At 50.4% G+C, this 57,671-nt stretch carries 57 protein-coding genes (2 of these 57 cut by a window edge); 41 read left to right on the top strand and 16 right to left on the bottom strand.

The window, feature by feature from the left end; all coding sequences use genetic code 11:
• Positions 1–222 carry the final stretch of an HAD family hydrolase gene (locus MA03_RS03460; RefSeq protein ID WP_052883942.1) on the top strand. 483 nt of this gene lie to the left of the window's left edge, so the window shows 222 of its 705 coding nt (coding positions 484–705); its start codon lies off the left edge, out of view; its stop codon occupies positions 220–222.
• Here MA03_RS03460 and MA03_RS03455 read toward each other — a convergent pair.
• Positions 219–1,019 (bottom strand): carbon-nitrogen hydrolase family protein, encoded by an 801-nt coding sequence (locus MA03_RS03455; RefSeq protein ID WP_191118726.1) that lies wholly within the window; start codon positions 1,017–1,019, stop codon positions 219–221. The genes MA03_RS03460 and MA03_RS03455 overlap by 4 nt on opposite strands.
• A gap of 36 nt (positions 1,020–1,055) precedes the next feature.
• On the opposite strand from MA03_RS03455, the gene MA03_RS03450 reads away from it, so the two are divergent.
• The 6 genes from MA03_RS03450 to MA03_RS03425 all read left to right on the top strand — a co-directional run bounded on the left by MA03_RS03450 (position 1,056) and on the right by MA03_RS03425 (position 6,010).
• Positions 1,056–1,664 carry a GNAT family N-acetyltransferase gene (locus MA03_RS03450; protein WP_052883940.1) on the top strand — a complete coding sequence of 203 codons (609 nt, stop codon included), beginning with the start codon at positions 1,056–1,058 and terminating at the stop codon, positions 1,662–1,664.
• Positions 1,665–1,729: 65 nt separating this feature from the next.
• Positions 1,730–2,260, top strand: a complete 531-nt coding sequence (locus MA03_RS03445; protein WP_052883939.1) for a magnesium-dependent phosphatase-1 — start codon at positions 1,730–1,732, stop codon at positions 2,258–2,260.
• 58 nt (positions 2,261–2,318) lie between these two features.
• Positions 2,319–3,428: a pyridoxal-phosphate dependent enzyme gene (locus MA03_RS03440; protein WP_191118724.1), complete on the top strand. Its 1,110-nt coding sequence runs from the start codon at positions 2,319–2,321 to the stop codon at positions 3,426–3,428.
• Between the two features lie 94 nt (positions 3,429–3,522).
• The gene (locus MA03_RS03435; RefSeq protein WP_052883937.1) at positions 3,523–4,875 is read left to right on the top strand and encodes a rhomboid family intramembrane serine protease; all 1,353 of its coding nucleotides are present in this window, start codon (positions 3,523–3,525) and stop codon (positions 4,873–4,875) included.
• 153 nt (positions 4,876–5,028) lie between these two features.
• Positions 5,029–5,655: a hypothetical protein gene (locus tag MA03_RS03430; protein WP_052883936.1), complete on the top strand. Its 627-nt coding sequence runs from the start codon at positions 5,029–5,031 to the stop codon at positions 5,653–5,655.
• Between the two features lie 4 nt (positions 5,656–5,659).
• A complete protein-coding gene (locus tag MA03_RS03425) occupies positions 5,660–6,010 on the top strand; it encodes a transcriptional regulator (protein WP_052883935.1) in 351 nt (116 codons plus the stop codon).
• Between the two features lie 229 nt (positions 6,011–6,239).
• Here the strand turns inward: MA03_RS03425 and MA03_RS03420 are convergent, their stop codons facing one another.
• Together MA03_RS03420 and MA03_RS03415 are read right to left on the bottom strand one after the other, a co-directional pair.
• On the bottom strand, positions 6,240–6,491 hold the full coding sequence (locus MA03_RS03420; protein WP_191118723.1) for a hypothetical protein: 252 nt from the start codon (positions 6,489–6,491) through the stop codon (positions 6,240–6,242).
• A gap of 44 nt (positions 6,492–6,535) precedes the next feature.
• Positions 6,536–6,727, bottom strand: coding sequence for a hypothetical protein (locus MA03_RS03415; protein WP_191118722.1), 192 nt, complete (start codon positions 6,725–6,727; stop codon positions 6,536–6,538).
• A 588-nt stretch (positions 6,728–7,315) separates the two neighbouring features.
• On the opposite strand from MA03_RS03415, the gene MA03_RS03410 reads away from it, so the two are divergent.
• The 8 genes from MA03_RS03410 (at position 7,316) to MA03_RS03375 (ending at position 17,738) form a co-directional block, all read left to right on the top strand.
• Positions 7,316–10,000 (top strand): cation-translocating P-type ATPase, encoded by a 2,685-nt coding sequence (locus tag MA03_RS03410; protein ID WP_052883932.1) that lies wholly within the window; start codon positions 7,316–7,318, stop codon positions 9,998–10,000.
• A 79-nt stretch (positions 10,001–10,079) separates the two neighbouring features.
• Positions 10,080–11,366 (top strand): phenylacetate--CoA ligase family protein, encoded by a 1,287-nt coding sequence (locus MA03_RS03405; RefSeq protein WP_052883931.1) that lies wholly within the window; start codon positions 10,080–10,082, stop codon positions 11,364–11,366.
• Positions 11,363–12,796, top strand: coding sequence for an acyl-CoA reductase (locus MA03_RS03400; protein ID WP_052883930.1), 1,434 nt, complete (start codon positions 11,363–11,365; stop codon positions 12,794–12,796). The genes MA03_RS03405 and MA03_RS03400 overlap by 4 nt, the downstream gene beginning before the upstream one ends.
• Positions 12,797–12,798: 2 nt before the next feature.
• Positions 12,799–13,794, top strand: coding sequence for an NAD-dependent epimerase/dehydratase family protein (locus MA03_RS03395; RefSeq protein ID WP_052883929.1), 996 nt, complete (start codon positions 12,799–12,801; stop codon positions 13,792–13,794).
• Between the two features lie 113 nt (positions 13,795–13,907).
• A complete protein-coding gene (locus tag MA03_RS03390; RefSeq protein WP_052883928.1) occupies positions 13,908–14,372 on the top strand; it encodes an archaellin/type IV pilin N-terminal domain-containing protein in 465 nt (154 codons plus the stop codon).
• 300 nt (positions 14,373–14,672) lie between these two features.
• Positions 14,673–16,013: an ABC transporter substrate-binding protein gene (locus MA03_RS03385; protein WP_052883927.1), complete on the top strand. Its 1,341-nt coding sequence runs from the start codon at positions 14,673–14,675 to the stop codon at positions 16,011–16,013.
• Between the two features lie 46 nt (positions 16,014–16,059).
• Entirely contained in the window at positions 16,060–16,926 is an 867-nt protein-coding gene (locus tag MA03_RS03380) for a carbohydrate ABC transporter permease (RefSeq protein ID WP_191118721.1), read from the top strand.
• A 5-nt stretch (positions 16,927–16,931) separates the two neighbouring features.
• The gene (locus tag MA03_RS03375; RefSeq protein ID WP_052884881.1) at positions 16,932–17,738 is read left to right on the top strand and encodes a carbohydrate ABC transporter permease; all 807 of its coding nucleotides are present in this window, start codon (positions 16,932–16,934) and stop codon (positions 17,736–17,738) included.
• A 49-nt stretch (positions 17,739–17,787) separates the two neighbouring features.
• On the opposite strand, the gene MA03_RS03370 is transcribed toward MA03_RS03375, so the two are convergent.
• The 4 genes from MA03_RS03370 to MA03_RS03355 form a co-directional block, all read right to left on the bottom strand.
• The gene (locus MA03_RS03370; protein WP_052883926.1) at positions 17,788–18,315 is read right to left on the bottom strand and encodes a hypothetical protein; all 528 of its coding nucleotides are present in this window, start codon (positions 18,313–18,315) and stop codon (positions 17,788–17,790) included.
• A 120-nt stretch (positions 18,316–18,435) separates the two neighbouring features.
• The gene (locus tag MA03_RS03365) at positions 18,436–20,256 is read right to left on the bottom strand and encodes an ABC transporter ATP-binding protein (protein ID WP_052883925.1); all 1,821 of its coding nucleotides are present in this window, start codon (positions 20,254–20,256) and stop codon (positions 18,436–18,438) included.
• A complete protein-coding gene (locus MA03_RS03360; RefSeq protein WP_052883924.1) occupies positions 20,235–21,926 on the bottom strand; it encodes an ABC transporter ATP-binding protein in 1,692 nt (563 codons plus the stop codon). The genes MA03_RS03365 and MA03_RS03360 overlap by 22 nt, the downstream gene beginning before the upstream one ends.
• Before the next feature lie 77 nt (positions 21,927–22,003).
• Positions 22,004–23,281, bottom strand: a complete 1,278-nt coding sequence (locus MA03_RS03355) for an MFS transporter (protein ID WP_052883923.1) — start codon at positions 23,279–23,281, stop codon at positions 22,004–22,006.
• A 360-nt stretch (positions 23,282–23,641) separates the two neighbouring features.
• On the opposite strand from MA03_RS03355, the gene MA03_RS03350 reads away from it, so the two are divergent.
• The 5 genes from MA03_RS03350 (at position 23,642) to udp (ending at position 27,716) form a co-directional block, all read left to right on the top strand.
• Complete coding sequence (locus MA03_RS03350; RefSeq protein WP_052883922.1) at positions 23,642–24,286, top strand: class II aldolase/adducin family protein; 645 nt, start codon at positions 23,642–23,644, stop codon at positions 24,284–24,286.
• Between the two features lie 212 nt (positions 24,287–24,498).
• Positions 24,499–24,975: a PadR family transcriptional regulator gene (locus MA03_RS03345; protein ID WP_052883921.1), complete on the top strand. Its 477-nt coding sequence runs from the start codon at positions 24,499–24,501 to the stop codon at positions 24,973–24,975.
• A complete protein-coding gene (locus MA03_RS03340) occupies positions 24,968–25,945 on the top strand; it encodes an ATP-binding cassette domain-containing protein (protein WP_052883920.1) in 978 nt (325 codons plus the stop codon). Before MA03_RS03345 ends, MA03_RS03340 begins: the two co-directional genes overlap by 8 nt.
• A 3-nt stretch (positions 25,946–25,948) precedes the next feature.
• A complete protein-coding gene (locus tag MA03_RS03335) occupies positions 25,949–26,716 on the top strand; it encodes an ABC transporter permease (protein WP_052883919.1) in 768 nt (255 codons plus the stop codon).
• A 160-nt stretch (positions 26,717–26,876) separates the two neighbouring features.
• On the top strand, positions 26,877–27,716 hold the full coding sequence (udp, locus tag MA03_RS03330; protein WP_052883918.1) for a uridine phosphorylase: 840 nt from the start codon (positions 26,877–26,879) through the stop codon (positions 27,714–27,716).
• Here udp and MA03_RS03325 read toward each other — a convergent pair.
• Positions 27,713–28,081, bottom strand: a complete 369-nt coding sequence (locus tag MA03_RS03325) for a DNA polymerase ligase N-terminal domain-containing protein (RefSeq protein WP_052883917.1) — start codon at positions 28,079–28,081, stop codon at positions 27,713–27,715. The genes udp and MA03_RS03325 overlap by 4 nt on opposite strands.
• Before the next feature lie 101 nt (positions 28,082–28,182).
• Between MA03_RS03325 and MA03_RS03320 the strand changes: the two genes are divergently transcribed.
• Positions 28,183–28,392, top strand: coding sequence for a hypothetical protein (locus MA03_RS03320; RefSeq protein ID WP_052883916.1), 210 nt, complete (start codon positions 28,183–28,185; stop codon positions 28,390–28,392).
• Between the two features lie 61 nt (positions 28,393–28,453).
• On the opposite strand, the gene MA03_RS03315 is transcribed toward MA03_RS03320, so the two are convergent.
• Complete coding sequence (locus tag MA03_RS03315) at positions 28,454–28,810, bottom strand: nucleotide pyrophosphohydrolase (protein WP_052883915.1); 357 nt, start codon at positions 28,808–28,810, stop codon at positions 28,454–28,456.
• Between the two features lie 77 nt (positions 28,811–28,887).
• Between MA03_RS03315 and MA03_RS03310 the strand changes: the two genes are divergently transcribed.
• Positions 28,888–29,730: a DMT family transporter gene (locus tag MA03_RS03310; protein WP_052883914.1), complete on the top strand. Its 843-nt coding sequence runs from the start codon at positions 28,888–28,890 to the stop codon at positions 29,728–29,730.
• Here MA03_RS03310 and MA03_RS03305 read toward each other — a convergent pair.
• Both MA03_RS03305 and MA03_RS08980 read right to left on the bottom strand, forming a co-directional pair.
• Positions 29,727–30,731: a hypothetical protein gene (locus tag MA03_RS03305; protein WP_052883913.1), complete on the bottom strand. Its 1,005-nt coding sequence runs from the start codon at positions 30,729–30,731 to the stop codon at positions 29,727–29,729. The two genes, MA03_RS03310 and MA03_RS03305, sit on opposite strands and share 4 nt — an antisense overlap.
• 188 nt (positions 30,732–30,919) lie before the next feature.
• On the bottom strand, positions 30,920–31,045 hold the full coding sequence (locus MA03_RS08980; protein WP_257719667.1) for a hypothetical protein: 126 nt from the start codon (positions 31,043–31,045) through the stop codon (positions 30,920–30,922).
• Positions 31,046–31,239: 194 nt separating this feature from the next.
• On the opposite strand from MA03_RS08980, the gene MA03_RS03300 reads away from it, so the two are divergent.
• From MA03_RS03300 to MA03_RS03270, 7 genes are all read left to right on the top strand, one after another.
• Positions 31,240–32,454, top strand: a complete 1,215-nt coding sequence (locus MA03_RS03300; protein ID WP_052883912.1) for a hypothetical protein — start codon at positions 31,240–31,242, stop codon at positions 32,452–32,454.
• A gap of 157 nt (positions 32,455–32,611) precedes the next feature.
• The gene (locus MA03_RS03295; protein ID WP_052883911.1) at positions 32,612–35,035 is read left to right on the top strand and encodes a molybdopterin-containing oxidoreductase family protein; all 2,424 of its coding nucleotides are present in this window, start codon (positions 32,612–32,614) and stop codon (positions 35,033–35,035) included.
• A complete protein-coding gene (locus MA03_RS03290; protein WP_052883910.1) occupies positions 35,032–35,595 on the top strand; it encodes a 4Fe-4S dicluster domain-containing protein in 564 nt (187 codons plus the stop codon). Before MA03_RS03295 ends, MA03_RS03290 begins: the two co-directional genes overlap by 4 nt.
• The gene (nrfD, locus tag MA03_RS03285) at positions 35,592–36,470 is read left to right on the top strand and encodes an NrfD/PsrC family molybdoenzyme membrane anchor subunit (protein ID WP_052883909.1); all 879 of its coding nucleotides are present in this window, start codon (positions 35,592–35,594) and stop codon (positions 36,468–36,470) included. The genes MA03_RS03290 and nrfD overlap by 4 nt, the downstream gene beginning before the upstream one ends.
• A 108-nt stretch (positions 36,471–36,578) precedes the next feature.
• Positions 36,579–37,376: a hypothetical protein gene (locus MA03_RS03280; protein WP_052883908.1), complete on the top strand. Its 798-nt coding sequence runs from the start codon at positions 36,579–36,581 to the stop codon at positions 37,374–37,376.
• 169 nt (positions 37,377–37,545) lie between these two features.
• The gene (locus tag MA03_RS03275) at positions 37,546–38,454 is read left to right on the top strand and encodes a PLP-dependent cysteine synthase family protein (protein WP_191118720.1); all 909 of its coding nucleotides are present in this window, start codon (positions 37,546–37,548) and stop codon (positions 38,452–38,454) included.
• 79 nt (positions 38,455–38,533) lie between these two features.
• On the top strand, positions 38,534–39,886 hold the full coding sequence (locus MA03_RS03270; RefSeq protein WP_052883907.1) for a 4Fe-4S binding protein: 1,353 nt from the start codon (positions 38,534–38,536) through the stop codon (positions 39,884–39,886).
• On the opposite strand, the gene MA03_RS03265 is transcribed toward MA03_RS03270, so the two are convergent.
• Positions 39,858–40,424 carry a class I SAM-dependent methyltransferase gene (locus tag MA03_RS03265; protein WP_052883906.1) on the bottom strand — a complete coding sequence of 189 codons (567 nt, stop codon included), beginning with the start codon at positions 40,422–40,424 and terminating at the stop codon, positions 39,858–39,860. The two genes, MA03_RS03270 and MA03_RS03265, sit on opposite strands and share 29 nt — an antisense overlap.
• Positions 40,425–40,518: 94 nt before the next feature.
• On the opposite strand from MA03_RS03265, the gene MA03_RS03260 reads away from it, so the two are divergent.
• Positions 40,519–41,688, top strand: a complete 1,170-nt coding sequence (locus MA03_RS03260; RefSeq protein WP_052883905.1) for an MFS transporter — start codon at positions 40,519–40,521, stop codon at positions 41,686–41,688.
• Between the two features lie 56 nt (positions 41,689–41,744).
• Here MA03_RS03260 and MA03_RS03255 read toward each other — a convergent pair whose 3' ends face one another.
• A complete protein-coding gene (locus tag MA03_RS03255; RefSeq protein WP_052883904.1) occupies positions 41,745–42,704 on the bottom strand; it encodes a hypothetical protein in 960 nt (319 codons plus the stop codon).
• 4 nt (positions 42,705–42,708) lie between these two features.
• The gene (locus MA03_RS03250) at positions 42,709–43,302 is read right to left on the bottom strand and encodes a MarC family protein (protein WP_052883903.1); all 594 of its coding nucleotides are present in this window, start codon (positions 43,300–43,302) and stop codon (positions 42,709–42,711) included.
• A gap of 140 nt (positions 43,303–43,442) precedes the next feature.
• Here MA03_RS03250 and MA03_RS03245 point away from each other — a divergent pair, with 140 nt between their 5' ends.
• The 11 genes from MA03_RS03245 to MA03_RS03195 all read left to right on the top strand — a co-directional run bounded on the left by MA03_RS03245 (position 43,443) and on the right by MA03_RS03195 (position 55,364).
• The gene (locus MA03_RS03245) at positions 43,443–44,600 is read left to right on the top strand and encodes a DUF763 domain-containing protein (RefSeq protein WP_052883902.1); all 1,158 of its coding nucleotides are present in this window, start codon (positions 43,443–43,445) and stop codon (positions 44,598–44,600) included.
• A 90-nt stretch (positions 44,601–44,690) separates the two neighbouring features.
• Positions 44,691–45,884, top strand: a complete 1,194-nt coding sequence (locus MA03_RS03240) for an MFS transporter (protein WP_052883901.1) — start codon at positions 44,691–44,693, stop codon at positions 45,882–45,884.
• Positions 45,885–45,915: 31 nt separating this feature from the next.
• Positions 45,916–46,746 carry a PIG-L deacetylase family protein gene (locus MA03_RS03235; RefSeq protein ID WP_191118718.1) on the top strand — a complete coding sequence of 277 codons (831 nt, stop codon included), beginning with the start codon at positions 45,916–45,918 and terminating at the stop codon, positions 46,744–46,746.
• A 53-nt stretch (positions 46,747–46,799) separates the two neighbouring features.
• On the top strand, positions 46,800–48,014 hold the full coding sequence (locus MA03_RS03230) for a saccharopine dehydrogenase family protein (protein ID WP_338034401.1): 1,215 nt from the start codon (positions 46,800–46,802) through the stop codon (positions 48,012–48,014).
• Positions 48,015–48,058: 44 nt separating this feature from the next.
• Positions 48,059–48,778, top strand: coding sequence for a Fe-S cluster assembly ATPase SufC (gene sufC, locus MA03_RS03225; RefSeq protein WP_052883899.1), 720 nt, complete (start codon positions 48,059–48,061; stop codon positions 48,776–48,778).
• The gene (gene sufB, locus MA03_RS03220) at positions 48,775–50,187 is read left to right on the top strand and encodes a Fe-S cluster assembly protein SufB (RefSeq protein WP_052883898.1); all 1,413 of its coding nucleotides are present in this window, start codon (positions 48,775–48,777) and stop codon (positions 50,185–50,187) included. Before sufC ends, sufB begins: the two co-directional genes overlap by 4 nt.
• A complete protein-coding gene (locus MA03_RS03215; protein WP_052883897.1) occupies positions 50,184–51,269 on the top strand; it encodes a SufD family Fe-S cluster assembly protein in 1,086 nt (361 codons plus the stop codon). Before sufB ends, MA03_RS03215 begins: the two co-directional genes overlap by 4 nt.
• 154 nt (positions 51,270–51,423) lie before the next feature.
• Entirely contained in the window at positions 51,424–52,497 is a 1,074-nt protein-coding gene (locus MA03_RS03210) for a sugar ABC transporter substrate-binding protein (RefSeq protein WP_236944922.1), read from the top strand.
• 40 nt (positions 52,498–52,537) lie between these two features.
• Positions 52,538–53,530 (top strand): ABC transporter permease, encoded by a 993-nt coding sequence (locus tag MA03_RS03205; protein WP_052883896.1) that lies wholly within the window; start codon positions 52,538–52,540, stop codon positions 53,528–53,530.
• A 6-nt stretch (positions 53,531–53,536) separates the two neighbouring features.
• A complete protein-coding gene (locus MA03_RS03200; RefSeq protein WP_052883895.1) occupies positions 53,537–54,298 on the top strand; it encodes an ATP-binding cassette domain-containing protein in 762 nt (253 codons plus the stop codon).
• A 70-nt stretch (positions 54,299–54,368) separates the two neighbouring features.
• Complete coding sequence (locus MA03_RS03195; RefSeq protein WP_052883894.1) at positions 54,369–55,364, top strand: MDR/zinc-dependent alcohol dehydrogenase-like family protein; 996 nt, start codon at positions 54,369–54,371, stop codon at positions 55,362–55,364.
• A 52-nt stretch (positions 55,365–55,416) separates the two neighbouring features.
• Here the strand turns inward: MA03_RS03195 and csx1 are convergent, their stop codons facing one another.
• Together csx1 and MA03_RS03185 are read right to left on the bottom strand one after the other, a co-directional pair.
• On the bottom strand, positions 55,417–56,874 hold the full coding sequence (csx1, locus tag MA03_RS03190) for a CRISPR-associated CARF protein Csx1 (protein ID WP_052883893.1): 1,458 nt from the start codon (positions 56,872–56,874) through the stop codon (positions 55,417–55,419).
• A 95-nt stretch (positions 56,875–56,969) separates the two neighbouring features.
• Positions 56,970–57,671, bottom strand: the 3' end of a protein-coding gene (locus MA03_RS03185) for an alpha-mannosidase (protein WP_052883892.1). It continues 2,400 nt past the right edge of the window; 702 of the gene's 3,102 nt are visible here — the last part of the coding sequence; its start codon lies off the right edge, out of view — the gene reads right to left on this strand; the stop codon is at positions 56,970–56,972.

Below are 57,671 nucleotides of genomic sequence, written 5' to 3'. Positions count from 1 at the left end.
CCTTTCAGGGAAATGCTCCAGGCCCTAAGGGTTGAGACGGGTAGTTGCGTTCACGTCGGAGACAGCCCCCAGGAAGACCTCGCAGGAGCACTCAACGCTGGGCTTGCAGCCATCCTAGTAGACTGGGGGAGGAGAGAAATAGTTATAGACGAGAAACTCAGGATAGCGGTCGTCGGCTCGCTCAGGGAGGTGCCTGGCGTCGTGAAGCGTTTTCTCGGCTAGCCCCCTGTTAGATTACTATACCACTCGACGTAAAGATCTCGTCTCAGAAGCCTTAGCACGGGGACTCCTTTCCGGGCCTCCTCAACCTCGGATGGATCTATATCTACGATGATGCTTCTCTCCTCCTCTCCCAGATCGAGAAGCCTATGGCCCATGGGGCTCACAACTGTACTGTGGCCCGTGAAGAGCTCACCAGTCTGGTTCACGGCTACCAGAAAGAGAGTGTTCTCATGGGCGCGTGAAGCAGTTAGGGTCCACCACTGCTCAACCTTATAGGCGCCCCTATACCAAGCCGAAGGAACAACTATCAGATTTGCCCCTTTAAGCGCGAGTGCCCTGAAGAGTTCAGGGAACCTGAGGTCGAAGCAAACAGCGAGCCCTATAGTGAATTGTCCAACCTGTGCAAGGGCAAGTGAACTCCCGTGCGAGAATACCTCGGACTCCCGATACCCAAAAGCATCGAACAAGTGAATTTTCCTGTAAATAGATCTGATTACCCCCTGCTCGGCTAAGATTGCAGCGTTATAGGTCCCGCCTTCCTCACGGGTAAAAGAAGTGAATACAACTGCGACACCTAACTCCCTGCTCTTCTCCAGTATCCTGGAGTTAAAAGGGCCATCAAGTGGCTCGGCATTTGCATGGACATAGTCACGTGTAACTCCTCTTTCTCCAACGCCCATGAGGTACTCAGGGAATACATGTAGGTCGGCATCAAATGACTCTATAAGGCTTAGCGTCCTCTTCAAGTTCTCTTCCTTACCGGCTTTGACGGAAAACTGGTGTAGAGCAACTCTCACGTAAGTATTTATAGCGTTTTCCTTAAAAAATATAGCGTGGCAAGCCTCTCTAGCTCCTGCACCGGCTCGCACCGTGTTCTCTACTGGGCGTTTAAGAACAATCCGCTATTTAAGAGGTTATTCAGGGACAAGGCAAAGCTCCTAGAGTTCTTTTACGCTATTGAATTGTTAACTCGTTCTAGACTCTTTCGAGCCATATGTGTCGTTAAAGCCGGGCGCGTATTATCCGTTGCCATCCTCCACGACAATTCTAATACAGCCTCAGGCATTAGCAGGGAAGCTCTTACAAGCCTCCTGAGAAGCATTTCCCTAAGCCTTCTCCTAGAAGTCATGGGCTGGCTTGGAGAGAGTGTAAGGTATCGAGGATTGCTGAAGAGATTTGAGAATTCATGCCACCTGGTTTTCCTAGCCTCCTTAATTCCCGGTAAAGGGTACGGCTCCTCATCACTCAGAGGCGTCGAAGTAATCTGTAAGAAAATGGGTAAAGATTGGATTTTATTGGACGTTGATGTCGAGAACAGAGCCTTGAGGTTCTATTCTAGGAGAGGATACAGGCCAGTAGGCGTAGCGCTCTTCTCAGGCAGAAATTATGTCGTATTGGCTAAACCCTTACAGTGTTACGGGGCGAGGGGCACGGGCATGTAGGAAGAAATATAGGTTTCCACAGAGTTGTTAGATTTAAGGATGAAGAAGAGACGAACTGAGATGTGATGAGGATTACAAAGCTGAAGCCTTTTCCTATAACAAATAAATACCCTCTAACCCTGGAACAAAACGTGAGGCTACTTATACTTGACCTAGACAGGACGCTGTGGAGCCACCCCGATATCTCGACGACTAGCCCCCCTTACAGACGTGTTTCCGATGAGGAGCTTGTTGATTCGAACGGTGAAGTCATAAAGTTGAACCCATGCGCAAGAAAATTGTTGGAGGATGCAAGGGTAAAAGGTGTACTTTTAGCCGTCGCGAGCTGGAACTACCCCGAAAAAGGAATGTCGGCTCTGGAGGCTTTCGGCTTAAGCGATTACTTCAAAGTCATTGTCATAGAGCCCCACCCATTCAAGGATAAGATGATCCGTAAAATACTCGGAGTCCTCAATGTGAAGCCTGAGGAAGCGGTCTTCGTCGACGATAACCCAGCGATATGTGAGAGGGTCTCCAAGGCATTCCCATCACTGAAGGTCTTAAACCTTGGGAGAGACCTCATGAGCTTATGCGAACTTTTCGACATGCTAGGATAATATCTTCTCATTAGAGGGTAAGAGATAAGGTGATATATCCTCGAAACACGTTTAAATCGTGGCGTCCTTCCGCCTAAAATGTCCCTCCTGTGGACGCGAATATCCTCTCAACGAGCCAATCTGGTCCTGCATTTGCGGCTCGCCCCTACTCATCGAAGGACACTTTTCATTCAAACCTCTCGAAGGAGTTAAAGGGATGTGGCGTTACAAGTTATCCTTGCCCCTACCTGAAGGCGTTGAACCCGTTAGCCTAGGTGAAGGCGGGACACCCGTAGTTAAAACGCGAATCAACGGGGTGAACGTCCACTTTAAACTCGAGTTCATGAACCCCACGGGCTCCTTCAAGGATAGAGGCTCAAGCCTAGCCATAAGCAATCTGAAAGCCTGGGGGGTACGGGAGATCGTCATCGATAGCTCTGGGAACGCGGGAGCATCTCTATCAGCGTATGCCTCAGCGGCGGGCATCAAATGTAGAGTATACACTCCAGCCAGAGCGCCTATAGGTAAGAAGACGCAGATAAAGGCATATGGTGCTGAGCTTGTCGAGGTTGAGGGTGGACGAGAAGAGGCTACCAGGCGGGCTCTCAGGGAACTAGGTAAGGGTTATTACGCTAGTCATTTGTGGAGCCCCTTCTTCCCGGAGGCGAACACCACGATAGCATATGAGTTCTTTGAGGAGTACGGTGCACCCGACGCTGTAATAGCACCTGTCGGCAGCGGAGGCATTATACTAGGCCTGGCCTGGGGATTCCAGAGGCTCTATGCCCAGGGGCTCCTAGACTCTCTCCCGAGATTATACGGGGTTCAAGCCGCTTCAAATACTCCCGTCTACGAGGCTTTCCATGGTAGGCCTCCCGAGTTTAGAGAGGATGAGGTTCTAGCTGACGGCGTGGCTGTAAAAAGTCCTCCGAGACTCCGAGAAATAGTCGAGAGCATTAAGCTCTCAAGGGGCGATGTACTTCTGGTACGAAACGATGAGATAGTAGTGGGTGTGAAATCCCTAGCCAAGCTGGGGCTCTTCGTAGAGCCGACAAGTGCTACAGTGTATCCTGCATTGAAAAGGCTGATCGAGACAGGTAAGCTTTCAAGAGGTGATAGTGTCTTAGTACCCCTGACAGGTTCAGGCTTGAAGGCTATTGAGAAGATATCTAGGATTTTACCTTTTTAGTAGAATAGATTACAGCGATTCAAGCAAGAAAATACTTTATCGCTTGAAGGGCTATCATTTATATAATGTCTTACATGATTCTATATCGGGACACATGGGTATAGCCTATCCACACTACGAGGAAATCGAGCACGTTAGACCCATCGCCACAATCGGGCTTGTAGTCGCAAACGTCGTGATTTACCTTCTCACGTCGATTAACAACGGCTTCCTCGCCGTGGAGGATGTGTGGGTACAGGCATTCGCGTTTGTCCCAGCCTTCATCATGAAGCCAGAAGCCTTCTACCGCATCTTCACCTCAATGTTTTTGCACGCAAACCTAGCTCACATCTTCTTCAACATGCTCTACCTCTACACGTTCGGTAAGCAAGTTGAAGTCGCGACAGGGGCCAGACGCTTCCTAGCATTATACTTCCTAAGCGGCATTCTAGCCACAATATTTCATACAGCCTTCATACCGGTCGAAGGCGCTTCCTCCGCGTTTATTCCCGCCCTGGGGGCAAGCGGTGCTATAAGCGGCGTTCTAGGGGCCTATCTCCTACTGTTCCCAGGCACGAGGCTGACCATGTGCTTCTTCTACTTCTTCATACCTTTCTGCTTCACTACGCGTGCCGCGGCCTACATTCTCTTCTGGTTCGCGACACAGATAGTTCAAGGCTACCTTGGAGCAAGCCTCGGGGTAGCGGTTTTCGCCCACGCCGGTGGCTTCATAGGAGGCATAGCGTTACTGCCGATCGTCCTAGACCTTGAGAGACTAGGAATGCTTCGAGTCTACGCGTCGATGAAAAGGTTCTTCTTCAACGTCTTCTTCGTGAAGCCAGGCCTGGGGACACTATCAAAGGCAATACTAGTCCTCCTCATAGGCCTAACTGCTGCTGGGGCACTATACTCGGCCCTCGTCGGAGCAACCACGGGTGGTGTAAACAAGATCCTAGACATAAGTGCTGCCTCTTGCACGACGCCTTCAGGGTGCCAAGCCGGCTACGTGAACGAGAGCGTAATCGTACAGCTTAACAACGGGAAACTCGACTACACACCTATATCGACCAGCGAGGTTAGAGTAGTTTTCAACAGGCTTAACGCCGCAAACCTAGTCTACAACAACCAATATATAGGCAGGACTGTCGACGTAAGGCTCGCCACGACGGGTAGAGTCCAAGGGATCCCGGTAAAGGTGGTAATCAATGCGACTCTAAGCTACGACAAGTTTGGCCTCATAAACTCAGGCTCAGGCACAGTGGAGACAGAGGTTCTCCAGTGCGACCCCATAACGGGTAGATGCGCTAAGGGAGGCATCATGACATACAGTTTCTTCGTCTCCACCGCTGCAAGCATGGTCGGCTTCCAGGGCATACCTATAACCCAATTAGCGGCTCTCGCCTTCCTAGTCTCGCTGGGGTCAATAATTGTCATAGGAAGGTCTGAAAAATTCGAGATAATCGCATAGCGGATAAAAGCGTGTTATTTTGCTCAGCTCTCCAAATCTTTTAAACTGTTTTACATTCTATCAGTATATTCAGTCCAATTCACGTTCTCTTAATTTAAGAGTTTAAACTGGTTATAAATTACAGCAGTTTGATTTCATATATTGGGTGTAACAATGGCTGAAAACTTTGTTAAAGAGGCCTCTGACATTTTCCAACTAGCCTCAAAGCTCAGAAAGTATTTTGTCTCAGTCGCCTCGGCTTACCAATTCCTCTTTATTGGCAGTTTTATGACCGCATACTGGCTACTAGTTGTTTCTCTAGCGTTTGCTTTAGGGAACACGAGTGCCTTCTACTGGAATGGCGCCGCCGTGGCCTCACTTATACCACTTGTAGGGGGCTTAATTGCTGCGCTGAGAAGCATTCCTCAACTTGAATCAAGAAAGAGGTTCTCATTGAAGGAAGCAGCCCTATTCGGGGCCTCCTTCACAGTATTTTATACACTGCCCGTCTCCCCGAGATGGATTTGGTTTAGCATAGCCTGGTACCCATCGATAGCAGTCTCACTACTAGGTCTACACTTGCTTTACGAGAGAGACGCATGGAAGAGGGGAGAGATACTTTCTAGACCCCTTTTAGTCTCGTCCATAATTCTCATAGTTACCTCGCCTCTCATCGTTTACGTCACGCTCAATAATTACCTGGCGGGCTGGTTCCTATCGCTAGGCTTGATGCTGCTCAGCTATACTGTTTCAGCGCTAATAGCTCTTATGGCGTCCAGGAAAATCTTTTTTGCCCAGTGATACTATGAAGGCTAATCTAGCTGAATTATTGCAGGAGCTAGACCCGATCCTTATGAACCCGAAACGCTTCATGATAGTAACTCTGCTATACACAATAGGCGGTATGACGATGGGGGAACTAAGAAAAAGCCTCGGAATAAATTGGGGCGACCTGGACACGCACCTCCGCCGCCTGGCCGAGAATGGCTACATTGAGCTCTGGAGGGAGCCCGGTAAACACAAGGGCCTCGAAGTCAAAGTCTATCTATCCGAGCTCGGGCGCAAAAAATACGAGGAACTAGGAGAGAAGCTCAAAGGACTCCTGGAAAAAATATTTTTTAAAGATTCTCCCATATTAACTGATTATTCCTTATAGATCAGTACTACGCCTGTAGTCCCACCAAAAAGTCTATTCTTTATTCTATCCCCTATGAGTTTAGGATTTAACCATTCACAGTTTGCTAGGGGTAGACTCCCAGCAATACAAGCTAATATGCGTCTTTTTCCTTACTCGGTCTCGAGGCCTAGTACTTCCCTGCCCACGTGCATCTTCATGGGAATGATACCTGAGAAATTAAATACTCGGAAGCCCCGAGATAGATCCTTTAAAAAGACGTGCGTATCGCCTTTACCTTGACCTGTAGCGTCCCGCTTCCCCTGAGCCTTACAAGCTTTAATGTTTCCTTTAAAATTTCAAGGCAAGGTATGGATGCCTCAAAGCGGGGCTTAACGCTTGGCGGGATACCCCTATCAGCAGGCAGCCTGAGACGTATGAATTTTTCACGCCAATAATAAACTGTCATTGAGAGCCCTGAGTCACCGAGTTCTAGATCTACTCGCCGAGCAATACTCTTCAAAGACTCGAGTATTGAGGCTAGGGGCAGGCTGTCGAGGCCCAGACTTAGAGGCTGCAGAGCACCCTCAATACTATCAACCGCTGCTCAGCAACACCCATGACCCTCAGCCCAGCATCAATAGACGAGACTAGAAGCCTAGAAGCATCGAGGCTCAGCCACAATGTACCGCCGATAAGGCTTGGCGCCAAAACACGAAGGTCGATGTTCTTAACGATAACCGTTGGAGTAGCGGTCATTTCCCCCACTCTACCACTACCTAGACCTTATAAGACAAACAAAACGCCTAGACCTCTAAAACCGACCACGTTCAGCTGATACTAAACAAGAGCCCGGGTTTAGGACGGATCGCTTGTCTGAGGGATTCAGAGGGCTCTATTTAAGACTAGTTGAATACCTGTGGGGCTCTTCATCGACCATTACAACCGATGATGTACGCGAGTCCCCTAGAAGTGGGTTTTAACCGCGGCGAAGATCATCCCTTACGGTTTCAAGGTAGAAGGTGATGATTCTGCTTTCAGGCTATTAAGGGCGAGAATTAAATAGTACACGTGAAAAAATGATTTTGGGTACGGGTTACGCTGACGGTTTAAGATAGGATATTACCACTTATATCTCTCCCATTCAAATGCTTGGCTTAGTGAGAATTTCGACTAGCCATAGACCCATCCGAGGAGGAGGTCATAATTCTCAATATTTTTTAAAGATGTTGCGGTATTGACCTTTATTTATTTATCAAGTTCAACCAAACAATGCACGCTTTAGAGCAAAGGTAATTAAGCCAGGTCAATAACGTGGAGCAAGTGATCCGGTGATGGTGGCAAGATATGAGGCCATTGCTCCCAGAGCAGCTCTACACTACTTTAGGCACATCCCCCGAAGGACTTACCTGGGAGGAAGCCAAGCGTAGACTCTCTAAATATGGGTTTAACGTCTTCTCGATAAGGAAAGAACGTTTTAGAAACCTTAAGAAGTTTCTAAAGCACCTAGTAGATCCTCTCTCTTTACTACTACTCATAGCGAGTACTCTATCCTTCGCAATAGGGTCCAATAACCTAGGAATAGCAATACTTGTCCTGACAATTCTTAACGCTACCCTTAACACGCTGCAAGAGTGGCGTGCCGAGAAAGCCGTCGAGAAGCTTAAAGCATGGATGCCATCATACGCCAAGGTGGTACGCGAAGGCAAGACAGCTATAATACCAGTAAGCGAAGTCGTACCAGGAGACATCATAATTGTAGAGGAAGGCGACAAGGTTCCCGCGGACGCCGTCCTCATAGAGGCGCACGACCTCTGGGTTAGCAATATTCCCCTTACAGGCGAGTCTGTCCCAATCCAGAAGACTGTGGATGACCTGGAAGAGGAGTATTCCTCGTACCTTGAAATGCCTAACGTGATACTTGCCGGCACCACGGTTGTACGTGGGTACGGGAAGGCGCTCGTGTTCGCTACTGGGCAGCGCACAGCTTTTGGAGACGTTGTCAGGCTTACTCAAGAGGTTAAGGAAGAGGAAAGCCCTCTCGAGAAAGAGATAGCCTCGCTCGCGAGAACCACATTTTCCATCGCGATGCTGGTCGGCTTCATCTTCTTCGTAGTAAGCTTCGTCTTCCTGCACCAAACCCTCTACGACAGCATGCTCTTTATGATAGGTGTGATGACGGCCTTGGTCCCTGAAGGCCTCCAGATAACGGTCTCCATGGCCCTAGCCCTTGCGGTTGTTGACATGGCTAGGCGCAACGTCCTAGTCAAGCGGCTGTCCTCTGTCCAGACACTAGGAAGCGTGACTGTGATTGGAACAGACAAAACTGGGACTATAACGAAAGGGGAGATGATGGTCGCACGTGTCTGGGTCTACGACCGAGAATACCAGGTCACGGGCTCCGGCTACGAGCCTAAGGGCGAGTTCATCTTAAATCGGTCCCCGAGTATTCAGAGGGATCCAGTCCTAGAAAAACTCTTAACCGCTGCTGTGCTCTCATCAAACTCTCAACTCCAACCTCCCGAGGGTGGCAAGGGAATATGGAGGGTTATCGGTGATCCTACCGATGCGGCTTTGCTAATAGCGGCTCTCAAGTATGGTCTCGACAGGGAGGCTCTCCTGAGGCAGTACGAGCTGGTCAAGCGCTCCTCTCTAGACCCCTCAAAAAAGACCATATACGTTATATTCGAGAGGAACGGGAGTAGAGTCCTCTTCTTAAAGGGGGCTCCCAGGGGAGTGATAAGCTCCTCGAATAAGATCATGGTTGACGGCGAGATTAAAGACTTCTCTCCGGATTTAAGGAAGCGGGTCGAGGAGAAGATAAGAGAGATGGGGGAAGCTGGGCTAAGAGTAATCGGTGTAGCCTACGGTGAAGACACTGAGACCGACTCAGGGTTAGTGTTCCTCGGTTTGATAGGCATAATAGACCCTCCCAGGCCAGAAGTCCCAGAGTTCGTAGCGAAGGCGAAGAAGGGTGGGATCAAGATTATAATACTGACGGGCGACTACGGACCCACGGCTAAGGCAATAGCTAGGAGCGTAGGAATCGTAGGGGAAAACGCAAGGATCATAAAGGGGGCAGAGCTTGAGAAGATGAGCGATGAGGAGCTTGCCGAGATACTTAGAAGAGAGGAAGTAATTTTCTCAAGAGTCACCCCTGAACAAAAGCTCAGGGTCCTACGCGTCTTAAAGCGTAACGGTGAAGTAGTAGCCATGGTCGGCGATGGCGTCAACGATGCCCCCTCCTTAAAAGAGGCTGACATCGGCGTCGCCATGGGCGTAACAGGCACAGACGTTGCTAGAGAAGTAGCAGACGTCGTTCTACTCGACGACAGCTTCGCGTCTATAGTGAAAGGTATAGAACTCGGGAGGGCTATATTCGAAAACATCAAGAAGTTCGTAACATACGTCTTTGCGCACAACTGGGCCGAGCTATTTCCATTTCTCGCCTTTATTCTAGGAGGAATACCGCTTCCCCTCACAGTCACACAGGTCCTAGCGATAGACCTCGTTATAGACGTCATACCGTCCATCGGGCTCAGCAGGGAGCCACCCGAGCCAGGGGTCATGGAAGAGCCACCCCTAAGCAAAAGCGAAAGGTTGTTTGACAGGAAGGCGATAATAAGGTCCTTCCTATTAGGCTTCACTGCATCCATGCTCGCCCTCTACAATTGTATATCCCTCTGGACTAGTGCAGGCTGGCATCCCGGCACTCCACTCGATTATTCCTCGGACGTTTATATTGCAGGGGTCACAATGACCTTCGCTACGATAGTGTTCGCGCAGATGGGCAACCTTATAGCCTCGCGTAAAAAGAGAGGCCCCCTCATCGACTCATCTCTAATACGCGACAAGTGGATACTTCTAAGCCTTGCCTCCCAGCTCCTCATCCTCCTCGCGCTGATATATCATCCAGCCCTACAACCGATATTCCAGACACACCCCCTCACCATACAGGAGTGGCTTCGAGTAACACCCGCATTCATCGTAGGAATGACTCTCAGCCATCTTCTAGCAAAGGCGGGACTCTAACGGGTTTATCAATTACTTCTGTTCTCCTTTTCAAGCATTAGACAAAGTTTATTTTGTCAATTAACGAAGAAACCCATGTATGTCTAGTCTACCAAGCTACGAATGGTTAGAGGGAAAGGCCCGGGAAAGCCGTTTTCTCAACGACCCACACGTTACGAGACTAGTAGAGCTTGCAAGGGACAAGAGCCTTTTCGAAAAATCACCCAGCTACCTTTCAAACCTTAGGAGAGACCTACTGAGAAGCTCTCTGAAATTCTTTGCGAGAAATAGTGAGTTCTATGAGAAGCTCTTAGCCAATCTCGGAATTGATCCCGATGCAGCAGAGCTGGAAGACCTCGCTAAGCTTGCCGTGCCCTCGGATCTGTTAAGGGGGGATGGGATAAAGAGATTCCTCATACCCAGCCGCGATGAGGGAGGCTTCACATTTAGATCAAGCGGGACAAGCGGTAAAAAACCTGTCAGAATATACCGTAGCCCTCTCGAGCTCTTGTTAATGACTGTGGCCAACGCTAACCTATTCGAGTACGTCTACGGCGGCGAGCTTAAGCAAGGGGAGGGGCTCGCCCTTTTCCTAGCGGCTGAGGAGCTTAAGAACCACTTGAACTTCGTCGCCTTCGTTGATCTCGCACTTCAATACAAGAAGATAAGGCTTCTATACGGGATGGACTTGGTTCCCGAGAGCGGCGACACCCCTTTATGGAAGAGACTCGTCCCCAACACGAAGAGGATAGCCGAGTTTATCAAGAGCAGGGAAGAGCCAAAGCTCTTCTTTTCAGCTCCAGCTGGTGTCCATCTTGTATCGCAGCAGTTTGCAGGCCTAGGACTGCTAAAGAAGGCTCTTTACAAGCTAGCCCTTGGCGCGCCTCCAATTGACCTGGGTAGAGGAGGCGTCATAGTAACCGGGGGAGGCTCAAAGGGGCTTCAAGTCCCAGAGTACTATGTAATTGTCGAAGAGGCAAGGAGAGTCTTCAAGGCTGAGGATAAGGATACTGGAGGAGAAGTCCCCGTCCCATTCATGGACGTGCTAGGCATGACTGAAACCCTCACCGCGCTCCTAGACAACTACGGAGTCATGCACAAGATACCGCATCCCCTACAGGAGGTCTTCCTTCTAGACCCCAAAACATACAAGCCCATGGAGCAATACAACAAGGACGGGCTACTAGCGATATACGACCCACTCGCCGTATCCTGGCTTGAAGTCTTCATACCGGGCGACATTGTGAGGCAGGTCCCCTCAGACAGGTATTATGGACGCGAATTCATCTATGTCAGGAGGCTAACAGAGGAAGAGGGTTGGAGCCTACAGAGAGCATGCGGTGGGACCCTCGAGGAGCTCATGATAAGGGGCGGGGAGATCCAATGAGCATCGAAGTCCCCGTATTCTACCCCGGCATAGACTCCAAAGGCATAGAGCATGTAAAGCATGAGGACTTAGTCCTACACGAGGTAAAAGCCGACTGGCTAATACCACTGCTGAAGGCGGCGCCCTCGACACAGCAAGAACTAGCAAACACACCGCTAAAACAGAGATTAAAGGCTATAAGCATGCTGGGAGAAGAATGGCTTGAAAAGCTTGAAAGCGGAAAGCTATCCCGGCTCAAGGAGGAGCTAGCAAGGGCGACAGGATACCCGCTAAAACTCATAGACCTCGAGTTCGACTTCGTGGCCGAGGTACTTAACCAAGAGAACCTGGTGAGGATCCTAGACGTGTCCCTCACAGGAGGGGCTGAAAGCCTGGAGAGACTAGTAGAGCTGGCGCCAGGCGAGCGTGTTAGGACAATGCCCGCGGGGCCCGTTTTAATAATAGGCTCAGGGAACTCGATAATCCCTCCACTCATCCCAACAACTCTTTCTATCGTCACGGGAAACTTCACGATACTCCGGCCCTCCATAACAAACATAAAAGCAGTACAAGAAGTCTACTCGCCACTCCAAAACCTACCAAACGACGACCCACTCAGGAGAGCCCTAATGGTGGGATACTACGCCCACGAGAGCCGCAACCTCAAGACACTCCTCGAAAAAGCCCCCCTGGGCGTCGTTAACTACTGGGGTGGGGAGCCGGGCAGAACGCTTGTAGCGCACATGTTAGCGGTCAACCCCTACAGGCCTAGGTTTATAGTTAATGGGCCCATGACGGGCTTCGCGATAATAGACTCGGAGCACGTGGACCAACAGACTGCAGAGAGACTAGCCCTAGAAATGATACTCTACGAGCAACAACTCTGCAACTCGCCGACCCAGGCAGCCCTAATAGGGCCTCGACACGAGGCAATCCAGTTCGCCGAGATGCTTGCGTCAGCACTCGAGAAAATAGGACAGGAGTACTACTTGCAGAGCGAGACTCTTCCCTACGCCCTCTTCGTCCTTATCAGAAGCCTTGAGCTGGCGGGCGCGAAGGTATTAGCCAGCACCGACCCTAGAAACCCCTGGACAATAGTTGTGTCGGAGAACGACAGCGCTCTCGCAAAGCTTCCAAAAGATGCCCTGCTCCCCCTTCACTATAGAAGAAGGTTCATAGAGATTGTCGCCGTCCAGAATACTAAGGAGGCCCTAGCTTTAATCGAGACACTGCCAAAGAACCCTGCATACCAAGGCGTGGACAAGGTTCAGACAATCGCGATAGCCTTAACCCCCGACAAGATCGCCGAGATAGAGAAAAACCTTCACAGACTAGGAGTCTACAGGGTTGTCCCCCTCGGCGAGAGCTACCTCAGAACACCCCTTGAACCCTATGACGGTCTTTATCTTCCCCAGGCCTTCACATATACTGTCTACTTAAGGGTGAGGTGACGATGAAGATCCTAGTCACGGGGGCCTCGGGTTTCCTAGGCGGTCACCTCGTGGAAGAGCTTGTAAGCAAGGGCTACACTGTTAGAGCACTTGTACGCCCCACCAGCGACACCAGGCTCCTAGAAGCCCTTGGAGTCGAGCTCTACAAGGGAGACATAACGAAACCCTGGACACTCCCCGGAGCGGTCAAGGGGGTCGACTCCGTAATCCACCTTGCAGCCTACTACACCTTCTTCGGAAAAAAGGAGCTATACGAGCTGGTAAACGTGAGGGGGACGGAGTGGCTCGCCACAGCCGCTATTGAAAGCGGGGTCTATCGATTCATATACTGCAGCAGCACCGAGGCCATTGGTCCAGTCTTAAACCCGCCGGGAGACGAGAACACCCCCCTTAGACCCCAGTTCGAATACGGCAAGTCCAAGGCCAGGGCAGAGCAAGTCGTGAGAAAACTCTCAGAGAAAGGCCTGAAATATACGATTATAAGGCCCTCCGGCATCTATGGTCCGAGAAACGTCGACGACGTCTCATACTGGTTCATCACGAGCTATGCGAAGGGAGGCCTAGCCAGCAAGGTCAAGATAGGATCAGGAGAAAACCTGGTACAGTTCGCACACGTGAAGGATGTCGTCCAAGGCTTCATCCTCGCCCTCGAAAAAGAAAACGCGGTAAACCAGACATACGTCATCAGCGAGGACAAGTGGTACACCTACAACCAGGTCTACCAGATCCTCCACGAGCTAACAGGCATGGGGCCGCCCAGCATCACCCTACCCCCAGGACTCGCAAAGATACTAATAGCCCCACTCGAGATCTACGACCGCGTAACACGCCAAGGCAACCTAATGCACCGCACAGCACTCGCAGACTCCGTCACCACGAACAGGGCCTACAGCGTCGAGAAAGCCAGAAAAGAGCTAGGCTACAAGCCACGCTACAACCTGAAACAAGGACTCAAGGAGACAATAGAATGGTACCGCGAAAACCACTACCTAGACTAGCCCCACGTCCCTAAATTTCAAAATTATAAATTGAAACCCCAACCTTACATTTTTAAAGTTCCAAAATACAGCATAGGAAAAATATTTAAGCAACCCATCCTTAATACATTTGTATGACCACAAGAAAAGGCATTTCCCCAGTAATAGCGACAGTAATAATAGTAGCCGTGACAATCGCAGTAGCCATAGCAGTAGCCTTCTGGATGACAGGCATCGTAGGCCTCTTCACAGGCTTCGAGCAGGTACAAGTAGTGAGCGCTGTACCCAATTTCAATAATGGTCAGTTCACTATTACAATTACAGTGAAAAACACAGGTACCGCCCCAGCCTCCCCAGACAACGTATTCATAAACGGAGTACCCTTTACTAATCCTCCGATAGCCGTTACTTATAACAATACCCAATGGAACCCCGGCGAAGCTAAGCCCCTTCCTCCAGGCGCACAGGCCACTATCATAATCAGTTTTAATGATCGCACTGGCTGGGCTGGGGGCACGTTGACCCACGGCGTCTCGGTCGAGATAAAGATTCATACTGCTGCTGGGAAAGAATACCCCAAGCTCGTAGTACTACCATAAATTATTTTAGATTTTTATCTCTTTTAACAAAGACTGGCTTTTTATTTCATTTTCACCTAGAAAAAGTTATTATGGAATCTTTAGCAGGCATTTTCCAGCCGAGATTTAGCTGCCAAAGGGGGAGCATGCTTTCCTTTATTCGTTGTTGATGCGTCGTTTGGGGTGAGGGTTGTTTTTGTAAAGTTTAGATGAAAGGGTTTACATTCGTTTTGATAGAGTTTTTCATTGACTATATTACTATATTACTATAATTACTTAACTAGGAAAAAATATATATGACGGTTTTATGATGCAATATTTGTGGCGGAGGGAAAGCAGAAAAAGGGTTTACCGACTAGCATCTTGCTCGCTCTTGCTGTGGTTGTTACCGCGGTTATTGTCGGCGTTGCAGCATACTACATATTCGGCCAGGCACCGAAGCCTCAGGCGAATCTACTCGAGATATACCATTGGTGGACGTCTGGCGGTGAGAAGGCAGCCATCGACGCTCTCGTAGCGGTGTTCCAGAAGAAGTACCCTGACGTGGGGGTTATTCAGAGCCCCGTGGCGGGTGGCGCGGGCTATGTCTTCAAGTCTGTGATGAAGTCCATGGTTGCGGCGGGGGAGGCTCCGGACGCCTTCCAGGTGCACGCGGGCTACGAGATGAAGCCTTACGTTGACGCAGGTTTTCTTGAACCGATAGACGACCTGTGGAGGCAGGAGGGATGGGAGAGCGTCTTCCCGCCCGTTGTCAGGGACATGGTGAGCTGGGGCGGGCACTACTATGCTGTGCCCGTGAACATTCACAGGGCTAACGTTCTCTGGTACAATAAGAAGATACTGGATCAGTACGGTATTGACCCGTCGACGCTGGAGACGTGGGACGGCTTCTTCGCCGCGTGCGAGAAGCTGCGAGCCGCGGGAATACAGTATCCTATAGCGATGGGGGGTATTGGCAAGTGGGAGATAGCACACGTTATTGAGCAGATATTTGTGAGCCAGGGCGTCGACTTTTACCAGGATCTTGTGAACGGGAAGCTGAACGACCCTAACGACCCGAGGCTGGTCAACGCGTTTAACATCATGAAGAAGTATATGAACTACGTCAACCCTGACTACGCGTCCCTGACCTGGGATCAAGCTGTAGCCAAGGTTATCAGGGGCGAGGCCGCCTTCACGATAATGGGGGACTGGGCTAACGGCGAGTTCTATGTGGCTGGGAAGCAGTTCGGGGTCGACTACGGGGCGATGCCTTCTCCGGGGACGAAGGGCATCTATGTGCTCGTGGTTGACTGTTTCGAGAAGCCTAAGGGAGCGAAGCACCCTGAAAACTCTATAAAGTGGTTAAGGGTCGTCGGCTCGAGGGAGGGACAGGACGCCTTCAACCCGATTAAGGGCTCTATTTCAGCTCGACTGGACGCAGACGTAACAAAGTATGGGCCCTACCAGAGAGCTGCCATACAGGACTTCAAGACTGCGAAGTACATGGTGCCTAGCATTGTCCATGGTAGCGGGGCTCCGGAGAAGTTTGCCAGTGCCTTCAACGATATTGCCTCAAAGTTCGCCGCTGACAGGGATGTGGCGGCTGCGTGCAAGGCCATCATAGACGCTATCAATGCGGCTAAGTCAGACTATACGAAGACGTGGCACTTGACGGGTTAAAGTCAATCATTAAATAATTTTTTCTCTAAAAATAATGGTGAGCATGATGTCTTTTAGTGGGAAGACGTTGATTACGCTACTTTTCCTCTTGTTCATATCCCTAGCATTCTTCTTCGTTTATGCTCTAATCGGTTGGAACGTTCTCCTGTCCTTTACAGAGAGCCGGGGCCTCTCTATAACCTATCAGTTCGCGGGGCTCGAGCAGTACTACAAGGCTGTCAATGACCCAGTCTTTTACACTTCTCTGAAGAACAATGCCCTGCTAATAATTCTCTTTATTCCCGGCACAATGGGTATAGGCCTCATGCTAGCCGTACTGATGAACACTGTGTCATCAAGGCTCGAGGGATTCTTCAGGACGGTTTTCCTGATGCCGTTCTCCCTCTCATTCGTCGTAACAGCGGCGATGTGGGCATGGATGTTCAACTACTCTTTTGGCGTCCTCAACTCTATCCTGTCAACACTCCTTGGGCTGCGCGTAAACTGGCTAGGCGACCCCGGTCTAGCTCTATACAGCGTGATACTAGCGCTCGTCTGGCAGTTCTCAGGCTACACGGCTCTGATATTCTTAGCGGGTATAAAGTCGATACCGGTATCCCAGCTTGAAGCGGCGATGGTTGACGGGGCTTCTAGCCTTCAAGTCTACGGCTCGATCATTCTCCCACAGCTTAAGCCATGGTTTCTCTCCTCATTCGTAGTGCTCATGGTCTTTGCCTTGAAAGCCTTCGACTTCATATTTGTCCTCACGAACGGGGGGCCAGGAGTGTCAACCTACGTGCTAGCATTACTGATGTACCGGCGCGCGTTTTTCGAGACGGACTTTCCTTATGGCGCGGCTCTGGCAACCATCCTACTATTAGTGGTAGTAGCAGTGGTCGCTCCTTATCTGGCTTTTTCGCTTAGGAAGAGGTGAGAGTCGTGAGGCGAGCCGAGCTATTAGCCGCAGCTATTCTGGCCTTGTTTGTAGCCTTGTGGCTACTGCCTTTCTGGGCCGTCCTAATGACGTCGCTCAAGGACGACACTGAGGCGAGGCTTACTCTCCCGGTTGCTCCTCCAACCAGGCCGACTCTGTACCCCTTCTTCAGGGCTTTTGATTTAATGAAGCAGGGGCTTTTCAACAGCCTTGTATTCACGGTGCTAGCCACTATCTTTTCAACCGTTATCGGGAGCCTTAACGGGTACTTCCTGGCTAAAATAAGGTACTCTGACATCCTCATCCTGCTCCTAAGCTTCGGCATATTCATCCCCTACCATGCAGTCGCTATACCCCTGCTAATCGTTACCAGCCGACTCGGACTCTACAACTCGCTCCTTGGGCTAACCCTCGTCCACACGGCCTACGGGATACCCATCTGCACCCTCTTCTTTACGAGCTTCCTGAGCGAGCTGCCCCAGAGCCTCATAGACGCGGCACGCGTCGACGGCGCCGACGAGACGACGATTTACACGAGAGTTGTTCTCCCGGTATCGTGGCCGGCCTTTGTTGTTACAGCTGTCTTCCAGTTCACCAGTATATGGAACGACTTTCTCTTCGGCCTAATACTAACCCAGGGCGTAAACCAGCCTGCAAGCGTCGTGCTCGCCAACCTTCTTGGCACAACGGCTGCCGAGTGGAATACTCAGATGGCCGGGACCTTCCTCTACGCCTTTCCGGTAGTTCTGGTATACTTCCTCCTCGGGAAATACCTGGTGAGAGGCTATCTTGCTGGAGCAATAAAGGCTTGAGCCCGGAAAAATCATTTTTTCGTGAACTTTTACTATAATAACTCTTATCTCAAGGGGTTTCTGGAACCGGCTCTGGTTCTTCCTCAGGCACGACTACGAGCTTTAGTGTCACCGTGGCTTCTCCCGTGGACTCCCAGCCAATGCTGAGCTTTGCCTGGTAGTCGCCAGGCTGGATGAGTATAGGGCCGTCGTATCCAGGTATAATCATCATTATTCTGACGCACTGGGCATCGCCCATCTGGTAGAAGCAGGGCATTGGGATGCTGTAGTGTCTAGGTCCCTGCAGCTCGACTATACCGCTAAGGCTGAAAACAGCTTTTCCATCGGCCTTGACTATCACTGGTTTAAACCTCACCTTCATGGGTTTGTCGAAGATCAGTGTGCCCAGCTGGAAGGTGGTGTTTCCCCTCCCCTTGCTGATTTTTATAACTATTTCTTGATCGTCAGAGGGGGTTGTCGTATTGGCTTGATTCGCCTGCGTGGGTAAAGGTAGTTTGAGAATCCCTACCTCGTGTAGTGTGAAGGCTATTAGGATGGCTGCCGCCGCCAAAACTGCTCCTATTATTTTTCCAGTCACGCTCAGGAAGGCTATCGGAGGCTATGTAAAACTAACGTAGCGGGGCTACGTAGCCAGGTTACGTCTAGACCCTGGCGTGAGAGTCCAATGAACCAAAAAAATAGAGGATCTGTGATCCTCTTATTTTCTAGTCTTTGTTGCTGTTTGCACTACCTTTACAAGGGTCTCGGCGAGGTCTGATACCTGGGCTATCCATAGCCTGTAGTACGTGCCCCTCAGGCGGAGGAGTTCCTCGTGCCTCCCCTGTTCGACTACCTTGCCGTCTCTCAGGACGTATATCCTGTCAGCGTTGCGTATCGCCGCTAGCCTGTGGGCTATGACTATGAGGGTGGCTTTTTCCTCGCGTATCATCCTCTGGAGCTCCTGGAGTATGTTCAGCTCTGTGACTACGTCTAGGTTGCTCGTAGCCTCGTCTAGGACGAGGACTCTGGGCTTCGATACTATCGCCCTTAGTAGGGATAAGAGTTGTCTCTGCCCTTTTGAGAGGTTCTTGCCCTCCTCGACTATCTCGCCGTCAAGCCCGCCTGGAATGCTTTCTATTATGCTTTTCACACCCAGTCTCCCGATAAGCTCCTCGACCTCCGCGCGTGGGGCTTTTCTGCTAGCAGTGATGTTGTCTATAACCTTGCCGGATATGGCTGAGGGCTCCTGGGGCACATAGGCTACCACGCTCCTGAGATACTTAAGGTCGTACTCCTCGACAGGCGTCCCGTCCAGGAGTATCGAGCCTGACTCGGGCTCGTAGAAGCGGAGTAGGAGCTTGGCCAGGGTCGTCTTGCCGCTGCCAGTGGGACCTACGACGGCGACCATCTCGCCTGGATGCGCCTCGATGCTCACCCCCTTCAAGACTGGTAGCCCTTCCTCGTACGAGAAAGTTACCTCTTTCACCTCTACATGTCCCTCGACTGGTTTTACCAGGCTACCGCTCACCTCCTGCTCCATGTTTAGCAGGCTTGTAACCCTCTCTGTGGAGACAAGCACGGACTGGAAGGAGTTTATGTACATCGCTAGTAGCTGGAGGGGCATGAAGAACATGTTGAGGTAGCCGAAGAAGGCTACAAGGATTCCAGGAGTGAGCCTGCCGGATGCGATGAGCATGCCTCCATAGTAGAGTATTAGTGCGACTCCAGCAACCCTTATCGCTGAAAGCGTGGGGTTGACTGCTGATACGACTCGGGTGGCCTCGACGTTCGACTCCATGTAGGCCCTGCTCACCTGCTCAAACTCCGATTCTCGCGAGCCTCTCCTGTGGATGAACGTCTTGACGACGGCTGCCCCCGAGGCGTCCTGCTCCACACGCGCAGAGACCTCTGCTATCATCCTCCTAGCCCTCGTGAACGCAGCTCTAGCCCTGCGGGCGAAGTAGAAGCTCACAAGGAACACTGAGACAACTAGGGGTAGGATGACTAGGGAGAGCTCGGTGCTGAGTGTGAACATTATGAAGAATGCCCCTATCATTGTCAGGAGGTCTACGATGAACTCTACGAGCCCCTGGGTGAACATGTCGGAGATGACGTCGACGTCGTTCATTACCCTGGAGACTATCTTTCCTGTAAGTTCACCCCTGAGCTTTACAACCTTCGAGCCGAGGATTGACCGCATAAGCCTCTCGCGCAGGTCCCGGACGAATCTCTGCCCGGCTATAGCTGTGGCGTAAACCCTTTCCACGCCCGAGGCCCAGAAGACTAGGGCTGCGGCAAGATAAGCGGCCGAAAATACGAGTATCCCGTTAAAGTTCTTGGACAAGGCAGAGTCTATTATTCTCCCGGTTAGTAGAGGGAATAGCAGGTTAGCCCCCAGCCTGACTACTGCTGCCAATACTATTATTGCAAAATACTTTGTATACGGCTTGAGTAGGGGGAGAACCCTCGACGCAACCTCCCTTAAGGGTATCTTGGCCTCCTGCTCGTCAAGCCTGCCTAAGTCATGCCACCATGCCATACCTGGCCCACCTCAGCTCTTGCCTTTAACTCGGCGACGATACGGCCCTCATCCAGAACAAGGACCCTGTCGGCCAACGCCATCGTGCTTGGACGCTGGGTTATGACGATAATCGTGTGCCCCTTAAGGTTCCTCGTTAAAGCGTCATAAATCGCCTTCTCAGTCTCAGCGTCTACCTCCGAAGTCGTGTCGTCGAGAACTATAACCTTCGGCTTAGCCAGAAGAGCCCTTGCAAGTGCTACACGCTGTCTTTGTCCACCGCTGAGGGTGACCCCCCTTTCGCCCACAAGTGTGTTGTAGCCCTCGGGGAGACTAGAGATGAATTCATGGATGTTCGCGAGCTTGGCTGCATGCATTACCTCATCGTCCGTGGCCTCAGGTCTGGCGAAGGCGATATTGTTCCTGATGGTGTCCGGGAATAGATAAATGTCCTGGTGCACTATAGTTACGTTTCTTCTCAGCGACTCGAGTCTAACGTTTCTTATGTCCTGTCCGTCAATGAGTATCTGGCCCTTCTGGGGGTCCATAAGCCTTATCAGCAGCGATGCAAGGGTGCTTTTACCGCTTCCCGGAGGGCCTGTTATGGCTACTATCTCACCAGGCTTGACCTCGAAGCTTAAGCCTCTCAAAACATACCTTTCACCATCGTATGCAAACCAGACGTCTTTGAACTCGACCCTCCCATGGATAACCCTCAACTCAACAGCATCAGGTTTATCCTCTACGTCAGGCTTCATGCCTAGAACGTCCTGAACCCTTGCGAGCGCTACGCGGGCTCTCTCCATGTTGACTATCAAGAAGCCGAGATTAGTAAGGGGCCATGAGACCATACCCGCGTACATCGTGAAGGCTGTCACATCGCCCACTGTGAGTCTCCCCGCGGCTAACTCGAGACCACCGTACAGAAGGATTATTACGAGGGCCACGTTGTTCAGGAGGTTAAGGCTCGGCCAGAGTATCGCACGTAGCCAGCCGGCCTTTATAAGTGCCTCAGTGTACCTCTCGTTGTGCGCGTTGAAGCGCCTAAGCATGTACTCGGCAGCGTTGACGGCCTTGATGGGTATAATGGACACTATGGTCTCTTGGAGTATGGTTGACATCCTAGCGTATTCTTGTCTCGAGATGTCAAACTGGTGGCGTATCCTTGGAGATAGTGATCTCGAAAGAAGAGGGAGCACGATCAAGACGGACAGCGTGAACAGTGTCAGTTTAACGTTCAATGTCAGCATCGCTACTACTGAGAAGACTACAAGGACGAGGCCCCCGAGGAACATCGTGAGCACCTCGAAGAAACTCTTTACCTGCTCCACGTCTCCCGTGACGCGTGCGACGAGCCCACCAGCGCCATGCTTGTGTATGAAGGATATCGAGAGCTCGTGGAGCTTCTTGTAGAGCTCGACTCGCAGATCATAGGCTATCCCCTCCGAGAGCCTACGCGCGTTTACACCCTGTACATAGCTGAAGAAGCCCTGAGAAACTGTTAGGGCTACGAACAGGGCTAGGAGTGGTGGGAGAGCCTCCCATCTTAAAGAGACTGCTAGATCCACTGCTCGTTTTGCTACGAGGGGGCCATAGGTCCCGGTTAAGGCTGCAAGGAGGGCTGAAGTCGTGGCTAGGACTGCCTCCCGTTTATGTCTAGGCACATATGAGAGGAGGTCTGCTAAACGCACTCTCTATAGCACCGTCTATAGATATAGTTCCATTTTCTATATAAGTTATGCTTTGAGTGGAAAAACAGATGGCCTTTCTAGAACCCTTTCCTTGCCTCGCCCTTTCTGACAAATTGCAAGGTGACGGCGGAGAAGGCCAGGAACGCTATTGAATACGGCATGAGGCTCACGTAGCCTGATATATCTATGAGGAGCCCTGCGAGGGGCGGTGCCAGGATGGACGCGCTCTGAGAGGCGAAGTAGTAAAGCCCCGTATACGCCCCTAGCTTTTCCCGAGTAGTCATATCTACCACAGTGGGCAGGCTGTTAACGTTTATCAAAGCCCACGCGAAGCCACCGAGGAAGAATAGCCCCTCTATTATTAACTCCGTGGACGCTCCTCTAGAGGAGGTGGCCGCCAGGTGTACTCCAAAGAGTAGCAGTATTAGCAAAGCCAGGCCTAGCGTCATGGTCTTCTTTCTGCCTAGACGCGCCCCAATAAACCCTGCCGGTAATGCGAAAATCAAGAAGCCCAGTGCTACGAAGCCGAGTATGAACGAGCCTGTAGCTTCGTCTATACCGATGTACCACTTCGCGTAGCTAGTAAAGAATGTTTCGATCGCGTTGAAGCCTATGAACCAGAGAAAGATGGAGGATAGCATGAAGAGCAGGCTTCTGTCAGGATCAGTTACAGCCATCCTGAGGTTCTCGTAGAGCTCTCGCATGCTCTGCCTGAACGTCTTTTTGAGGAGCTCTGCGAAGCCTGGCCCGCCTTTCTCCCGGGTCTTAAACTCCTCGGGTTCATCTACGAGTAGTATTACGAGGAGGCTTGATAACAGAAGTACAACGCCGGAGGCGATAAAAGGGTATGAGGGGTTCACCTTGTACAGGATGGAGCCAGCGAAATACGCTAGTAGCGACCCTATACCACCCATAAAGTTTATGATGCCGTTGGCTTGACTTCTCTTCTCGCTGGGAGTAATGTCGGGCATGAACGCTATCACAGGTGACCTGAAAAGGGCCATCGAGAGGTTCATGGTGACTACTACTATCATAAGCGGTATGAGTTCTCCTTTAAAGAAGGGTATAAGCGCAAAGGTCAACGCTGCCGGGGGTGCACCGAGGAGTATATAGGGTTTCCTTCTGCCTATCCTCGTCCTGGTCACATCGCTGAGAACTCCCAGGTAGGGTAGAAGAATCACCGCGAATATGTTGTCAATCGTCATTATGAAGCCTACTATCCAGGAGGCTAGACCCAGCTCTTTCAGAAAGATCGGTAGGTAAGAGTTGTAGATCGACCAAATGACGCTTATGCCAAAGAAGCCGAAGCCAAGGAGGAACACTTTAAAGTAGCTGAATTTTTCTTCTTGGCTCACAAATTCATATTCTTTTTTGATAATAAATAAATTTCCATTCTTCGACTCGTATGATCCCCACTTACCGCTAAGGGTCTTGATCTTTTATTGCAACCTGTACAAGTATAACATTCCCGTCTTCAAGTCGAAGATTTTTCAAGTCCTGTCCCTGTTTTCCCACTCCCACCAGGGGTTCTGCCGGCATACCGGCTCCTTCGTCGGTCAGTAAACTGACAAAGCTTTATAAATATCTTGTCATTTCACTGACAAGTCTTCTCGCATGATCAACAATCTTTTCCTAGAGTGAACATGAGAATCCTTACCTCCTTATAGTCGCAATCAATAAAACCTCCTTGCGGGTAGGAAACAACGGTGTTGCAAATGCTTTACGAGTCGGAGAGGAAGCAGATTGTAGAAGCTTTCAGGTTTCTCGAAGAGAGGGACCTAAACTATGGTTACAGTGGAAACATAAGCATGAGGGTTGATAAAAGAGGGGTCTTCCTGATTTCTCCTAGCGGGGCCAAAAAGTCGAAGATGAGGCCCGAAGACGTCCTCGTTGTTGATTGGAACCTCAACGTCCTGGATGGACAAGGGAGGCCTTCCGTAGAGGCTGTAACACACCTCGCAGTCTACAAGGCTAGACCAGACGTTAACGCTGTTGTACATGCTCACTCGCCAAACGCATCGATTCTCGCAGTGCTTAGGAGGAACCTCCCGCCGATTTTAGAGGAGACCGTGATCTACCTTGGTGGTGAGATTCTAGTAGCACGCTACGCTGTTACAGGCACGGATGAGCTTGCAAGGAACGTTGTAGAAGCACTAGGCGAGAGAAACGCTGTGATACTCTCGAATCATGGCGCTCTCGCGGTGGGTAAGAACCTAGAGGAAGCCATAGACTCACTTGTTTACCTGGAGAGGGCTGCGAGAACTTACATACTCGCGAGCCTCCTTGGCGAGCCTACGCCACTCCCAAGGGAGGCTTACGAGATAGAGCTTGAGATCTTTAAGAGGAGGAAGCAGGCTTAAGACCTTGTCGGCTATGTGCGGTCAATACTTATAAAAGTAATAGGGTCAGGTGTTAAGGAGAATTCATCATCGATTTTCAGTGCTCCAGACCCCCATCATCCAGGTGATTATTAGACTGCTCTCATTATAAATATATGGATGTGTCATATACGTGACTCTACCGTCGACAAAACATTTATAAAGTTGTGTCTATAGACTGTCTACAGACATATATGAGGAAGTTCGGAATAAAGGGCAGGTATGGCGGTGCTCTCAAGCTACTTATACTGTACTCGCTCAAAGAGAGCCCCTCGTATGCATACGCACTCATGAGGAAAATTGAGGATTTAACAGGCTTCAAGCCGAGCAGCGGGGCTTTCTTTCCTCTACTCAGGCACCTCGAGCGTCACGGCTTGATCGAGTCTGAAGAAGTTGATAAAGATGGCAGGAGGATCAAGGTATATAAGTTAAGCCGAAGAGGCCTGGAGTTTTTAGAGGCTCACCAGCCCCAGGTACAAGAGTCGCTCAGGCTGGCCAAATCCTTCAAGAAGTTCAACGAGATGGGATGCTCTCGCATATTCCGGGTTATAGGCGAGCTAGTCGAGAATATTGATAGGCTGAACGAGAGTCAGCTCGAGGAGTTGCGGAGGGTTGTTCTTGATTTTGAGTATAGGGTTTTAGGCATACTTAAGGGTGATGCAAATGTCTGAAGCTATAGTGGTTGAAAATCTCGTGAAGAAGTTCAAGGATATAACTGCTGTAGACCAGGTAAGCTTCCAGGTGAAACAAGGAGAGATATACGGTCTGCTAGGCCCTAACGGCGCCGGTAAAACCACGACTATCCACATTCTTACAACGCTCCTAAGACCCACTAGCGGAAAGGTCTTCGTTGCCGGCTATGATGTGGTCACGTCCCCAGGAGAGGTCAGGAAGAGGATAGGGATAGTCTTCCAGGATCCCAGCATAGACAATCAACTGACAGCCTACGACAACATGTATATTCACGGCAGACTATATGGTCTCTCGGGAGAGGAGCTCAAGAGGAAGATATATCAGCTACTGGACTTTGTAGACCTTAAACCCTACGCTAACAAACTTGTAAGGTACTTCTCAGGGGGCATGCGGAGAAGGCTTGAAATTGCCCGTTCACTACTCCACGAGCCCGATATATTATTCCTGGATGAGCCCACCATAGGCTTGGATCCCCAGACACGCGTCAAGATATGGGACTATATAATGGCGATTAAGAAGGAACACGGAATGACCATATTCCTTACAACGCACTACATGGACGAGGCTGACCAGCTCTGCGAGCGTATAGCTATAATGGATCACGGGCAGATAAAGGCTCAAGGCACACCTGAACAGCTAAAGTCATTGCTTGGAAACGAGATCGTCTACGTGAAGCTTGACGGAAACACAACTTCTCCCCCGTGCATCGAGTCCGACTACGTGGAGAGCTGTAAACAGGTCTCAAGGGACACCCTGCAGCTAGTCGTCAAGAACGCAGCCACAGCAATGCCAAGGATATTCGAGGCCGCTTCAAGTAAGGGGCTAAAAATAATAGAGGTGTCTTATAGGCGCCCCACGCTAAACGAGGTGTTTATCTACCTGACAGGCCGCGAGCTGCGGGACTCCCTCGAGGAAGGCGGCTTTAGGCCTCCTCATAGGAGGTGGTGACACATGAACGGGATAATCCCTATGGTATACAGGCAGATCAAGAGGTTTGTAAACGCTCGCTCAAGGCTTGTCATGACAATAGTGCAGCCGATTCTCTGGCTCGTCTTCTTCGGGCTAGGGATGAGCCGGGCATTCAGCTTTCCCGGCGCGTCTGTAATGTTCGGGGGGTTAAGCTACCTATCATTCCTTGCTTCAGGCATGGTCGCGATGACCATAATCGTGGGCTCTTTCATGAGCGGCGTCTCGGTAATATGGGATAAACAGTTCGGCTTTCTCAAGGAGACTCTAGTGGCTCCTGCCCCCAGAGCACAGATTATAATCGGCAGAGCGCTCGGAGATGCGCTTGTCATAAACCTTCAAGCCATGATTATCCTAGCACTCGTCTACCTGATAGCGCCTGGCCTCAGGATTGAGGGGGTAGTCCCTGTTGTACTATATGGGATAGTGCTATCCCTTGGCTTCGCCTCTCTAGGTATAGCCTTGTCAGTGAGGCTTTCAAGCATGGAGGGCTTCCAGATGATAGTAAACCTCATCACGCAACCGCTCCTCTTCATGAGTGGGATCTTCTTCCCCCTATCAACGATGCCTGACTGGATGAGGATAATAGCCTACTTAAACCCTGCAACATATGCCGTCGACGGGATGAGGTACTGGCTTACAGGAGTGTCGGCGTTCAACCCGATGGAGGATGTGGCGCTGCTTCTCGTACTAACAGCCGTCTTACTCTTCCTAGGCGTTAGGTCTTTCGAAAAGGCAACCATAGAGGATTAGTATTTTTCGGATCTAAATGACTCGGATTAAGATGGATCAAGCGATACACTACTGTTTTTAAAGTTTGTTAAGATAAGGAGACTATAGGTGCAGAACACTCGTTGATGTCGGGTAAAGCCAAGAAATTTTTTTATGTCGTCTTCTCCCACATTATCTTGCTATGAGCAAGGTTTCCGCATCTTCCCCTGAACTCGGGGAGGGCTTACAGTATCATATAAGGTGCAAGCCAGGAGACGTAGCGCCTTATGTTCTGCTTCCAGGTGACCCCGACAGAGTTCCATTGATTTCCAGCTTTTGGGATGATAAAAGGGAGATTGCTAGGCACAGAGAATATGTAACGCATACCGGGGTCTACAAGGGTGCCCCGATCTCCTCAACGTCGACAGGTATCGGGGGCCCTGCGGCCTCTATAGCTCTTGAAGAGCTACTACGCGTGGGCGCTAACACGTTTATACGTGTAGGCACCACGGGGGCACTTCAGAGAGAAATCAGGGTCGGTGATCTCATAATAGCAACGGGGGCCGTGAGACTCGACGGGGCGAGCGAGGAGTACGTTAGGATTGAGTATCCTGCATTGGCACACTACGAGGTGGTCTTGGCCCTAGTGGAGGCCGCAGAGCAGCTAGGCTTTCGCTACCATGTCGGCATCGTGGCTTCGACAGACACGTTCTATACGGGTCAGGCTAGGCCGGGCTTCAAGGGGTACATGCCAAGCTGGTCCAAGGAGATCATGAGCGATCTACAAGAGGCAGGGGTTTTGAGCTTTGAGATGGAGGCAGCCTCGATTTTCACTTTGGCCAGTATATATGGTGCCAGGGCCGGAGCCGTACTAGCGGTTCTCGCAAACCGTGTAACAGACGAGTTCGGGTTGGAGGCAGGCGTAAAGGAGGCTGTCCAGGTAGCCAACGAAGCTGTGAAAATACTCTATGAGTGGGATAGCCGAAAGGCTGCCAAAAATAAGAGAAACATCTACCCATCTCTACTTTTCGGGAAAACCTAGACTCCCGTCTTAAAGAAAAGCCATCCATCTTTGAATCTTAGAAGTATGTATCTTCCACGCAGCTTCGAGCCGTAGAGCCTTAACACCATTTTTTCTTTATCCATTTCGAGGAGCTCGTATTCCCCCTTGTCCCAGATCTTCATCGTCCCCGCGCCATAGCCCTCCTTGATCTCCCCCTCGAAATCAAGCCATGAGAGATCATGGTCCTCCTGTTGAACCCCGTACCTCTTAACACCCGGCTCTATTGGAGGCGGTTTTCTAAAAGCCCAATCCTTGAGGACACCGTCCATCTCGATTCGAAGATCATAGTGGAGGCCGGCCCTACGAGCCGCGTGCTCGTGGACTACAAACCGCGCCCTAGCCACGGGAATTACCTCATAAAAGCTCTATTTAAAGCCTAACACGGGACGGATCACGCAAATAAGAGAAGGTTTATTATCCCTGGGCAGGTTCAGTTACGAGAGCCTTGAGTAGACATGGAGCCTCCTTTCCTGGACGGCGAGACCCTGAAGGCTACTACGTCATACTAGCGAGGAAAGATGCTCTTGAGCTGATCCCAAAGGATCTAGAGGTTATCCCTACCGGTGATTATCTCATGGTCCGATCCAAGAGCAGGTCCCGCATCGTGGCATTTGCAAAGCTATTGAGGAGAAAGGGGCTGCTCCTGGAGGGTTGAACAATTGCCTTTTGCTTTTTCCTTTCTTGGACAAGCGAGCATGCATAGGTACAGTGTTGTCTTAAACCCTTGAGAATTCCTTGAACAGCTCGCCCTTTACTTTCTCCACCGGGTATTTCTCCCCGTTGACCTGTAGTTTCTCGACAATGGCTTTTTCTAAGTCTACGCCAAGTTCATGCGAGAGCAATATAAGGTATATCGCTACATCTGCAATCTCATAGGCAATCTCCTTCCTCTTAGCCTCATCTCTAACAGCGGACAGTATCTCTTCGTCGGTCTTCCACTGAAAATGCTCGAGTAGTTCGCCAAGCTCTATAATGAGCGAGATTGCCAGGTTCTTTGGCGTATGATAAATTTTCCATTCTCTTTCATCCCTAAACCTGACTATCTGTGCCTCGAGATTCTTAAGGCTGCACACACAAAGCTTACGACTGGTTGGCTTAAAGGGGTGTCGGTTCAGAAAACATTAAATTCTCAGGTGATATTAGGCTCTCCGTGCTCTGGAGTATCTTAGCGTTGACGGCTGCACTCTTCTTCGCAGTGGCGGGTGTCCTATATAGGAAGGCAGTGGCCGGCACGAGCCTGCATCCTTTAATTGCAAGCGGTCTCAGGTCGGGACCAGCATTCCTAGTCATGCTCTTAGCGTTCCTTATCATGGGAGGCAGCCTTAAAAAGCCCCCCGAGTTTTATATCGTTGCACTGGCTTCATCTTTCTTCGCCTTCTTTGCTGGGGACTCCTTCTTCATTAAAGGGCTTTCGAGCGCACCTGTAGGCCTTGTCTACCCCGTGGCTTACACATTCCCATTATTCGTGGCTGTTTTCAACTTCCTCTTCACAGGTAGAAAACCCTCGATTATCGTCCTGGCCGCAGCAGTACTCATGGCTTTAGGGATTAAACTAGCATATAGCATGAATAACGGCTTCTCCTTCTCGGGTCTATTCTCGGGGCTAATGGCGAGCCTGAGCTGGGGCCTCGGCATATCGCTGGCATCTATAGCGCTTAGATATGCAACGCCTATAGAGCTGAACCTTATAAGGACGGGCATCCTGCTAAGCACAACCTCTCCACTGGTAATGAGAAACCTTGACGGTATTAGAAGGATCAACGTGAAGTGGCTGTTGCTGGGGGGCACTCTTGGAATAGGCTTCGGTCCACTAGCACTTTTCTCAGCTATAAAACTCTCCGATCCGGTGGGCCCTTCGGTCATCTCCTCCTCAGCCCCAGTGCTTGCTGTTCTGTTAGCGGCACCCATCCTTGGTGAAAGAATTGAGAAGAGTACTCTTCTCGGCGCGACCCTTGTCGCCATAGCTACAGCAATAGCCTCTGTGTGGGGCTAGCCGTGAGAGGGGATTCTAACCCGCTCCTCAACCCAAACCCACCCGCTGTTATTCTCATTGAGGAAGCGCCAGAGAAGGGGTTGTTCAAGCTTAAAATGCTCCTTTACAAAAAAGAGGCCTTCTAATAACTCGACACGGTAGGCGTGAAACAAACTATAGATCTCGGGCAGGTATGCGGGATCAAGCTGTCCCATATAGATAGCTCTTCTCCCATCTATATACGATGTTCCACTCACGGGAAGAAGTGCGAGTGCTTTAGCCACCTTAGAAGCCTCACGACCCTTAAACATGAGGGTTACCCTTGGAGCCTTCGAGGCGTCCTTAACTTCATAGAACGTAGTGTATAGCCAGCCGGGAGCGAGGTGGAGCCTGTAGTGGTAACTTATAGTCTGATAGGATGGTATCGGGTGACCAAGCATGGACTCAAGCCTCTTCATTATCTCCCAAGCCCTTACGAAAGGACCGTAGATTAGCTTCCCAGTTAACAGCTCCAAGTCTATCTGATCCGGCATCCTGAGGGGCTTTGGCTTTTCAAACCTTGGAAGAATCTCCTCAACCAATTCCGGGAGCTGTATCAAACGGCTTGGAAGCAGATGCCTTAGAGCCTCAACGGGAACCCAATATGCCACTTCCCTTCCGTAATAAACCTCTCCCTCTCCAAGCTTACCCTTTAAATCCTCAAGGTACTTTGACACAAGATCCCTAGGAATATAACCTACAACCACCACGTATCCTCCACGATGCGATTCGAGTCTCTCAACAAGCATTGACCCATAGGGAAGGTAGCTCGGTAAGCGCTTAGCCTGAGACACGTAAACCACCCTTGCAAGCCCGAAGTACTCGTCATCGAAAACCGGAAGCAGACCCCCCTTCCTCGTAAACCCCTCTATAATTCTCTTAGCGGTTGAATGCGAGACCCCTGAAAGCCTCCCCAGTTCCCGCAGGCTCCTAGCCTTAAGGATAGAATAAAGCACTCTATCCTCGTCTACCCTTAAAGGCATTAGATGCAAGACGCCTTACACTCATTTAAATTCTGACTTGAACGGCTTGGGAAAACACTCGACGCAGTGCCCAGGAAGACCTGCCGCCTTTTCCCGATCAAGTAGATCAAATTTTTCTGGGAGCACCTTTATCCCCCTCAGGCCGCTCAGCCCCAGCAACCCCAACAGGCGCAACCCGCAGCTCCACCTCAAGCTGATAACACGCTATACATTGCCTTAGCTTTGATTCTAATAGTCCTAGTCGTGGCAGTTCTAGCTTTCACACGCCTACGCAAACCGAAAAAATAGTTTTTTCTCACCCTAGATTCCTTCATCTTTTTAACACCCCAGATCAATTAGGGTCGAATACTCTTTAACTCAAATAGTCTTAAGGAAAATAACTCTCCACGATTCCCCCTTAAATAGAGATAATTGTTTTGAGAAGCAGAGTTGATAGGTGTCTACTCGAAGAGGAATTTTGCCGCGACCTTTTAGAGCAGTTTAAATAAGAGAACCTCTAAGTCTTGTTGTGTTTGCAAGGAAGCTAACCCTTACACTGCTAGTAATAATAACAGTATCCGTTTTCTCTCTAGCAGAGCCCACTGTTAGGCTGGCTTGGAAGACCTACTCTGTTAGAGGCGTTGCATACTCGACATGCATAGGGCAAAACTACCTATACATTGTCGGGTTCGAGGAGAAAGGATCCCAGCAAGTCACTAGGATCGAGGCGAGAAGGCTTAACGATGGAGCCCTAGTCATCAATACGACCCTTGGCCCTGGAGCACTCTACTCCTGCGCCTTCTCAAGGGGGACGCTTTACGTGGCAGGCAAGACCGAGAGCGAGGAATGGCTCATAGCCACGCTCAACGAAAACCTCGCGCAGCCGCGGATAGTTAAGAGTGTTAAAGGTTTTGCATCCTCCATAGTCGTCTCAGACGGTTTTCTCTACGTTACCGGCGTCGACTATAACAAGGCTTCTGTACGCGTAGAGAAAAGGAGTATAGAGAGCTTCTCTCTCATAGGTGCTTATGAGGCGCTAGCCCCTAACACCTACACTTTCGCCTCTACAATAGTAAACGACGCGGTATGGTTGACGGGTACAGCCTACACGCCAACAGGCTTTATCTGGAGGATCCAAGCCTTAGCACCAAACCTCACCTCAATCCTAACGCTTAGACCACAGGTTCAGGGCATCTCGTATTCAATAACTGCGTCAAGGGAAGGCTTAATATACGTCACGGGGCCGAACGGAACCATAAGCCTTGACCCCCAAGGTATAATCGTTTCAAAGTCCACGCTAGGTGGTTTCAGGGTAGCGGAACTAAGCGGCGTACTCGTTATACTCATCGGCAAAGACACAACGAAGGCATTAGTCTTGAATGCCTCTGATCTTACCATTATCTTAAGCATAGAGCTGTCGAAGAATCCCGTTGTGCCCTCATTCGGGAGCGCCGCAACCTCAAGTGATAAAGTATTCCTTGCCAGCGCCGAGAAGATCGGAAACAGCTCCACGTGGTCCATATACGCTCTGAGCATATTGGTACCTTCTCGCATCACGAATAGTACTCAGTCGAACACACAGACGAAACCCGCACAGAACTATACCTCAACTACAAATCCCACAGTCTCAATCCAGCCCACGCCCATACTAGACTACATAACACCCCTCCTCATGATTCTAGTACTCGTACTTGGAGTCGTAATGGTCAGGCGTAAAAGAAAGCATCGTGCCCAACGCGCTTAAACACAACCTCTATAAGGAGATGAATATGTGAGGATATACTTTGTTTAGTTCTCTGAGTAGAACGCCTTCGAGGGAAGTTCGCTTTACAGCTTAGAATGATATATTAGAATTCTGATATAAGCAAGATTTAAATTAACAAATCTATATATATAATGTTATGAAAATATCAAGACGGAGCTTCATAGCTCTGGCCACTACGCTGGGCGCAGCGTCCCTCATAAAAATACCATGGAAACCAAGCGAGAAACAGGCTTCGAGTAGGACTGAAGGCAAGATTCCAATAATGTGTAATATGTGCGGGGCTGGTTGCGGTGTGTATCTCGTCAACCGCAACGGCAAGATGTACGTTGAGCCCAACCTGGAGCATCCTCAGCCGGGACTATGCGCACGCTCCGCGGCTGCCCTGCAACTCTGGAACCACCCACTTCGTCTTAAGAAGCCCCTGAAAAGAATGGGTGAGAGAGGGGAGGGGAAGCTTCAAGAGATAGACTGGGAAACAGCCCTAAACGAGATATCCTCAAAGCTCAAGGAGATAATATCAAAATATGGGCCTGAATCTGTAGTCTTCACATACCACGACTTCTATGCCTGGCATATGCCGTTGATAGCTTTCACTCTTGGTACGCCCAACCATGTACAGCACGCCTCTTGCTGCCACAACGCTAGCACGTATGCTAGAACCTTGGTTCTAGGGGCGGGTGGGCCTCCCACGGTCGACCCAGACTACGAGAGGGCCCGATACGTAATCTTTGTGGGGAGAGTTCTAAACGCTGCCATGGGCATGGTTCAAAGGCTAAACAAGGCTCGAGAGGCTGGCGTAAAACTAGTCTATGTCGACCCTAGGATGGGTAATGCCGCGATGGCTGATGGTGAATGGGTTCCAATAATACCCGGTACGGACGCCGCCTTCCTTCTAGCCATGATTAACGTCATCCTTTCCGAGAAGCTATACGACGAGTCCTTTATTAAGAAGTACACGAACGCGACATTTTTGATTAAGCCTGACGGGACACCGCTAACGGAGAAGGATCTTGGGCGTGAGGGCACGGATTATCTGGTCTACGATATTGACGCCAAGGATTTCGTGAGCTATAGGAAAGCGAAAAATCCCGCGCTTGAATGGGAGGGTGATGCCTCGGGTATAAGGGTGAAGACAGCGTTCCTCCTCCTCAAGGATAGGGCTGCCCTTTACAAGCCCGAGGACGCGGAGAAAATCTGCGGAGTGCCAGCTGAGACTATAAAGAGGATTGCGAGAGAGTTCGCAAATGCTAAAGGAGTTATAGAGGACGGATGGTGGTCCTCTAAGAATGCAAATGACTCAGACGCTTTCCGCGCAGCTTTAACCCTCAACGCTCTGGTGGGAAGCGTCGAGACACCAGGAGGTCTCTACGTGAAGCTAGGAAGCAAGTTCCCCGCCTCTGCTACTGCTGCTACAGACAAGGTCACCACGATCACTGGTGGTACCTTACCACCAATAACGGCTAAACGAATCGACACACAGAAGTATCCTGCCGTACCCCACGTGTTTGACGCCGTGCTAGACGCTATCCTCGAGGGTAAACCCTACCCTGTAAAGGCATTATTCATCGTCGGCACAGAGCCTTTCACCAGGGACGTCAACACTGAGAAGCTAAAGAAGGCCCTAAAGGCACTTGACCTCGTTGTTGTTATAGATGTTGTTCCCAACGACAGTGTAGATTGGGCGGATTACGTTCTACCCGATAACATCTTCCTAGAGAGGGAAGAGTTGGCCGAGGTAAAGTGGACCCCTCACGCAGCCATACAACTCTCCCATAAAGCGCTAGACCCGCCACAAGGCGTTGACGCTAGGAACGGTTTCTGGGCCATGATGGAGATTGTCAGGAGAACTGTTCCAGAGAGAGCCAAGGCTATAGGCTATACAGAGGAGTACGCAGATTATCATAGGTTTGAGGAGTTCGAGGACTACGTTAAGAAGAAGATACTTGAAAGTCTCTCCAAGGCATGGAATGTTCCCTCTGGCGATATCGAAAAAGCTCTAAACAATAAAGGCTTCTACATATTTAAGTTATGGGTTCCCAAGCCTGGTCCTGGGACGCTATCAACAAAGAGCGGTTTGATTGAGATTTACAGTTTAAAGGCTCTCGACTACGGTGATGATCCTCTTCCAAAATGGAAGACCCCCAAGTATACGCTACCATCCAAGCCAGACGAGTTCTACCTCGTTAACGGGAGAGACCAGTATGTATCTGCACACGCGGCATGGACGTGGTCTGTCTCAAGCCTAGTCGATAGGAGGGTTTGGATGAACCCCAAAGACGCCGGGCGTCTCGGCATAAAGGATGGCGACATTGTAGAGCTTGAAGGTCTCGACAACGGCTTCAAGGCGCGTGCAAGGGTGAAAGTGACGAACAGGGTTCGAGAGGGTGTACTTTTCGTATACAACAGGGTCGGTGGCAGGTTTTCGAAACTCATCAGCGGCCAATACCAGGTGCTAAGAGAAGGCATAAACCCGAACATGTTCACGCTGAGCTGGCTCGAGCCCCTCAACGGCTCCACAGGTCTAAACTCTACAGTAAGAGTTAGAAGGGTGGGAGCATGAGGCTTGCACACCTCTGGGATCAAAGCAGATGCATAAGCTGCGGGGCATGCATCGCCGCCTGCAATGCAGCTAATTACGCCTCTACGGACGCCCCGAACCCCACCTGGGGCGGAGCCCAGACAAACATAAGGAGGATAACATTTGACCTTAATCTTAAGCCCTACATCTTGCTCCTACAGTGCCAGCACTGTGAGGATGCTCCCTGCGTACACGTGTGTCCAACCGGAGCGAGCTATGTTGACAAGGATGGACTCGTCAAGATAAACCCGAACCTTTGCATAGGTTGCAAGTACTGCATGACGGCATGCCCTTACGGCGCACGATGGCTCCACCCCTCAACGGGTCTCCCTGCCAAATGCATGGGAGAGGAATGCCAGGATCGCCTCGCCCATGGTCTAATGCCCGTGTGCGTCACCGTGTGCCCAGCGGGAGCTAGGGCTTTCGGAGACCTAGACGACCCGAGCAGTGAAATCAACAAAAGGCTGGCGAAGTCGCGTGTGGTTCGCCTGCTTGAGTATAAAGGTACCAAGCCTAAGTTCTTCGTGGTGGTGGGAAGATGACATTCCAGGAGATTTGGTCCCCCTGGCTAATAGGTCCCTTCCTCTGGCTAGCGGGCATCGCCGGGATGGGAAGCGTAGCCTATGCCTTAATGAAGTTCAGCAAGGTGGAGGAGAAGCTTAGGGAGCTCTCGTTCGTCATCTTCGCATCTGTCGTGCTCGGGCTATTCTTCGTTGTCGCAGACCTCTCAAGACCTTTAAACGTGCCCTTCGCTATTATTTCTTCGCTGTCTCAAGGCGTCTTTATAGCCAAGCTTGCGCAATCCTGGATGACTATCGGAATAACACTTCTCTCACTGTTACTTCTAATGACGTTTGCCCTCGTTCTAAGACATACAGTCGCCGAGGGCTTTTCAAGAATAACTGATCGACCCTGGTACCTAACCCTCCTAGCCATTATAGGTTTCCTAGTAACAATCTATAGCGGTTTCCTAATATCAAGCGCTTCTGGCGTGCCTTTCTGGAATACAGGCTTAATCCCGTTGCTATGGATAATCAGCGCGTCAATATGCGCTATAGCGGTTCTAAAGATCATGACGAGGGGTGAGGAGATAGCTCACCTATTAACTAGGGCTGGACTAAGCCTAGACGTGGCCGAGTTAGTAGCGGTTTTCGCACTTGTTGCCACCCCGTTGTACGCTGGTCCTGAAGCTGCACGTGAAAGTGCCCAAGCGCTCGTCAGTGGAGAGCTAGCAATCTATTTCTGGCTCGGCGTAGTTATCGTTGGAATCATCGTTCCACTCGCCCTCGGCCTCCAGCTACTGAGAAGAGAGGATAGGCGTTTAGGCTTAGCAGCTGCGCTTTGCGCGCTCCTCGGGGCACTTATTCTCAGAGCCCTTGTAGTTCAAGCCGGGGTCTTCTCCACTATAGGACTTTAAAAAAGTGTATTTTTTTACCTAACGCATTTTTGCCTTATAGGAGTACTAGCCTTTATCCGGGCAATGTGTTAAAAATATAATAGTACGTGGCTAAGATACATGATTTCTATGTCGGAGCCCTTTACTGGTGTCTCGGGACTTATAGTTGAACCGGGTAAGAACATCTCGCTAGTCCTAGCCGTACTGGATAAGCAGAAGCCTTTATGTGATTTCCTCAAACATGCGGCAAGCTGTAGTGAAGACAAAGGATTAACTCTTCTAGACCTTTGGACGACGCGAGGAGAATTCCTCACAACCGTCCTCATCGCTCTAACAGTACAGTCCCCAGAAACTCTGAAATCCTTCACAGATTGTCTCTCAAAAAACGAGGCAGTAAAAGCAACCAGTTTCTCCAGCAGCAAGTGGATTGGCCTTGCGGTCGAGAGCTGGGGATTCCCGGCACTACCCCACACAGGCAGAGTACTAGTTCTAGAGAAAGGGTTCCTCGAAGGCTTTCTCAGAGAGGGGTGGAGACTCCTTGGCCGCTCCCTTGGCTTAGCCTTATACCATTCGGCTTTCTCCTATGGACAAGAGATCGCCTCTAGGCTGAGGGCTCTGGGACTCGAGGGCAAAGACCTCTTGATCTTAGCATCCGAGGTTTTACGACACCTTGGATACGGGCGTGTATACTGGGAGGAATTCACGGACTCTAAGGCCATTATCGTCGTCCATGACAGCCTCGAGTGTAAATCCGCGTCGGGCGTGCCGGGCTACGAGTCCTCTATACTCAGGGGCATAGTGGCCGGCATCGCTGGGACAGTATGGCAAGTCGACAAAAGCAGAGTCGAGGCCCGGGAAACCGCCTGCATATCTAGAGGAGACCAAGCCTGCAGGATAGAAGTGTATCTTAAAACGATAGGCCGATGAGACAACCCCGAGACCTCATCACGATGTTCAGCCCGCTGAAGGCGTCGTCATCCGATCCAACGTTTTCCTGAATATATTTTCCTTATAAAAAGCTTTACTTCTAAGGGGCAGGCTCGAGACGGGAAAAGTTCACCCCAAATGTTTTATATTCACCTGGAGATATTCGAGTGTGAGAGAAATCCTCGACTTGATAGGAAATACTCCAATGGTGAGGCTGAGAAACATACCGGTTTTGCGTGAGCGCCAGGTTTACGTTAAACTTGAATACATGAATCCAACCGGGAGCCATAAGGACAGGATAGCCGTATACATGATAAAGGATGCCGTGGAACGAGGCTTTCTAAAGCCTGGAGGAACAATCGTAGAGGCCTCGAGCGGAAACACCGCGATCAGCGTAGCGTGGGCCTCTAGGCTCTTAGGCTACAAGGCGATAATAGTCGTAGAGGAGGACACATCGCCTTCAAAGGTGTCCATGATAAAGGCCCTAGGCGCGGAAGTCCACTTCGCACCTAAGGTTCCACGCAGCCACCCCGACCATATGTTCAATGTTGCCGAGAGGATTGCCCGCGAGAGGGGCGGAGTTTTCCTCGCACAGTACGCTAATGAGGCAAACGTTACAGCGCACTTCGAAACCACGGGCCCTGAGATATATCGCGAGCTAGGCGACAGAATAGGCTGCTTCGTTATGGGTGTTGGAACCGGTGGAAGCATGGCAGGTATCTCAAAGTACCTTAAAACAAAGTGCAGGAGAGGCCTTAAGGCAATCGCTGTTGTACCTCGCGGGTCTCCAGTATTGGGTCATCCCGGTAGAGGTGAAGAGATAGAGGGCCTCGCGGTCTCAGGGGTTCCTGAAATCTTCATGAGATATAGAGGGCTGGTGGATGAGGTTGTAGAGGTCGGCTTCAGCGAAGCCCTAGAGAATATGCTGAAACTGGTTCGTGAAGAGGGAATTCTAGCTGGTCTCTCAACCGGTGCCAACATAGCTGCGATACTTAAAGTTCTCGACGGTTGTGATGACGCGATAGTAACGCTCGCCGCTGACAGCTTCTTCCGTTATACACACCTAATAGGCGTCTAGAAAAATCTACGGGAAAAGGTCCGTGGTTACGGCATAAATCCTTTATAGATGGCTTCCTTTAAAAAATACGGTTTGAGAAATGGTTGAGGTAAAGGTTCTCAGCGTCGGGGAACCTCCGTCCCCTGAAGACCTGTCGAGGCTAGCGGACACCTTTGACGGCGTTATAGTTGTCGGGAAAGGGTATCCTTCTTCCTGGCACACAATAATACAGGCTGTGCGCAGGGCTGGCTCACGTTGGCACAGGATAGTATTCATAAACTCTGAAAGAGACCTTTATGCAAATGGTCTAAGCCTCGAAGACGTAATCGAAGCCTATAAGGCCTATTTCGATGCTCTATCAGAATTCATACCAGTCGTCGTCTCAGACACGGGGAAAACCGTATCGAGGCGTGACCTGCTCAAATCAGGGCTGGGAGTATTCTTTGTATACACGGCTCTACCCGACGTAAAGCTGCAGGAGTGCTCCTCGCTTCGTGACTGTCGACTCTGCCTCTCCTCCTGCCCCTTCGACGCGATCAGTGGCAAGCCTCCTAAGGTCTCAGAGCGGTCATGCCTGGAGTGCGGTCTGTGCACCTCAGCTTGCCCCACAGGCCAGTTATTCACCCCTGTTTATGCCCCGGAGGCCGTCAAGAGGCTGTTCCGAGCGCTTGCCCAGATAGGGGCTACAAGGATAACGATAACGTGCCCACTTGCGAGGACACGGTTTTACAGTGAGCGGCATGAAGGTTCTCTTCCAGTTGAGCTCCAATGCATTGCATCGCTTCGCGTCCACGAGTTCCTCTACGCCAGGCAACTCGGATTAACCATAGACTACTATTGTCCCGACGATATAAGATCAGACTGCCCCAGACGCAAGGCTGCAGAAGATTACATAGCGATGATGAGGGAGCTAGACTCCATCATTAAACCAGTAGCTCAAACAATCGTTGACGCCTCCACTCTGGGCGCTCTCTTAGAACCACTCGCACGCGAAGAAGACACGTGGGCAGACTTGGAAAGACTACCCCTCTTCCGCGTTGACGTAGACAAGGACAAGTGTACCTTGTGCGGGGCCTGCGCGAACTCTTGCCCTACACACGCTCTAATCCTCACCCGCGGTGACCAGTACAGTCTATCGTTTAACCACTCTTCCTGTATCGGCTGTAACACCTGCGTGAGAGTATGTCCCGAAGCTGCTTTAAGGCTTGCAAGGGCTACGAACCCCCGTCTTCTCACCAGCAAGGAAAGTTTTATCGCCGCCCAGAGTCCGATTGCACGGTGCAGATCCTGCGGCAAAGAGCTTGGCCCAGAGAGGATGATAAAGCGTTTAGAAGAGAAGTTGGCTCGGTCTGGTGCTCCACGCTCTGTACTCGAGTCTATTTGGCTTTGCCCTGAGTGCAAAGCGAAAGCATCAGAGGAAGAGTTTAAGCGTTTGTTAGGTGCTCTTTCATAAATACTGCATAGAATACCCCGTACGTGGAGCTCAGCGCCTCTATTTTACCATGTTCTCCTAGTAGGCTTGTCAGCTCGCTTACAGTAAGGAGCCTAGCCGGAAAGCCAAGCATCCTTTCGAATGCTCTCACTAATCTGCCTACCGGGCTCTCCCTGTCAAAGTCAAAGACATAGAGGTTGCCTCCCTCTTTCAAGACTCTTAGCGCTTCCCTCAAACCCTCGCTTGGACTATCCAGGTGGTGTAGAGAGTCGTGGAAAACCACTGCGTCAACTGAATCAGCTCGAACCGGTAGGAAGCAGGCGCTTGCGGCTACGTATTCAAGGCTGGGGATTGTCTTTTTCTTAGGGAAGTGTTGTGGGAGGACATCTAATATCAGTTGGATCTCGAATTTATCCTTAAGGTGTTCTGAGAGCCTGCCTCTAGCCCCGCCAACGTCAACCAGTGTTCTCGCGGGCTTTATTTTCCCCGATGCCCAGGAGTAGTACCGGCTGGGGACCAGGCGGTAAAGTAGTATGAGAAATATGTCACCGAGTCGCATATTGTACTATTATTTCCCTTGAGTCTTATGGTTTGCGATGATATGAAAGATAAAATTTATATGTCATATACAATGAACATATTTGGATCTAGAAATGTTAGACAAGCTGAAGACCTTGGAGAAGAGCATCCTAGCCTTACTGGCCTTAGTGTTGCTCAGCTCGATCGGGAACGGTATAATAAACGTTCTAATACAACCCTACTTAAAGCACATAGGCTTCGACCCCCGCGAGGTTGGCCTCCTCCAATTCATATCATCTGTAGCGACTTCTCTCTCCCTCGTTCCTGCAGCGTACACCTCCGACAGGTATGGAAGGAAAAAGATAGCCATAGGCTCTCTAATCTTCTCCATACCAGGATTCATCTTGATACTCCTCCCGGCGGAACGCGTTGTGCTTTACGTTGGTTTCGCCCTCTTGGGAGTAGGAAATGCCATGACGGCGGTCACGCTTAACCCGCTACTGGCTGATGTCACTCCTCGCGAGAAGCTGGATCTAGTGGCATCCGCATCACAGATTATAGGACTCGTAGGCTCTCTGCTCGGCATGGCTCTCACATGGCTTCCCCAATTGGCCAACATTTCTCTCGGTGAGATAGCCGTGGCTTACAGGATGCTCATGGCCTTGGGGGGAGCAGTATCGGTATCTGGTTTTACCTTCCTATTACTTGTTCGCGACCCATATGGTGCCCCAAGAGGGTTTAAGCTTGGCTTCTCAAGGGAAACGCTTCTCTTAACGTCACTCTCCGCACTTACGGCGCTGGGTGCAGGGGCTTCAATCTGGATGATTAACTACTACTTTATGTCTAAGTTCCTGGTGGAGGCAGGGGAGCTCGGGACGAGGATGATGGCAGAGACTCTTCTGATGATACCTTCAACGTCACTGGCACCACTCGTATCCGAGAAGCTAGGGACGCTCAGGGCTGTAGTCTTGCTACAGTCTGCCTCTATACCTTTCATAATAGCGACTGCATTTTCCCCGGATTATCTCGTAGCGGCTACAGTGTTTACCCTTAGGAGCGTTTTAATGAACGCGGCGAACCCCCTCATGTGGTCGCTCACTATGAGGATCATAGGAGAGGAGGAGCGCTCCAGGTATACGATGCTTAACATGCTTGGATGGCAGCTTGCTGGAGGTGTAGGAGCGGCTATAGGCGGATGGCTCATGAGCATCAACTTGGACTATCCTCTCTTCTTCACATCCCTGATATACTTGACTCAGACTATCCTCCTATACCTCATCCTGCACAGAAAGACGCAGGTATAAACTGGAAGCCTAGCGCCTTAAACAAGCCGTTTATCGACGCTTGACGAGGTAAACACTTAAGGAAATACAGGCTTCTCGCTTTCAACAGATTCAAAAGAAGAAGCCCATCTTGCATGCTTAACGTTCCTCCAGAGAAGGGGTCTAAGATACTTGGTCTCCTCCGGGACCATGATTAGCTCCCCAAACACAACTCTTACGCCCATGGATCTTAAAAACCTGTAGAAAGCAACTTTCTCCCGTGTAGTGAATTGGCTAACTATCAAGGCCTTCTTCTCGTCTACGATTGAAAACCAGTAGCCGAGAAGCGTGGTCACGGTCCTAGCCACAACGGGGCTACGCCACCCCTCGATAATGTAGACTTGGACGGGATTCTCAACGATGGGTTGAACCAGGTAAGCCCTATTTCCCTTCCAGAAGGGTTTTAAGTGTTTTCTGAAATGATATGCGAGGGTGGAGCTACTCAATTCGCGGAGAGTTTCGTCTAACCTTAACGCCTTTTTATAACATTCAGTTATCTTTTCAAAGGGTGAGTCCAGCTTAAAGGAGAGGACCGCCAGGTCAACGGCGTCCGGTCTTGTGTAGAACCCCTTGGGAGGTGTAGGAAGGGCGTAGTCCTCTTCCCTTGGCTCTCTTGGAGACGAGGAGGGATAGGAGGTAAAATCCCAGTAGTTGAGCTCTAAACCCTTTATAAGGTGTTCGTCTTGTAGCTCGAGCGCCCTTTTTAGGGACGCAAATCCAACGCAAAGAGTGTTTCGGACGGGACCCTCCAGGCTGGCAATGAGGGTGGCGCCCAGCCAGGAGGGGCAATGACCATCTATAAGCAGAGCTACGGGGAGGATCCTGAGCTTTGGAAAGTCTATGAGAAAACGCATTTGGAGTATCGAGCTTAGCTCCCTGTAGGCTCTCCGTGCAATATGTGGTGGGAGCCCCGAGCCCCTTGAAAGTTGAGCTATGCTTTCAGCTGTCGGGAAGGATGCTAGGAAAGACAGGTATTCCTCGCTTAGTTCAAAGGGCATGTATTCAGCTCCCCTTAAGGACTTGGCGGAGAGCGTCCTCGAGGCCTGACCTTATCATTGAGACTGCTAGAACAGCTAATAGCAGCGAGAATATTCTTGCAAGAACGAGGATGGTGTTCTTCCCAATCTTCTGGATGATGTGGTTGCTGCCGACGAGTATAAAGTATGCAATGATAGTGTTTAATGCAATTGAAAGCAGCGTGGGAAGCACACCGTACACCGTGCTAAGGTACATGACTACATATATGCTACCCGGCCCGGCTAGTAGTGGAGTAGCCATAGGGACTATCGCCACGTCCTCGCTCCTAAGTGTCTCAGCCTCTACACGGCCGATCAGCCCCTCGAGAGAAATTAAGAGTAATAAAAGCCCCCCTGCTATCTTGAAGTCCATAAACGTCACGTTGTAGTATTGGAAGAAAGAGTATCCGAAGAGGGCGAAGAAGATTAGCAGCGCGGAGGCCACAATTATGGATTCCGCAAATACCTTTTTCCTACTACTCTCTTCCATGTTGGAGGTGAGGGAGTAGAATATGGGAATGTTCCCAATTGAGTCGAGGACAATAAACAGCATGATGAAAGAGTCCCAAAACGACCGCATAAGCTATGATACGTGTCCTGCTTTATTAAAATATGTTTAACATAGCTACGAGCGATACCCGAGGAGGCGACTAAACATCTCTTACTTTCAGCCTACTAAACTAATCCTTTTTAACTAGGATCGTGAGTTTTAGTTTAGGAATGAGGACAGGAATCGCAGAACTCCCACTTCACACGGGGAAGGTTCCTCCCTGGCTCCTTTCCAGGATGCATAAACTGGCCCGCATAGTAGTCGAACTAATAATAGACGAGTACGGGCCAAAAGGGCTCCTTGAGAGGATATCCGACCCGGTATATTTTCAGGCTATCAACAACTTGATAGGCATGGACTGGGACTCCTCGGGGTCCACGACTGTTACAACCGCGATCCTAAAAAGCGTTCTCGACGAAGCTGACCTAGGCGTAAAGGTTGCCGGAGGGAAAGGTGAAAAGAGCCGAGAAACTCCTCAAGAACTCGAGAAGATAGCCGTCCACTTCGGGTTAGACCCCGAGAAATATACTCGCACCTCTTACCTAGTAGCCAAGGTCGACAGTGCCGCGGTTCAGGCAGGATACCAGCTTTATCATCATGCGTTTTTCCTGGTCGAAGACGGGTCCTGGGCTGTTGTTCAACAAGCAATGAAGCCTTCTGAAAGAGTAGCTAGGCGGATGCACTGGTACTCTGGGAAGGTAACAGACCCTGTCTCCGAGCCATACTCCGGTGTAGCGGGCGTCAAAGAGGAATTTGTCTTGAACACGGTAGCATTAGAAGCATCAGGTTTCAGGAGGCTTGCTGTCGACCTAGTACAAGAGCCGCCTTCAAGGATTGAAAGCTATTTGAGGCAAGCTGAGGCTATCCTCAGGGGGTACCAGCCAATCTTGCTATATAGACCGTACGAGCCTGTTACCCTCAGGAACACTCTTAAACGCTACGCTAAACTAGGATTCCCTAGGGCTGAGAGACTAGGGCTCGAGGCTGCCAGGCAGGCAGGAGTAGACAGTTATTCGGATTTACTAGCGGTTAGAGGTGTTGGCCCATCTACTATAAGGGCTTTGGCCCTCGTAGCGGAGCTCGTCTACGAGACTCCTCCCTCGTGGCGAGACCCCCTGACTCATCCCGTTGATCCCTTCAAGTTCGCCTACGCTGTTGGAGGTAAAGACGGGGTTCCCTTCCCAGTTGATAAGAAGACTTATGACGAATTAGTCTCGATTCTAAACGCTCTTTTAGACCGGAAAATCTACACGAAGAGGGTTCTAAAACAGATTGCCATTTTAACCCGGAACTGGAACCCTCCCCCGGAAGAAAAGAGGCCCACCTAGAATGAGGCCCCCAAACTCCCTCCACGCGACAAGTCTAGGAGCTAAACGCAAGGCTTATACATTTTATTCTCGTAAAAACTTCTGACCTTAATGGCGGATGAGAGGAGTAAAGCATATAGGGTTATTCTGTCCTTCGGGCTTGTAAGCCTCCTCGGAGACATAGTCTACGAGGGCTCCAGGGGGACAATACCCGAGTACATGAAGTTTCTGGGGGCCTCTGCAGCCGTTGTAGGCACAGTCATGGGTTTAGGGGAGCTTATCTCGTATTTCTCAAGGCTGGTCGGGGGCTATCTGGCAGACAAGACTAAGAGCTATTGGATCCTAGTATTCCTCGGCTACGGCCTCATAATCGCTATACCCTTGATTCCCCTAAGCGAGATCCTAGGCCTAGGATGGACCTTAGCTGCAGTCCTCGTAGTTCTTGAACGATTCGGGAAGGGGGTCAGGACGCCATCCCGTGATACAATCATCTCGTTCGCCTCCAAGAGCATCGGGAGCGGCAAAGGCTTCGGCCTCCACGAACTAATGGATCAGATAGGCGCCACCTCGGGCCCCCTCCTATTCGCTTTACTTTTAGCGGTTACAAGGAGTTACCGCGACGCTTTCCTATACTCTATAATCCCATACGTCCTACTAATGCTCACACTCGCAACCGTGCGTGCAAAGACTAAGCTACCGGCCGAGATGACATCCAGCTTCGCAACTAAGGACGCTAACAGAAAAGTATTAAACAGGAGAACCCTGGCCTACATTACCGCCGTAGGCATTAACGCTTTAGGCTTGTTTCCAGCATCCCTCATACTTTACCTGGCGGCTGAGACACCAGAAGTCCAAGCAATGGGTGCATGGCTCCCACCAGTATTATACGCCACGATACAGCTTGTAGACGCCTTTTTCGCCGTAGCTTTTGGCCTGCTCTATGACAGCTACAAGCTCTGGGTCCTCCTATTCCCCTTCACGCTCTCCATAATCATTCCCTTCCTCTCACTCCAGAAGAGCTTCCTGTTCATCGTGGCTTCTGCCGTGATCTACGGTGTCGTGTTAGGCTCGCAAGAATCTGTGTACAGGGCGGCCGTAGGAGATTTAACAGAACCATCGGTGCGCGCCACAGCATACGGCGTCTTTAGCACAGCGGTCGGCCTGGGAGCACTCGGAGCAGGAATCATCTACGGGCTAATAATAGACCTTAACCTACCCATATACGCTGCAGCCGCATATGTCCTGGCAACGCAAGCTGCGTGTCTATCACTCCTACTCTACGTTATCAAGAGCAAGCAAGGGTAACTTTTTTAGAGTAAAGAGTTATGCAACTTACATGGAAAAACACACGGAATTTTCTCTCGAGACTGAAGACATCGCAAGGCGCCTCGTTCGAGAATCAGGACTAAACGAGGGTTTGCGCAATCTAGCCAGACACCTCTATCCCGAGCTCTCATCACCTTTTGAAAACGTAGAAAAAATACTGTGTATTCAGCCCCACCCCGACGACTGTGAGCTCGGAGCTGGAGGCACAATAGCGGACTTGACCTCGAAGGGCGTAGAAGTCGTATACCTCACTCTGACGGACGGCTCGATGGGTACATCCGATCCCGGTCTGAATCCACGGGTGCTGGCAGAGGTACGGAAGCATGAACAAGAGGAGGCGGCCGGGGTGCTCGGCGTCTCAAAAATAATCCCACTTGATTACAAGGACACAGAGCTCCCCTATACGCTCGATGCGCGGAACAGGATAATAAGCGTTGTAAGAATGGAGCACCCTGACATCGTCCTGGCACCCGACCCGTGGCTGATGTATGAGATACATCCCGACCACAGGATAGCCGGCCTACTAGCCTCTGATGCAGTAATGTTCTCATCCCTCCCACACGTCGTGCCCGAACATAAGCCTCACATCGTCGCCGCAATATTATACTACTACACCGCGAAACCAAACTACTTTCACGACATCACGGCTACACTTGAAAGAAAACTCCAGGCTCTCTCGAAGCATAAGAGCCAGTTCGAGCCCATATGGCCAATTCTCGAAGAGCAGGTGAAGACCCTCGCTGCAGCTTATGGCCAGGCTTCAGGGAGAAAATACGCGGAAGCCTTCAGGGTAATCCCGCTCTCTGTTAGTCATGCGACGCCACTCTCGGAGCTAGTCTAGCAACCTGCTTTAACAATTTAAGTAGGTCGGAGTCTTATAAGCGGTGAACACGTATCAGGTTAGCTATCCTTGGTTGCGGAGCTGTCGGCTCCGTGGTCGCAAGGCTAGCACTCAAACACCGGGTTGCAGATGAGGTAACCTGTTTCGACAGGAATCTTGAGAGGGCGAGAATGTTCCTAGACTTCGAAGACTCCCACGATATACCTGTTGAAGAAGCTGATGCGATTAACAGCGAGATGCTTTCCTCTAAGCTATCAGGCTATGACTTCGTTGTAAACACGCTGCCAACCTTTGTAAGGATAAATGAGAGGGAAAAACTCCTCAATCCCATCGTCATGCAGGCCAGCTTGAAGGCAGGGGTACCCTACATGGACTTAGCGTGCTACGGGGGCAGACGCAGGACTGCAGAACAACTTGCACTCTCCGCGGCTTTCAGGAGAGAACACAACCTTGCAATAATCAACGCTGGCGCGTCTCCAGGCCTCACAAACCTCCTTGCTCGCGAGGCATACGAGGACCTAGACAAGGTGTTCTCGATAAAAGTGATGTCCCTCGAGGATCAGAAAGGTCCGTCCTTCTTGATATCGTGGTCTCGAGAAGAAATGCTCAACGTCGCAACCCCTGTTCTCGTGTATAGGAACAGGAGATACGCCTTCATAGAGCCCTTCTCGGAGTCCATCGAGTGCAACTTTCCAGCCCCCGAAGGCTCAGTTCGTTGTTACCCTGTGTCTAACGATGAGAGCTACACAATTCCCGTTTACCTCCGTACGCAGGACTTTGACTACTATGCTGGGGGGAGCGATATAGAAATTCTCCGGGCACTTTACAGGCTTGGAGTCCTCGAGGAGAAAACCCTTATTGTAAGGGGAAAGAGGGTGTCACTCAGGAGCCTGCTGTACCAGATCCTCAAGGAGCCCTCATCTCCTCGAAGCTATCTATCAGCAATCGAGGAGGGAGAGTTGGAGGACGCCTTCTTCGCGGTAGGAGTTGTTGCTATCGGCGAGATATCTGGTGAGAAGGGGCTCTCCAGTAGGAGTGTGTTCTTTCCAAGCCAGAGGAGGGTGAACAACCTTCTTCCCGGTGCCACTTATATAACCTATCCCACGGCGCTCGTAGTGATAGCCCTGCTTCAGAGCTTGAAGGGTCGCAATTTGCACGGTGTCTTCCCATTGGAGGCTCTCCCAGGAGTAGTAAGGAGAAATATCCTCGAAACTCTCGAGGAACACAAGATATTTGTGAACAGGGAGTTCAAGGTTGAGGAGAAGTAACAAGTTTTTATACAGGCTTCGCGTATTATGACGGTGGCATATGTATGGTGGAGCTTGAGGTAAGTAATCTTTATGTGAAGGTTGAAGGAAGGGAGGTAATCAGAGGTGTAAGCTTTCACGTAGGCGGGGGGAAGATCACTGTAATTGTAGGTCCCAACGGGAGCGGCAAGAGCTCACTATTACTCAGTATTATGGGTCACCCAAGATACACAGTGACACAGGGCAAAATACTCTTAAACGGGGAGGATATCAGCAGCCTAAAACCACACGAGAGAGCAAGGAAAGGAATTTTCCTAGCATTTCAGAACCCACCTGAGCTTCCAGGTGTAAACATATTAAGCTTCCTCACCGAGGCAGCCTCAAAGTTGGGGCGTCCTTCGGATATAGGAGCAGTCTATGCTTCGCTTCAAGCAGTCGGATTGCCTAAAGAATACTCGGATCGCAACGTAAACGAAGGTTTTTCGGGTGGCGAGAAGAAACGCCTAGAACTAGCGCAAGCCTTCATGCTCGACCCTAGCGTGGTGATGCTTGATGAACCAGACTCTGGCCTAGACATTGAGGGTTTAAGGATGCTCTCTAGGCTTGTCCGAGACCTAGCCTCTCGTGGAAAAGCCGTCCTATTAGTTAGCCATAACCCGAAAACACTTGAGTACATAAGCCCTGATAAGGTACTTGTGTTGGTCTCTGGGCGTATAGCCCTTGAGGGTGGGATAGAAGTGGTAAGAAAGATAGAGTCTGAGGGATTCCCGGTGATAGCGGAATGAGCATCCCAGTTCCCATAGAGGAGTTAGCACTACCCCAATACGATATAAGCTCGATAACTTATAAGCCCCGCATCCAGCTCAAAGGAAGGATCTCAAGGAGCACAATCGAAGAGCTCTCAAGGTCCAAGCGAGAGCCAGAGTGGATGCTCAGGTTGAGGCTGCGTAGCCTGGAGCTCTTCGAAAAGCTGCCCACCCCGAACTGGCTCGTTGGGGTTGAGGAGCTGGATCTCGAGGAGCTTACCCATTACATTCAGCCCGACGTGGAACGTGTTTCAAGCTGGGACCAGCTCCCATACGAGATAAGGAGGGTTTACGAGAAGCTTGGACTACCCGAGATTGAGGCGAGGGTCCTCTCGGGGCTAGCAGCCCAGTTTGAGAGCGAAAACATCTACTTGTCCTTTAAGAAGTTCCTGGAAGAGAAAGGCGTCATCCTCATGGATATGAGCGAGGCGGTCATAAAATACCCGGATCTAGTGAAAAAATACTTTATGAGGGTCTTCCCGCCCAGCGACCACAAGTTCGCGGCGCTACATGGCGCGGTCTGGAGCGGTGGTGTTTTCCTCTATGTGCCCCCTGGTGTGCGAGTCGAGGCGCCCATAGAGGCATTCTTCTTTGTAGCCAGCGAGCTAGAGGCACAGTTCGAGCACACGCTTATAGTGGCAGATGAAGGAAGCTTCATCCACTTCATCGAAGGCTGCGCAGCCCCGTTGTTCAAAAAGTACAGCTTTCACGACGGCATGGTTGAGATTTACGCGCATAGAAACTCGCACGTGAAGTTTACCACTGTGCAGAACTGGAGCAAGAACCTCATCAATTTCAACAATAAGAGAGCGATCCTAGAGGAAGGAGCTGTTGTAGAGTGGGCTGAGGGCAGCCTGGGAAGCAAGGTTAGTTATGTCTACCCCTCCGTGATACTCAAGGGCCGGGGCTCGAGGGCAAGCATTTATAACATAACCCTCGCTAAGGGTAAAACATGGAAAGACAGTGGGGCCAAAGCTTATCATCTAGCCCCCGAGACGAGCAGCGAGGTTGTAAGTAAGAGTATTAGCGCACAGGGCGGAGTGGCAGTATACCGGGGTCTAGTAAAGATGGCTAGAGGTGCACGAAACTCTAAAGCAGCCGTGAAGTGTGACAGCCTCCTACTCGACACAGAGTCAAAGGCCTACACATACCCGAAAAACGAGATCGAGGAGGATGATGCTCTTGTAGTCCACGAGGCTACTACTGGTAGGCTAAGCGAGGATGCGCTCTTCTATGCTCAGTCGAGAGGCCTTACAGAGGACGAGGCTAGGCGTCTCCTTGTCATCGGATACGTCGGGGACATACTCAAAAACCTTCCATTCGAATACCAGGTAGTATTCAGGAGGGTATTAGAGCTCGAGTTCGAGGAGCTAGGTGGCTACGGTTGAGCCTGAAGGAACTCAAAGCAATCCCCTACCAGCCCGTGGCAGACTCCCCGGCGGTCCGTTACTATACTGACTGGAACGCCTTTGAACCATACTTAGAGAATCCCGCTCCTCCTGTTCAGCTCGGCTGGGACGACGACGCGCTTAGACTACTCAACCTTAAGCCTGACCTTATACTCAAGCCCACGCCCTTAAAAGATAAACCCGAGCTACCCGAAGCAAGCTCTAAACGTGTGCTAGCCTTCCATCTAAACACGCTTAACTCTCAGGTAAACGTTTTTCTCCGCGATACGTCATACACGATACTTGTCCCCAAGCCCCGTGAAGGAGTCCTCGCAGCTCACCTATCTGTAAGGGCTACGGGAAACTCAACCCTTAACGTCTTGCTACTTTCACCAGCTGATGCCGAAGGGCTTAACACGCTCTCGATAGACGTGGAAGTCGATACGGCCTCAACTCTCAGGCTAAACTACATTATACGCGACTCCTACAGGGCTCCAAGCGCAATATTCCAGCGAACAAGACTTGACAAGGATTCAAGGCTTGAGACATTCTTGATTGGCTCACGAGGTAGAATGACTCATATGGAGATGAACCAGCTCCTCGAAGGAGAGGCTTCCGAAGCTGAGACCGTGGCTCTACTCGCAGCCGGTAAATTTTCACGCATCACGCTTGAGACAAGCGCTGAAACAAGGGCTCCCAGAACAGAGATATCCATAAGAGGGCTGGGCTTCGCAAACGAGGGCTTCATAGCTCATAAGGGATTTGCGCGGGCGCGTCGCGGAGCCATGGAATCAAGGCTCGAAGTGCGTTCGAGGCTAATTCCTCTTTCCCCCACATCCAGGGTTTACGCTGCCCCCGTGCTGGAGATAGAGTCGGATGAGCCCAGCTATGCTGCTCACTCAGTAGCTATGGGTCCCTTAGACCCTGAACACATATTCTATATTGAATCGAGGGGGTTTAATGAAGCAGAGGCAGTGAGGCTTCTCGTCAAGAGCATGTACGCATCACTGATAAGCCGGATGCGGGGTAGCAGCCTCTACCAGCACGCGCTGAGGCTTCTCCTGGAGGAGCTAGGCTTATAGTTGTTAGTCTTAAAATCCTTGAATCTATAGAGCCGAGCACTTTTCCTTAGAAAATGTATATTCGTTTTATATAATTCCAGTAATAGCTAAAACCTTAACATAATAAATATAACGGAATCAACTTATATATAGTGATAATGCTAAATATGATCGTATGAGCCAACAACAAAAGAGTAAAGGCACAGCGCTCGCAGTTTACATAATTATAGGCATCATAATTGGAGCAGTTCTAGGTTATGCAGTAGCCTCTATGACAATGGTACCTTATTCCAAATACGCTGCACTTGAAACAGAGTTGGAACAGTACAAGGCTGGCGCTGGAAAACCTGGAGCCCCCGAGTACACATTCTACTATGTCTCGCATGGCGGGCCAGCTGATCCATGGTGGGCACCCGTGATCAAGGGCTCCCAGCTAGCTGGACAGATGCTGAACGTCAAGGTGGTGTATAGTGGTCCCGAGAAGTTTAGCATACAAGCACTCGTCGACCTCTTGAACAGCGCTATAGCCGCTAAACCCCAGGGCATAATCCTAACCATAACGGACTACAAGGCGTTAGACGAGCCGGCTAGGCGGGCTATAAGTCAAGGGATACCTATAATAGCGGTAAACGTCCCTGACCCGAGGCCTGCAAACCAGAGGATACCCTACCTCAGCTACGTTGGGCAGAACGAGTATGACGCTGGCTATTATCTAGCGAAGTACTTGATCGACAAGGGATACAAGCCCAAGCGCGTCGTTATAGGCATACACGAGGTGGGTCACGTGGGCCTCGAGACCAGGGCGAAAGGCATAACTGACGCTATAACCCAGGCGTACCCCGGTACACCTGTCGAGAAGCTCGACATCACTACTGACCCCACCAAGGCGGCAGAGGCGTTCAAAAACTACCTCACAAAGTACCCTGACACAGACGTCATCTTCACGCTAGGCCCACTGGGGGCACACCCCGCGCTCCAAGTCCTAAAGGAGATGAACCTCGTCGGAAAGGTCCACCTCCTTACAATCGATATCGACGACGTCATTCTCAAAGCCATCGAGAACGGAGAGCTTGAAGCCGCGGTAAGCCAACAGCCTTTCGCACAGGGCTTCCTACCGGTAGTCTTCATGTACCTCTACGTCAAGTACGGGATAATCCCGCCAGCACACGTTCCCACCGGCCCAACGGTTATAGACAAGACAAAGCTAGACACTGTCAGGAAGCAGATAGCTACAACTGGTGGTGCCTAAAAATAAAACAAAATTTAGATTTTTTCTCAGGTGATAATAATTGGCTACACAGACAGCTTCCAGTAGAAAGTCTCTCCTACTACTAATATCACAGCATCCGGAACTCGGCGTAATTGCAAGCTTCTCGATAATAGCACTGGCTTTCCTCGTCATATCCCCCGACAAGTTCCCAACACCCTCAACCCTTTACAGCATACTTACTCTCGCAGGCGAGCTTGGAGTCACCTCGATAGGAGTCGCGTTCCTCATGATAACAGGCGAGTTCAACCTCTCGGTAGGATCAGTCTACGCCCTCGTCCCGATGTTTGTCGTCCTTATGGTCGACGCTGGCATGGACATGCTTCTCGCAAGCGTGATAATGCTCAGCGTTGCCTTCGGGATAGGCGTGCTGACAGGCTATATAACTGTTAGGACAGGGATACCCAGCTTTATAACATCCCTGGGCATGATGATGTTTCTGCGAGGAATACTCCTAGCCATCACGGGAGGCTTCCCAGTTAGGCTGGAGGGGTCGCACTGGCTCACAGATGTATTGAACGGCGCCGTAGGCGTCGAAGGGCTGAGAACCAGCGCCGCCTGGCTACTCGCACTTACTCTGATCTTTCTAATAATACTCGACTACACCCCTTACGGGAACTGGACCTATGCTGTAGGCGCTAGCCCCGCTACGGCCCGCGAGCTAGGCGTAAAAGTCTGGCGGGTCAAGCTCGTAAACTTCGGGATCTCCTCGCTACTCGCCGGTCTAGCCGGGCTCATGGCTCTCTCAAGGTTCAAGATAGTAGACCCAACCCTAGGTCAAGGATTGGAGCTAGAGGCCATAACCAGCGCTGTGCTAGGAGGCTGCCTGCTCACAGGTGGGTACGGGAGTATCTTCGGCACATTTCTGGGAGCCCTACTCGTAGCCTTGACAAGAGTTGGCCTTGTGCTTGCAGGGGCCCCGGCCTACTGGTACAGCGCATTCATAGGTGTGATCCTGATAATAGCAACAATCATCAACACGTACGTCGTGAGAAAGTTCGTTACTTCAGGGTGATCTCCCATGGATAAGCTCCTCGAGATGAGAGGCATCGTGAAGAGGTTTGGCAGGGTGGAGGCACTTAGAGGCGTGGACTTCCATGTTAACCGTGCGGAAGTAGTGGGGCTCGTAGGGGACAACGGCGCTGGTAAGAGCACACTCGTCAAGACCATCGTCGGAGTATATCATCCAGATGAGGGCGAGATATACTGGGAGGGCAAGCCGACCATCTTCAGGGATCCCGGCGAGGCTAGAGCTGCGGGGATCGAGATAGTATACCAGCACCTCGCCCTTATAGACCTCTTGAGCATAAGCAGGAACATATTCCTTGGGAGGGAGCCTGTGAAAAGAATAGGACCTATAGCTTTCCTCGATAGACGTGCCATGGACGAGCAGTCATGGGAGATTATAAAGAGTATAGGCTTGAGAAGGCTGAGATCCCCGTCCGAGCGTGTAGCCAAGCTTAGTGGAGGGGAGAGGCAGTCAGTAGCCATAGGGAGGGCTATGCACTTTAAGGCGAAGCTCCTCATATTGGACGAGCCTACCGCTGCTCTCTCTGTACGTGAGACAAGAAAGGTGTTGGATCACGTCCTAGAAGTCAAGAACCAGGGTGTAAGTGTAATAATAATCTCCCACAACATATACCACGTCTACGAGGTCTCGGACAGGATAGTCGTCCTAGACCACGGTAGGAAAATTCTTGACGTTAGAAAAGAGGAGGTCACCCCGGAGGACGTGATTGAAGTAATAAGGAAGGGCGAACCCCTACAAAAAGCTGGATCCTAAAGCTGTGATGGTTCAAGCTCCAAACCACCTAAACTTTTTTACACCAAGAGCTAAATACATTTGATAAGCCTTGAAGGCCCTCATACTATATGGTCCCGGCGACCTACGATTAGAAGACGTAAAGGAGCCCGAGCTCCCAAGCGGCTGGGCCCTCGTAAAGACTGAAGCCGTGGGTATTTGCGGCACTGACAAGGCATTTTACAAGGGGACATACCCCCTTTTCAAGAAGCCCTTAATACCTGGACATGAGGTAGCGGGAAGGGTGGTAAGCGACGGGCCTCTCAAAGGCTTCCGGGTTGTGAGCGAGATAAACTTCTCCTGTGGAAAGTGTGAATACTGTAGGCGTGGGCTATACACTCATTGTCCATATAAGAAGACGCTAGGCATAGACTTCGACGGGGGTTTCGCTGAATACTTCGTAGCCCCACTAGAGGCATTGCACCGGATCGACGGGCTCTTAGACCCGGTTACCGCGACCGAGGTTGAACCACTTGCAGCAGTACTAAACGCTTTCACGCAAGCCCCGCCTAAACCGACGGATAACGTCGCCGTAATTGGGACGGGTAACATCGCTCTTTTAACAGTACACGTTCTTCGATGGCTTGGCCTCGAGCCGGTAGTAGTTGCTAGAAGCGGGAGCTCTAAAGCACATTATTTCGCCGAGCAGGGCTTCAGAGTTCTCGTGGATGACGAGGTTTTCAGCTATATACGGGAGAAGACACCCGAGGGTTTAGGGTTCGACGTAGTAGTCGAGGCCAGTGGAAGCCCCGAGGCCTTAGACAAGGCTATAAGCCTCACGCGTCCAAGAGGCGTGATACACCTTAAGTCGACTCCTGGCTCACAGTTCAAGGTAGGCATGACCCTTGCCGTAGTAAAGGAGCTTAGAATAATTGGCACGAGATGTGGTACCTTTAGAGAGTTTCGGAGAGCCATAGAGCTTTTAAGCAAGGGGGTTGTCAAGCCAGCCATTACAAAGATCTTTGATGGATTAGATAATGCGGTAAAAGCTTTCGAGGCCTCTCTCAGGCCAGAGGAGTTTAAGGTGGTCGTGAGAAATACAAGCTGAGCCTTAGAGGGTTGTCGCCTGGATATAGACTAATTCTATTATATTGCAGAGGCTATGTTGTGACGGCCTCCTTAAGGATATTCTTTATGCAACACCAATAGCCTCCTTTTACTCGAATCTGAATTTCGCTGTTAAACTTACGTACCTCTATAACCTCATCGTGGAATCCTGCGTGAGCAATGAAGTCTCGCTTGAAAATGGGGTCGCATTTCTTCACAGGGCTCTGAACTCCCTTCCGGTATTTGTAATAAGGCGTCCAGGCCTCCAGTATCTTTCCCTTAAGAAAATCAAGCTTCTCAATCTCTCTGTCAAGCAAATGTGTCACAACCTTCGAGCCCTGGTATAGTTTCTTCAGGTTTTTAAGCTCTGTGAGGGTCACCATCTCGAGTTCCGACGTACTAATCAGGCTTTTTATGCCTGACAGGATTGCGTGGGTCTGGAGTAGTGCACGGAATCCTGGAGCAAACTTATTCTTGCTCTCGACAATGATCTCATTGCCATCTTCGAAAGGCTCTCTACCTTTACGCCACTCCTCTATGGATCTCTTTAGGAAGACTTCGATATCCTTTAAACTCCAGTTGGCCTTGGGAGCACAGGAGTCGCTTTGACCAGGGTTTATAGAACCCCCTGAGGCCGAAGCCGAAGCCCCCTCAGCTGCAAGAGCGGGCTTTGCGAGGAGTGCAAGCTGGACAATGGCTCCTAGCCTGTATGCTCCAATGAGTGGAAGGGAGAGCTCTTCGATAAGGGATTTTATTGACTCATGCTCGGGAAAGTTTCTTACGTCGTTAAGGGTTTGCTTTACCTTTTGCTTTTGAAAGCCTATATAGCGTGTGACCTCCCAGGGATAAACATTCTCCTCGAGTAAAAGGTTGTATACTACATCTGGAGGATGGGCGTCTTGTGATTTTGGAGTACACGGGTTGGATTTGTCTCTCATTCGTTTTTCGTCCGCTTCTTTTTGGAGTATAGGGTAGGGATCCGCTTGGTATACCCTTATCTTTGTTCTCTGTATTCTCGATACGGAATAAAGTGCGGCAGCCTCTCTGAAGGAATCATACGTGAGGGTCGGCATATAATTAATACCGTGGCTGATGTCGAGTGTCAGCTCCAATGGACGGTCTTCTCTTATCGATTGCATGTATATCTCGTATAGTGCAAGACTTCTAAAATCGTCCATGTCTGCCTTGAAAACGTATACTGCATTACCTTTATTCTTCCTAATCACTCCTGGCAAGACTTTAATCTCAAACTCATCAAGATGTAAGCAAACATATCTCTCCGCATAACTCCTTGCTTTTTCGACAACGTCGTCGTAACTAGTGATCTTATCGGAGGCTTCAAGGGCCAGTGTATCAGAAACGATAAGGATCACTTTCTTGGGTTTTTCCACCTGGAAAAGGATTTCAAGCGTCGAGAAGCTTTTCACGCTCTCGCTGTTGCTTTTATAGTTTGCCAGTCTCCAATAAGCCGGGTTGCCCCATACGGCGAAAGCTATAACTTGAGAGGACATCCTGTTTGTATAATTTGCAACTTATTTTTATTAATTGCTTATGGGCATTAGGCATCGTTTTCAAATATTCCATCTAAAAATGGCATTGCATCTCTTCAATCGTGCCTAGGTACAAACTTCACCGTCTTGATCTCGAAGGGCCTCAGCTCCATGAAAAACTCACACACCCTATCGCGTAATAACTTATTATGTAGCTCAACAATGTCCGTCTCATATACGTCTCCAACGACAGGGAAGATCACAGAGCCCTTTGAACCCTTCCCGGATAAATCATACAGCCTTAATATTACTCCGTCGCCAGCCTCGGAGACCTTCAATGTTTCAAGTAACAGATCCTTCACCGTCAACAGACTACCATTTGGTGGTAGGCTACCGTCTCCCGAATTTTTCACAGTTTTCTTTGCTCCGGCCAGGATCTCGTAGGCTCTCCTGTAGACGCTTCCCTCATGGTAGTTAGACTTGTGTGGGTAAAGATACACTCTAGTCTCAAGCATGCCCATGTCTGACCATGGGTTCGGCATCGAGGCAGCTTTAAGCAGGCTGACCCCAACCCTGCTCCCGTCAAAACTGTAGCCATGGCGATCAACAGATAGAATAGCTAGGCCCCTTGACCCGTCGCTGAGGTCGACCCAGTTCAGTGCCGGAACCTCGAACATGGCCTCCGTCCTCCTCTCTACAGCCCTTGTCGGCCTCTTTACGGCTCCGAAGGGCACGTGGCACACAGCCGTATCAGTCTCCACGCCGGCCTCAATCCATAGTTTGAGGAGACGTGACCTTTCAACCCAGTCGAAGACAAA

This window comes from Thermofilum uzonense (genome assembly GCF_000993805.1).
Lineage (GTDB): Archaea > Thermoproteota > Thermoprotei > Thermofilales > Thermofilaceae > Thermofilum > Thermofilum uzonense.
Note: the sequence above shows the minus strand (reverse complement) of the source record. Positions and strands in the feature narration are given on the sequence as shown.

Excerpts from the sequence above, each read along its gene's own strand:
- MA03_RS03445 (WP_052883939.1), top strand. The coding sequence starts at position 1,730 with ATGAGGATTACAAAGCTGAAGCCTTTTCCTATAACAAATAAATACCCT.
- MA03_RS03435 (WP_052883937.1), top strand. The coding sequence starts at position 3,523 with ATGGGTATAGCCTATCCACACTACGAGGAAATCGAGCACGTTAGACCC.
- MA03_RS03430 (WP_052883936.1), top strand. The coding sequence starts at position 5,029 with ATGGCTGAAAACTTTGTTAAAGAGGCCTCTGACATTTTCCAACTAGCC.
- MA03_RS03425 (WP_052883935.1), top strand. The coding sequence starts at position 5,660 with ATGAAGGCTAATCTAGCTGAATTATTGCAGGAGCTAGACCCGATCCTT.
- MA03_RS03415 (WP_191118722.1), bottom strand. The coding sequence starts at position 6,727 with ATGACCGCTACTCCAACGGTTATCGTTAAGAACATCGACCTTCGTGTT.
- MA03_RS03410 (WP_052883932.1), top strand. The coding sequence starts at position 7,316 with ATGAGGCCATTGCTCCCAGAGCAGCTCTACACTACTTTAGGCACATCC.
- MA03_RS03405 (WP_052883931.1), top strand. The coding sequence starts at position 10,080 with ATGTCTAGTCTACCAAGCTACGAATGGTTAGAGGGAAAGGCCCGGGAA.
- MA03_RS03400 (WP_052883930.1), top strand. The coding sequence starts at position 11,363 with ATGAGCATCGAAGTCCCCGTATTCTACCCCGGCATAGACTCCAAAGGC.
- MA03_RS03395 (WP_052883929.1), top strand. The coding sequence starts at position 12,799 with ATGAAGATCCTAGTCACGGGGGCCTCGGGTTTCCTAGGCGGTCACCTC.
- MA03_RS03390 (WP_052883928.1), top strand. The coding sequence starts at position 13,908 with ATGACCACAAGAAAAGGCATTTCCCCAGTAATAGCGACAGTAATAATA.
- MA03_RS03380 (WP_191118721.1), top strand. The coding sequence starts at position 16,060 with ATGTCTTTTAGTGGGAAGACGTTGATTACGCTACTTTTCCTCTTGTTC.
- MA03_RS03365 (WP_052883925.1), bottom strand. The coding sequence starts at position 20,256 with ATGGCATGGTGGCATGACTTAGGCAGGCTTGACGAGCAGGAGGCCAAG.
- MA03_RS03350 (WP_052883922.1), top strand. The coding sequence starts at position 23,642 with ATGCTTTACGAGTCGGAGAGGAAGCAGATTGTAGAAGCTTTCAGGTTT.
- MA03_RS03345 (WP_052883921.1), top strand. The coding sequence starts at position 24,499 with ATGAGGAAGTTCGGAATAAAGGGCAGGTATGGCGGTGCTCTCAAGCTA.
- MA03_RS03340 (WP_052883920.1), top strand. The coding sequence starts at position 24,968 with ATGTCTGAAGCTATAGTGGTTGAAAATCTCGTGAAGAAGTTCAAGGAT.
- MA03_RS03335 (WP_052883919.1), top strand. The coding sequence starts at position 25,949 with ATGAACGGGATAATCCCTATGGTATACAGGCAGATCAAGAGGTTTGTA.
- udp (WP_052883918.1), top strand. The coding sequence starts at position 26,877 with ATGAGCAAGGTTTCCGCATCTTCCCCTGAACTCGGGGAGGGCTTACAG.
- MA03_RS03305 (WP_052883913.1), bottom strand. The coding sequence starts at position 30,731 with ATGCCTTTAAGGGTAGACGAGGATAGAGTGCTTTATTCTATCCTTAAG.
- MA03_RS08980 (WP_257719667.1), bottom strand. The coding sequence starts at position 31,045 with ATGAAGGAATCTAGGGTGAGAAAAAACTATTTTTTCGGTTTGCGTAGG.
- MA03_RS03295 (WP_052883911.1), top strand. The coding sequence starts at position 32,612 with ATGAAAATATCAAGACGGAGCTTCATAGCTCTGGCCACTACGCTGGGC.
- MA03_RS03290 (WP_052883910.1), top strand. The coding sequence starts at position 35,032 with ATGAGGCTTGCACACCTCTGGGATCAAAGCAGATGCATAAGCTGCGGG.
- nrfD (WP_052883909.1), top strand. The coding sequence starts at position 35,592 with ATGACATTCCAGGAGATTTGGTCCCCCTGGCTAATAGGTCCCTTCCTC.
- MA03_RS03280 (WP_052883908.1), top strand. The coding sequence starts at position 36,579 with ATGTCGGAGCCCTTTACTGGTGTCTCGGGACTTATAGTTGAACCGGGT.
- MA03_RS03270 (WP_052883907.1), top strand. The coding sequence starts at position 38,534 with ATGGTTGAGGTAAAGGTTCTCAGCGTCGGGGAACCTCCGTCCCCTGAA.
- MA03_RS03265 (WP_052883906.1), bottom strand. The coding sequence starts at position 40,424 with ATGCGACTCGGTGACATATTTCTCATACTACTTTACCGCCTGGTCCCC.
- MA03_RS03260 (WP_052883905.1), top strand. The coding sequence starts at position 40,519 with ATGTTAGACAAGCTGAAGACCTTGGAGAAGAGCATCCTAGCCTTACTG.
- MA03_RS03255 (WP_052883904.1), bottom strand. The coding sequence starts at position 42,704 with ATGCCCTTTGAACTAAGCGAGGAATACCTGTCTTTCCTAGCATCCTTC.
- MA03_RS03250 (WP_052883903.1), bottom strand. The coding sequence starts at position 43,302 with ATGCGGTCGTTTTGGGACTCTTTCATCATGCTGTTTATTGTCCTCGAC.
- MA03_RS03245 (WP_052883902.1), top strand. The coding sequence starts at position 43,443 with ATGAGGACAGGAATCGCAGAACTCCCACTTCACACGGGGAAGGTTCCT.
- MA03_RS03240 (WP_052883901.1), top strand. The coding sequence starts at position 44,691 with ATGGCGGATGAGAGGAGTAAAGCATATAGGGTTATTCTGTCCTTCGGG.
- MA03_RS03235 (WP_191118718.1), top strand. The coding sequence starts at position 45,916 with ATGGAAAAACACACGGAATTTTCTCTCGAGACTGAAGACATCGCAAGG.
- sufC (WP_052883899.1), top strand. The coding sequence starts at position 48,059 with ATGGTGGAGCTTGAGGTAAGTAATCTTTATGTGAAGGTTGAAGGAAGG.
- sufB (WP_052883898.1), top strand. The coding sequence starts at position 48,775 with ATGAGCATCCCAGTTCCCATAGAGGAGTTAGCACTACCCCAATACGAT.
- MA03_RS03210 (WP_236944922.1), top strand. The coding sequence starts at position 51,424 with ATGAGCCAACAACAAAAGAGTAAAGGCACAGCGCTCGCAGTTTACATA.
- MA03_RS03200 (WP_052883895.1), top strand. The coding sequence starts at position 53,537 with ATGGATAAGCTCCTCGAGATGAGAGGCATCGTGAAGAGGTTTGGCAGG.
- csx1 (WP_052883893.1), bottom strand. The coding sequence starts at position 56,874 with ATGTCCTCTCAAGTTATAGCTTTCGCCGTATGGGGCAACCCGGCTTAT.